Origin of the sequence: Blautia sp. NSJ-140 (assembly GCF_022868965.1) — a bacterium.
Taxonomy (GTDB): Bacteria; Bacillota; Clostridia; order Lachnospirales; family Lachnospiraceae; genus Blautia_A.
The window spans coordinates 115,344-167,255 of record NZ_JALIFS010000009.1 but is presented as its reverse complement, the minus strand read 5'-3'; the positions used below and the strand labels follow the sequence as shown (position 1 = coordinate 167,255).

Genomic DNA, 51,912 nt, shown 5'->3' with positions numbered 1-51,912 from the left:
TGGAATATCGGAACCTGTTCTTGCAGTCTTGCGCTTGCTGTCGTTATTTCTGCCATCTTGATTTTGTGCATGAAAGAACGAGAAGCAACCCAAACAAAGAAAAAGGCCAAAAAGGTAGCTCCAAAGAAAGGCTGGTGATGATTGTATGAAGAAAAGTGATTTAGTATTAACATTCGTTCTTTTAGGAAGTTTTATGCTTTCTGGCTGTTCAAAAGATGAAATTCTTGATCATTATAATAATATCGTTCAGTCGGCTGGAGCCATAGAGCTTACAGGAAAGTCATCTTTGGAAGGAACAAAAGAAAAAGGGATCGATGATTATACGGGAACTTATACGGCTGATTATGAGGATTTTTCAGATACAGAGTATTTGTTCGGAGGAACTTCCATAAAAAGAGAAGCCGGTAAGGAGCTGTCTATTGACTGCACTTTGGAGGTTACGGAAGGTACTGCAAAAGTATTTTGGATTTCTGGATCTGATAAAGCAGTCACTTTGATTGAAACAACCGGAACTTATAGTGACACAATTACACTTCCTGATGGCGGAAATTATGTCGGCATTGAGTGTGAGGAATTTACTGGAAACATTGAATTGAATATTGAATAATCTTTAGCTGTGTGATGGTAAAAGAAAAATGTCACAGTACGGCAGATTTGTTTTAGTTAAAAGTTTATGCATAAAAAATAAAGTAGGTGATTACATGGGAAAATGTTAATACTGACATTTGAAGATAGTGAGGAAGAAATCCTGAATCATATAATATCCTGTGTCAATACGGGAGCAAGAGCATTTCAAGTAATTGAAAATGCAAAAACAAATTTGAGTTATGGAGATATTGTTATTTTGTTGGATAAAAGAGAATTATTTCGAAAGCAGGAAAAAATAGATTTATCTTTTATAGAGTTTGAAATTTTGCATTTATTAATGCGAAGTCCCGGAAGAGTGTTTAGCAAAGAACAAATATATGATATCATATGGAATGAACCTTATTCCGGTGATTATAATGTGGTTATGCGACATATCTGCAACATTAGAGAAAAGATAGAGGATGATCCGGGCCAACCAATGTATATACAAACGGTGAGAGGTGTAGGATATCGGTTTAACGGGAATTTAGGCAGCAAGTGAAATCGCTGCCTATTATTATGGTTTTACAAAGAAGGAAGTTTGTTATGAGAAGATCTTTGTATTTCAGGAGCATCCTGTTTGAGATATTTGGACAGATTTTGATGTATCAATTCCAACTCTTTTATTTCTTGCTTAAAAGAAACATATTGAGTATTTAGTGATTTTTTTTGGAAAATAAGATCTGAAAGTTGCTCCTGTAACTTATTGGTATTAAGATGCTTCAGGTTCATGCCATTTTCCTGTAAAATATGTTCAGCACCGGCGAAAAGAATAATTTGAGATTCATATTTACGGAAATAACGATCCGGATTTTTCTGATGGATAAGCGGCTTTTCGTTTTGACTCTCTCCGCTACAAATTGTATGATTTTCTTTATGCCGATTACGGCGTTTTATCCTTTGATGATAAGTGACTATTTTCAAGGAACGGCATGCGAGGCGAGTAGTGTAGAACTTCTTTATTCCGCAGGTATGATGATTGGAACTTTTGTGATAAACCATTTTGGAAATAAGCTGCAACATAACGCTGCCTGTGCCGCCTTCATTGGATTATTTGGCCTTGGAAGCATCACACTCATTAGTGGGTTTCTTCCAAAGTCAGATGCGGCATTTTGGATATTTGCTTTTATGTGTTTTGGAATGGGAATCAGTGCTGTGTTCTATAATATTCTTTACATTGCGTATATGCAGGAAACGATATCTTCAAAATATCATGGACGCGCATTTTCTTTATTGAACAGTATTATTTCGTTGACAATGCCTCTGGGTTTATTGGTTGCAGGTCCCGTGTTCTGTTTAATAGGGTCTGACCCCAAAACAAAATGATTATAAGAAACGAGCAGGGTTATTTCAAAGATCAGCAGATTTAGAGTAGTTCTTTTTTTCTGAGAGAAAATTAAAAATCGTTTTTGGTTCTTCTGGAGAGTGATTATAGCGTTTGGGAAACATCCGGAGAAACTATTACCTCAGAGTGTCGTAAAGTTCTTTATCAAAGAAGGCTTTGAGATGCCCTTTCTTTTTTATGCAAATCTTTTCTCTTGTCTACATATATAAACCTAAGAAAAAGCTTGACGTTTAAATATTACAAGTGTAATATTTAAGAAAATATGAAAAAAGGAGAAATAAAACTATATGAGAAAAAAGAAAAGAAAAAAACACACGAAGATTATTACAAAAATAGTTTTATTTAGCGGTATATTGATTGGTGGTGGAATCGGTATTGTAACAATAATGAATTGTAATGTTCCTGAAAAAAGACTAATGGAATATATGAAATATATTGAAAAAGGGGAATATGAGCAAATGTATGCCATGCTGGATCAGAAAAAAAGCAGCATGAACAGTAAGGAAGAATTTATAGAACGAAATTCTAAAATATATGAAGGCATTGAGATGTCTGATCTGTCCATAACCGATATTACAGTAAAAAGACAAGAAAACGGAAATGCGGCAGTTTCCTATACAACAAATATGCAGACTGCTGCAGGAAATGTAGAATTTACCAACGATGCGGTATTTTCACATGATTGGACAGGATATCATTTAATCTGGCAGGATCAGTTGATTTTTCCAGAGTTATCTGCAACGGATAAAGTTCAGGTAACGTCAGAAGAGGCAAAGAGAGGAGATATTTTAGACAGAAATGGTCGTCAGTTGGCTGGAGAGGGAACTGCATCTTCGGTAGGAATTGTTCCGGGCAGGATGGAGAACAGAGAAGATACAATAAAAAAACTGGCAGAGTATCTTGGAATTGGAGCAGACGAAATTGAGGATAAGTTAAAAGCCGGTTGGGTAAAAGCAGATTCTTTTGTACCAGTAGCAACAATTCCTAAAATACAAGAGGTCGATCTTTTGACAGTGAATCCGGATAAAACTGTTCTGGAAGAAAAAGAAAAGCAGGACACATTATTGAAGATTCCAGGTATTATGTTATCTGATGTAAAAGTACGAACTTATTATCTAAAAGAAGCTGCCTCTCATCTGGTAGGGTATGTACAGGCGGTTACAGCCGAAGATTTGCAGGAACATAAAGGGGAAGGGTATCGTACAAACAGTGTGATTGGAAAGACTGGACTGGAAACGCTTTATGAAAAAGAACTAAAAGGAACAGATGGGTGTGAAATCTGTATTGTAGATGCAAATGGAAATAAAAAAAGTGTTATTGCATATGAGCCTAGAAAAGATGGAGAAGATATCCATACTACGATTGATGGTGATCTTCAAAGTACTCTTTATGAACAATTTAAAGAAGACAGAGGATGTTCTGTAGCTTTGAATCCTTATACAGGGGAAGTATTGGCGTTGGTAAGTACGCCATCTTATGATAATAATGATTTTGTACGTGGAATGGACAACAGCCAGTGGAGTGCATTAAATGAAAATGAAGACAGGCCTTTATACAACCGCTTTCGCCAGACATGGTGTCCTGGCTCAACTTTTAAACCTGTAATTGCTGCAATTGGATTAAAAGTGGGGGCATTTACTGCAAATGACGATTTTGGAAATGAGGGTCTGGCGTGGCAGAAAGATTCCTCGTGGGGAGATTATACAGTGACTACACTTCATGATTATGAACCTGTGATCTTGAAAAATGCGCTTATTTATTCAGATAATATTTATTTTGCAAAAGCAGCATTAAAAATTGGTGCGGATCAACTGATGCAGTCTCTAAATCAAATAGGATTTAATCAGGAACTTCCATTTGATATTAAAATGTCAGAGTCCAAATATTCTAATATGGACAAGATAGAAACAGAAATCCAGCTTGCTGACAGTGGGTATGGACAGGGACAGATTCTGGTAAATCCTTTGCATCTTGCAAGCATTTATACGGCTTTTCTAAATGATGGAAATATGATAAAGCCATATCTTCACGCGGATGGTGGAAGCACTTCCAGTGAAATCTGGATAAAAGATGCTTTTTCACCACAAATTGTTTCGGAGGTTATGGAGGGGTTAGAGGGTGTAGTGAATAACCCGGAAGGAACTGGTTATGGAGCATGCCGGGAAGACATTAGATTAGCAGGAAAAACCGGAACAGCGGAACTGAAAGCTACAAAAGAAGATACATCTGGAACAGAAATTGGCTGGTTTACAGTTTTTACTACAGATAGAGATACAAAGAATCCTATTTTGCTCATCAGTATGGTAGAGAATGTGAAAGATATTGGAGGAAGCGGTTATGTGGTGGAAAAGGATAAGGCGATACTGGATGAATATCTTGGTAATGAATAATTTTTACCTTTAAATATTACAAATGTAAGAGGAAAATGATATGAAAAAAATTTGGAAAATATTTGTGGGAGTTATTTTTCTTGCTGTCTGTAGTGGATGTGGCATAAAGAAAGAGCAGAAAAAGACAATTGAAGATACGAAAGAAAAAATTTACAGAGAGTGTGAAATGCTAGCAGAAGGCTATCGGAACATATATGAGAATGCTGTGAAAGAAAATGCACTATATGAGCTGAGTACAATACAAAAAAGTATGGATTATTTTGGAAAATATGGATATGCAGTAATTGATTCCTACAATCAGCTGGATATGGTTCAAAGTATTAAAGTAGATGATTTTTTGAAAAAAGCAGAAAAAGAGAAGAATGGAAAAACTACTATATTTCAAGTTATAGCAGGGGATCATTTTATCCGGTATGATCTGAAAACCAAACAGGGGAAAATAGACGTTGAAGTAAGCTCTTTTAAATGGAAAGAGGACACTTGGCAGGAAAAGACTCAAATTCAATTATGATGGGACAGATATGTATTTGCTGGCTGTGAAAGCTGTTTGGGGTATGAACGACAATCCATCTATTGTATATGTTTCGTATACAAGGATAGAAGAATGGAAATATACAGAAAAAGGCTGGTTTGGTTATACGCTATGCGTTCCAAAGTATCCGGAAGTATCAGAAGCGGTTGATGGCAGTTCTATGATAAGAATTAAACCTTTAAGTGATGAATGCAGGGAAGTTTCAAAGAGGTGTGTGTATTTGCTTGGATATCAGGGGAATAATCTTTTATGTTCTGATTGGGATAGATCTGATATGGAAGGGTTAGATTATAATGGTTTATATGAATATTTATATCGAATGAAATACGGGGAGAGATATGAGTTTTCAGGTAACTCAAGTGGAATTCCGGCAGAAGAGTTTGAAAATCTGATAATGGAGTTTTTGCCGATAACAGCAGATCAAATTAAAAAATGGGCAGTATTTGATTCGGAACATCAAACTTATGACTGGGAACGATTAGGCTGTTTAAATTATAGCCCTACTCATTTTGGAACATCTTTACCGGAGGTCGTTGAAATAAGAGATAGCGGAGAGGGAAACAGTGTGTTGGTTGTTGATGCTGTATGTGATACATTTATATGTAATGATGCCGTTATTACAAGTGAGCTGACTGTTAAGTTCAACGATGATAAGAGTTTTAAATATATGGGGAATAAAATTCTGAATAATGGTACGAAAGAAGTTCCCAAATATCAATATAGAATAAAAAGAAAGAACTGATAACAACTATCAGCCCTTTCATATTTGTTAATTCCATATATGTAATTTTTTTAAGATATCAGAAGTGATTTCAAATGCTTTTTTGCCAGTTGCATTAGAATCACTTTGGATATTGGTTGCAAAATAATAGCTGTTATCGGAAGTTTCTACATATCCGATAAACCAGCCGTTGATATCCTGTCCGTTGACACGACCGGTTCCAGTTTTTCCGTAGAAATTACCATTAGGTGTACTGGCAATTTTTATAGCATTTTTAACAGAAAATACATTTTGGAAATTTAGATGGAATTCATTTGTGTTAAATTTTTTTAATAATGTTACTTGCTCTAAAGGCGAGATTTTTAATGAAAAATCGGACCAGTATAAATCCAGATTTGAACTGGTTGTTTGGTTTCCATATTCTATTTTATTCAAAAATTCCTGGACTCTGTTAATTCCGAGCTGCGAATCAATTGCCTGGAAATACCAGTTAACGGAATTTTGCATAGCAGAGTTTAAATCCTGATCAGCTTCCCAGGATGGAAAAGGAAAGGCATCACCATTCCATGTCATGGAAGAGTGTTCTGGTGTGATGATTCCGGATTCCAACCCTAATAATGCATCGTATATTTTGTAGGTAGACTCTGGCGGAATACGTTTGGTGGCTTCTTCAAGATCGTATATTTTCCAGGAATCCAAATTATTGTCATACAAAACAAATGATCCATCATATGTTCCAAATGTTTCGGATATATCTAACAGGGAGATATTTTTGTCTGTATCACTAAAATGATATACGTTTTGAGTAGAGGCATCAATGGATAAAATGGGTGTACATCCAATAAAAACAGCACTAATGACCAGATAAATTATCAATGCTCTCATTTTTTGATAAAGAGTTTCTTTCCTAAAAACGGCGATGTTGAGAATACGTCGTTTCATCTGCCTGAAATTTCCGGACATTCCAACTGCCAGTGGAGAGGAAAAAGAGGATATTTTTTCTGCAAAATTAATCAGTGTAGTTCCATAAGCTTGGTATTCATCAGCAGAAATCATCTGCAATACAGCAGAATCACAGGCTATTTCACGGTCACAGAGAATTTCTTTTAAAGTGTACCAAACAAAAGGGTTAAACCAGTAGAGTATATTACTTATGACCATGAGGAAGCCAATAAATGTATCTTTGTGACGGTAATGCTGTAATTCGTGTAGCAGCATAAAACGCATATCATCAGGATTCAGTTCGGAAATTAAATGGATGGGAATGTAAATTCTGGGATGTATTATTCCGATTAAAACTGGTGATTTTAAAAATGCAGTACTGTAGACTGATACTGGGTGAGAGATTTTAAGTTCCTTTAAACAATTGTAATAAATAGTTTTTACCTGCTGATTTTGAAGCGGGAGAGCAGATCTTTTTATGGAACGTACATAGTTTAATGAATGAAGGGTGAGGACTGACATAATCATAACACCCGTTATCCATATTAGAAAGAGTATGGTATTCAAGCCTCCAGAAAATTGACTACTGATGGAAACTGAAAAATCATTCACCTGGTTTAACAAAATATTTTGTGTATTACTGGTAAGTTCGGATAGCGTGTCGGTACCAGAGTTAAGTCCTGAGTCAGTTTGAAAAAAATGTAACCATGAAAAAAGTTGTGAGCCATGAATCTGTACAGGAAAAAATGGCACGGCAAGTAATAAAAATAAAAGAAAACAGAGATGGTACTGTGTAGTCGCAGATAAATATTTTTTCAGAAGTTTTTTTGTTCCGATTATTACAAGTGTAAAAATACATATGAAGATATTACTGATTAAAAAGTGGATGATCCAGTTGCTCATTCAAAACCTCCTATTTCTGATGTTTTGATAATAAATGGCGTAAGTTATCAATTTCTGTTGAAGAGAGCTTATCGTCTTCAAGGTAAGAAGCCAGCATAGAAGAAAGATTTCCATTATAATATCGCTTTAAAAAAGAATTGCTTTCCTGGCGTATATATTCATCTTCTTGGACTAATGGAGTATAGACAAATACCCGGCTTTGTTTTTCGTAGGAAAGAGCTTTTTTGGAAACAAGTCTCTTGATAAGAGTTTGAATTGTTTTTGGACTCCAGCTGGTAGTTAGAGTAAGTTTTTCTGTAATTTCATTTGTATTGATGGGAGCATATTTCCATACAATTTTCATAACTTCAAATTCGGCTTCTGAAATCTGGGGTAGTGACATAATAAAATCCTCCTGCTAAATCCTACATATGTAATAAATATATTATATTACTTGTAGAAGAAAAAAGTCAAATGGCAGATGATATATAGAATATAAAATTAATAATGTAGAGGCAATAAAGGTGAAAAAGATAGAAATTATTGAGAGAATCACAGATGCTAATGGAAGCATAAGTGAAAACATATTGACTAGCTGGGAACATAAAAACCAATTCATACCGGAAATTATAAGGTTTGGAGAATTAAAAATATATCTACAGGAACGAATTGTTAAAAAGAATGATAGTGATGTTCATCTTTCAAAATATGAATATGATATTTTACTTCTTTTAGCGAAAAGTCCAGGTAGAATATTTGGAAAAGAAATGGTTTATGATTTGGTGTGGAATGAACCTTATTCCGGTGATTATAATGTGGTTATGCGACATATCTGCAATATCAGAGAAAAAATAGAAGATGATCCTGGACAACCATTATATATACAAACAGTACGAGGTGTAGGATATCGGTTTAACGGGAATTTAAGCAGCGAGTGAAATCACTGCCTATTATTATGGTTTTACAAAGAAGGAAGTTTGTTATGAGAAGATCTTTGTATTTCAGGAGCATCCTGTTTGAGATATTTGGACAGATTTTGATGTATCAATTCCAACTCTTTTATTTCTTGCTTAAAGGAAACGTATTGAGTATTTAGTGATTCCTTTCTGGAAATAAGATCTGCAATTTGCGCTTGTAACTTATTGGAATAAAGATGTTTCAGGTCTATACCATTTTCCTGTAAAATATGTTTAGCACCAGCGAAAAGAATAATTTGAGATTCATATTTACGGAAATAACGATCCGGATTTTTGGAACTTTTATAATGGTCATCGTAAATTTTATTTTTCTGATATTGTTCGGCATATTTTAGCATTTCTCGAAGATGGCGTATCTGAGACTCGAGAGAAACAACAGAGGTATTTACCTCTTTTTGCTGCATATGTAACAAGGCTATGCGGTCTTCAAGTTCTGAAAAATTATGTAGATTATGTGTGAACATCTTGTTATATTCAGCAGAGACAATTTTTAAATTTTCCTTATTTGCCCATTTCTGAAGTCCAATGTTTCCTGCTATATTGGGAGTGTTGGTGTCTATTAACTTATTACGAACAGAAGGAATAGTAGTTCTGTGGAGCTTATTATTAATGCGTTCTTTGATACGTTCCTTAGTAAAATTTTTTCCTAAAGATTTAGCACTTCCACGCACTGGATGGGACATATCGGGAGAACGAAAGGTAATGTATTTTCTGCTGTTTTCGCCAAATTCTGCGTTTTTTATTTCATATCCTTTAGCTTCCATAAATGCAAGAAATTCTGAATAAGTGGAAACGATTCGGATTGTCTGGTTGATATCTTTTCGCAGCTGCGCTTTTTTACTGGATTCAGATTTATTTGCAGCCCATTCATTGTATTTCATTCCTTTTTTACCATCTGGCATAATTGTGGACAGGTTATGTTCCTGGCATAAAGTGTCGCTGAGATTTCGTATTTTCCAGTAATTCTTTTTACAGTCATGGTAATGAGAAAAAGTGATGTTATCTGCAGAACAGAAAATTAAATGGTTATGTACATGACCTTTATCAGTGTGTGTTGTCAGAACATAGGAGTATTTTCCCTCCAGTAAGCGATCCGCAAGTTCTTTGCCAATTTGATGGGCTTCTTCATAGGAAACTTCACCAGGGGAAAATGCCTGAATCAGATGAAATGCCTTATTTGTATTGTGCGGATCTCTGCAGTCATGTGTATGATCCAAAGTGTATTTAAAGTCAAGAACGGCTGTTTCGGGAGAGCAGGCAAAGGAAGAAATATATAGATTCTGGTCAGTTTTATCTGGATTGCAGATGTATTCTATTGCTTTATTAACGGTTGTTTTGATACCATGGATTTTTGTAACTGCCATATTTTTTCCATTAACTCCTTTATATCGTCCAGGTCCTTTGGGTAAACTGTATTGGTACTGTTTATACGATGGGTGATCTGATTCAAATTGCTGCTGATATTGCCCAGCAGGGTATTCATTTTTCGGATATGAGAGTAGTCTACTTCATATACAAATCCATATAAGATCATTTTCCGTAGAAAGGCAGATTTGCTTTTCATCCTGGAAAGACGATATTTTTCTTCTAAAATGTATTGTTCGTCATCATTCAAATAAAATTGTACGGGATGAATTCTGGTACGTTTGCTCATTGAAATCCTCCAATTCGTTTTTTTCTATAAAAAAGAGTACAAAAAAACTGTCTAACCAGTTCGGCTATGACAGTTATGGTACTTGGTTTTTTGTTGGTTTGGACAGATGTATCTGTAAGTTATTTTAACAGGACTGGGTGAAAGCGTCAAATTAAGAAATTATAAAATATGAGAGGGCCAGGGATACTCCCTGATACATTTTGGTAGAATGAACCGGAAAGGGAATTTGACAAAATGAGCCAGGTGTCATGACACTGGCAGTGCTTGCTTCTTTTGGGGTGTAGCCTGCAAAGCAGGCTATGCAAAAGCTATAAAACATAAATAGAACTGTGAGAAGTGGTTGAGAATACAATCCTGATAGCGTATAATCAGAGAAAGAAATCGTAAGTGAGGGATAAATTTGAAACGTGAAGAAATTTTTCAATATGTAAAAGAGCAATATGGAACTGAACCGGAATATTTATGGAAAAAAGATCCTGATTCTGCGGTGCTTCGACATAAAAATGGAAAATGGTATGCTATAATTATGGTAGTGGAAAAGAAAATACTGGGATTAGAAGAAGATGGAAACATTGACATCCTGGATGTAAAATGTGATCCTGATCTGGTTGGGATGATTATTCAAACGTATGGATTTTTACCGGGGTATCATATGAATAAGCAACACTGGATTACGATTCTTTTGGATGATTCTGTCAGTGAAGCTAAGACGCTGGATTTTCTGGATATGAGTTATGATTTAATTGACAGTGGGAAGTAATAAAAAAGGAAGCCTTTCAGAAAAATCTCTGATTGGCTCCCAGGTATTCATTCTGGATATGTATAAGTTGATCTTTGCAACAGGATATTTTCCCAATCTCGTTCATGGCGCAACACTCGGAGAATATGAATCTCTTTTGTTTCTTCCATTATAATATAAAAAATAATAGATGGCGGAAAAGCTCTTTTATGTATGGAATATCCTCTGTACAGAATTTGAGTTCGGGGAAAGGCAGTACTGAACTGGCCTAAATTCTGCATTTGTTCTTTCAGATCAGATTGAAAACGGTCAGCACGTTGCTGGCCGAATTCTTCTTCAATATAATCTGCAATGTCTGTGACATCGTAAATTGCTTCCCAGGTTAAAATAATTTTATATTCTTGCATTTCTTCGTGCATCCCTTAATTCTGTGATTTTGCGAAAAGCATCTTCCAGTGGCAATTCACGACCAGCTTCCATATCATCAATTCCCCGGTCTAACATGCGGAGAAGATGATTGTTTTCCTGGTTTTTATCGGTTGTAGGGACTTTTTTTGTTAATTCCATGAAATCACTCCAATCATACGGTTTATAAATAGTGTATGTTGTTCAGAAGTATCTATCCATAGTTTAGCATAGAATGGGCAGCAATACAATTGAATTATTTTGCAGGAGCGTCCGTCAGACCAAGAAGATATTCGCAGGAAACATTAAATACTTCGGCCAGTGCGACAACTTCGTAGTCGGGAACGAAACGTGTGCCTTGTTCAATTCGCAGGATTGCCAGATCATTAAAATCATATCCTGCAAGTTGTAATTTGGCAGCGAGTGTTTTCTGAGTAAGATTATGAGCCTTTCGTAATTCTTTTACCCGTTGTCCTATTCTGTTTTTACTGTTCGTTTTTTTATCCCAATAAATAATCATTCTGATCCTCAAAAGTTTCTAAAGATGAAGTATTATTATTGATTTTAAGGAAAAATATTGTTACTATACTTCTAAAGATGAAGTTTTGGAAAGTTTATTTGATTTTTGAAATAAGAAAATGATAATGCTGCCTGTAATGAGAAATAATTCTAGTGAGAGGTGGAAAGAAGATGAATGAATTTTATGAAGCAGTATCGAATTTATTTGAGGAATTGCGCTGTGACTCCGGAGAAAGAGAATATACAGTACAGCCGGAAGAATGGAAAGAAGCAGAGAAGAATTTGAAACAAATACAAAAGAAGCTGCCACTACATCTGAAAAAAATCCCAGAGCGTGAGCAGAATTTCTGGAATAAATATCTGGATCAGTTAGAACATTTCCATTATGAAGAGGAGCAGCGGGCTTATTACCAGGGAATGATGGATGTAGTTGAGTTTCTTATTAATATAGGGGCAATAAAGAAATCCACGAATGTTAAGAGAATGATAGAAAAATATGCACGTTAAGAGTGGCGGTATGGGAAACCATACCGCTTCTTCAGAATAATTCAGATAGAATTCAAATGAATTTCAGGGATCCTGTTTATCGTGGTCTGTAGGAATTTTGTATGTGCGCAGGTATGCTTCTACGATGGCAAGGATAGCGGTAATTTGCTCATCGTTGCATTTTGACAGGTACATGAGCAGGCGTTGATAATCAAGATTATCTGTATGATTGTTTGGATAAAACAATGGTTCAGGAGGAACATTTAAAGCGCGTACCAGTTTTCTGATTTTATGAAAACTGGGAACTCGGCCCCCATTTTCAATTTCCTTTAAATATCGGCTGGACATTTCTGCTTTTTCAGCTAATTCTTCATAAGTCAATTTTTGCTCGTGTCGGGCGTTCTTAAAAAACAATCCCAGTTCTTTATCTGTTTGTTTTGGCATATGATACACCTCCATGTTTAGTGTATAGTTCCCTTTCTTGAAAGAAAACGAACTAATATTTCACTAAAAAAGAGGGTGATATTTCACTTTTTAAAAGACATATAAAATTCTGAATTTCCGTAAAACAGATCCGGAGGTATAGGAAAGATTAAGAATTTTATTGTCTGGTATCATATCCGTCATTACGTGACGGATGAAATAGATAAATAGTTCAAAAAAGCAAATAAATTTCTTTACCTCAAAAAGTGAATTATATGCCACAAAAAATGATGGCAAAATATTATCTTTTGATATAAATAGCGTCCGATGGGCTAAAAACTACCCATTAGGACGTTTTTTATATACCTCAAAATACAGGAAAAACAATTTTCTCGTATTTATTAAGAAATTTTTTAAAAATTTCTTCCCACACCCCGACAAATGCACTCATCCGTTTGGGATATGTGTGAAGGGGAAGCAAGAACTTTGCTTATTGCCTACCGGCGGGGAAGGAGGTGAACTCTTATGGAGCAATCCTCTTTTCAAGATGAGCAGACAGTCAGACATCAGTTTGATTCTCTGTGCAAGCTGGCATTGAAAAGTGAAGTTATTAATTATGAAAAGCATATGGCATATCGCCAGAAGTATGAAGTGATGTTGTCAGAATTATCAGAAAAGGAGTTGAGCAGACTTTTTATAATGGATGAGCATGAAATGGAAACACATCGTTTTCAGGTCCTGGGTTACGACATAGAAGTCAAAGATGCATTGATTGCTGAAGCACTGCAGACACTTACTGAAAAGAAAAGGAATGTTGTGTTATTATCATATTTTATGGATATGAGTGATGCAGACATTGCCAGAGAAATGAATCTTGTACGCAGCACAATTAATGAGCATCGTAGACGATCACTGGAACTGATGAGAAAAAATATGGAGGAATCTGCAAATGAAAAAAAGTAAAAAACAGAAATGCGCATTTGATTTGCTGCCATTCCATGTTATTGAGGCAGCATCAACTGGTGATACTGAGGCAATCCAGGCAGTGTTGAAGCATTATGAAGGGTACATAACAGTTTTGGCTACCAGAAAAATGTTTGACGAATTTGGACAGGTGCATTACTGTGTAGATGAAACTCTGCGTCAACGCCTGGAAGCAAAACTGATTACTAAGACCTTGGGATTTGATACGAAATCATATGTAAGGAAAAGTAATCAGTAAAGGGAGTATTTAATATAGATTCCTTTTCCCCTTCAGGAATTTTTGTACCTTGAAAATTGTATATTGTTTTACATACAGGACGTGAAGATATGTAGAGCCACTAGGTAAATCCGCCATGATATATCTGCTCTGTTAATGGAGTAAATACAAGGAAATGCTGAAATATAACATTGAAGTAAAGGTATGGAGCGAGAAGAATTTGACAAAATGTGCAGCAGCTGCACAGGGCGACGAAGCATATCTGTGATAATGATACTTCCAGAAAAAAGCTGGTCATATTTAATGACGGTGCAAAACCGATGTGGGCAGAGTACTGAACTGCCACCTGTATTGTAATTTTATCTGCCGATGACAGTGTATAAAATTGTAAATTGTCATGGGCAGATAAAAATGTTTTGTCCAAAGAGAAAAGGAGGAGAGAAGAGTGGCGATTAAAATTGAAAAAGGTAAGATTCCAATTTGGGAAAAATATATGCTTACGGTGGATGAAGCAGTGCAATATTTTGGAATAGGTGAAAAGAAAATAAGGATGCTTATTTCGGAACATCTAAATTCAGAATGTTGCTTTACAGTCCAGGTGGGGTGTAAGTCATTGATTAACCGTAAGAAATTTGAGGCCTTTCTGGATCAGACTACGTCTTTGTAAAAAATATACGAACAATTTAGCACTTTAAAGTGGAAATGCTAGCCCTGGTATGATATAATACCTATATCGTGCTAGGGCTTCTTCGTAGAAAGGGGCGAAGACGTTTGGGTAAAACAAAACGTGACCAAAAACGACGGGATAAAAAAGGTCGAATTTTACGAAACGGAGAAAGTCAGAGAAAAGATGGAAGATATGCGTTTGTATATACAGATTGTTATGGAAAGCAGAAGTTTTTGTATAGTTGGAAATTAGAGCCAACAGATTCTCTGCCAACTGGATGCAGACCATGCTTAGCTCTAAGGGAAAAAGAAAAGAATATCCAAAGAGATTTACATGATGGTATAGTACCTTACGGAGGAAATTTAACAGTTTTGGATTTGGTTCAAAAATATATTGGACAAAAAAAGGGGGTTCGTCATAATACTCAGGCGAACTATGATTTTGTGATCAATATAATAAAAAAAGAAGAATTCGGAACCAGAAGAATAGATAAAATAAAATTGTCGGATGCAAAAGCATGGTTTATTAAGCTGCAAGCAGATGGAAGAGGATACAGTTCCATTCACAGTGTGCGTGGAATTGTAAGACCTGCATTTCAGATGGCAGTTGAAGATGATTTACTGCGCAAGAATCCTTTTGAATTTCAATTATGTACAGTTGTCGTAAATGACAGTGTTACAAGACAGGCAATTACAAAAGAACAGGAAGAGTTATTTCTGGAGTTTATCCGAAATGATGACCATTACTCAAAATACTATAATGGAATGTTTATTTTGTTTAAGACTGGACTTCGTATTTCTGAGTTTTGTGGATTGACAGTGAAAGATATTGATCTTCAGGAGAGAAAAATCAATGTGAATCATCAGCTTCAGAGAACCAGAGGAATGCAGTACGTCATTGAAGATACCAAAACTTCAAGTGGAACACGAATGTTACCGATGACAGATGAAGTTTATGAATGTTTTGAACAGATTGTGAAAAACCGTAAAAAAGTAAGGGTTGAGCCGATTATAGATGGATATAGTCGATTTCTATTCCTGGATAAAAAAGATATGCCTGAGGTAGCACTCCATTGGGAAAAACATTTTCAATGGGCGTTAGGAAAGTATAATCGTACTCATGAGAAACAAATGCCAAAGATCACGCCTCATGTATGCAGGCATACATATTGTTCCAATATGGCGAAAGCTGGAATGAATCCGAAAGCACTCCAATATTTAATGGGACATTCTGATATAGGGGTTACGTTAAATGTATATACGCATCTGGGATTAATTGATGCAAAAGAAGAGATGAATAGGATTGCAAAACTGGCATAGTATGATAAAATAATAGAAAAAAGAATTAAGAATAATCTGATTATAAGGTTCTTAGAAAGCCTGTTTTCCAGGCTGATTATTACTAAGAAGTTACTAAATTTGGATAAGAAAATATACGAATTTATGCTGTGATATACAGGAAAATGACAGGATTGAAGATTATCGGAAAATGCCTGCAAACAGCGTAAATACAGCATTTCAAGGAGTTTTAAGCAATGATAAGAGTGCTATTTGTCTGCCACGGCAATATCTGCAGATCAACCATGGCCGAGAGTGTTTTTACGCACAAGGTAAAAACGCTCGGCCTTTCAGATCAGTTTTTGATCGACAGTTTTGCAACAAGTACAGAAGAGATTGGGAATCCACCTCACAGAGGAACAGTGAACAAGCTGAGAGAAGTGGGAATACCACTGGTTCCGCACAGAGCGAAGCAGATTACGTGGGCGGATTATGAAAAATCCGATTATATTATTGGTATGGATTCTGCTAATATGCGTAATCTTAACAGGATGCTGAAGAATGATCCGGAAGAGAAGCTTTATAAGTTTCTGACTTTTGCCGGATCAGGACGGGATATTGCGGATCCTTGGTATACAGGAAATTTTGATGAAACTTATGAAGATATACAGGAAGGTTGTGAGGGATTTCTGGATTATCTGGAGAAACATGGAGAAATCCATTACTGATATTTCGGAATGAGACACAAATCTGAAATAATACAAAAGGTATGACAGTAAAAGGCAGCGGAAGCTGCTTTTTCTGTCGATGAAAACTTCTTTACAAATCTGAAAACTTCTATTATACTGATTCATACAGCAGGCAGCTCAGATTCAGCAGAGAAATCTGCTCTCAGCAATTCTACAGTGGAAGTTCTTTCCACAGAAATATCTAATCATGTTATCAGATCAAAATCATTTTGTGCGTCGTTGTGAGAGCGCGCAGGATTTTGTCAGGACGTTCGTCCGCTTTGTTTCGCAGAAAGGAAATTAAATATGGAAAAAAGTTATGAAACTTTTGTCACGGACCTGAGAAAGCTTCTTCTTGCGGCTATGGATCTGAAGGAAGAAGAAATTTATTTTTCAAACGATGGAGAAAAATATGGCTGTTTGGGAGATAGGCTATTTGTAGAGAGTGGTCATATGGAAAAGGCAAAAACAGTCTGCGGGTTGCATACAGAAGAGCTTTATAAAAGGTACTGTCAGGAACATTCTTTTGAAAATATCGTTCATGATTGTGTTAGGGAGATAAAAAAAGTCAGTGAAAATTGTGTGCTATGTGATTTGGACGATCTGAAAGATTATGAGAAGGTAAAAAGCAGACTTTTTATTCGACTTCTGAATGCAGATAAAAACAGGACTATACTGAAGGAGCTGGTTCATCACAAAATCGGAGATATTGCTTTAGTGGTTTATTATCTTGCAGGAGAAAAAGAGGGATATGTTCTGAGTGCAAAGATCAAGAAAAGTTTTGTGGAGAAATGGGGAAAAGATGCGGATACTGTTTTCGAAGCTGCTTTAATAAATACATATTTTATCAGCCCACCAAGAATCTATCATTGGGAAAAAATGCTGTTTGATAAGACGTATGAAGGAGATAATTTCATGGATATCCTTGGAACATACCATCCAAATAAAGGGATTGTCGGGAATTGCCTGAGTACAGAAAAGCGTACTAATGGAGCGGCAGCAATCTTTTTGCCCGGGGTAGCCAGACGTCTTTCTGAACTTCTGGGGTCAGACCTGTATCTGGTTTTTACCAGTGTTCATGAAGTAATGGTCCATAATGCAGATGTGGTTTATCCGGAAGATCTGAAAGAGGTTCTAAGTGATACTCTCGAGAAAGCAACTCCGGAAGAGGATTATCTGACATCTTCCATTTATCGATACAGCAGAAGGAGTGGTGAATTCTCTGTGGAATTGAAATGAGCTAAAGAAAAGTGGCATATGGAAATTAAGGCCGGAATCCATCATAAAGAATGAAATTCCGGCCAGGTTCTTTCTCTGTGTTATGTTGTTTGTCTAACTATTATCATAAAAACTTTTTTGTGGTTTAGCTGAGAAGTGCGGAATCGTTGGAAAATTCTTCACCGCTGGCTTCTTCGAATTTGTCTAGAAGATCCTTGACTGTAAGCTTTTTCTTTTCTTCACCCTGGATATCAAGAATGATCTTTCCCTCCCACATCATGATCAGACGGTTGCCGTGAGTGATAGCATCACGCATGTTATGGGTGATCATCATGGTTGTCAGATGATCACGGGTTACGATCATGTCTGTGATCTCGAGAACCTTGGCTGCAGTCTTCGGATCAAGGGCAGCAGTGTGCTCATCCAGAAGAAGAAGCTGAGGCTTCTTTAAAGTTGCCATCAGAAGTGTCAATGCCTGACGCTGGCCACCGGAGAGGAGCCCGACTTTGGAAGTGAGGCGGTCCTCAAGACCAAGACCGAGAATCTTCAGGAGTTCGTGATATTCTTCCCGTTCCTGACGGGTAATGCCCGGACGGAGAAGGCGAGATTTTCCGCGGCGTTTGGCAAGAGCAAGATTTTCTTCAATTCCCATAGTTGCAGCAGTTCCGGTCATAGGATCCTGGAATACACGGCCAAGATACGCGGCTCTTTTATATTCTGAAAGTTTTGTGACATCGGTTCCACCGATAATGATCTTTCCGGAATCTACAGGCCAGGCACCGGCAACTGCATTCAGCATAGTGGATTTTCCGGCACCGTTTCCTCCGATGACTGTAACAAAATCACCTTCGTTCAGATGAAGATCCACGCCGTTTAAAGCAACCTTTTCATTGATGGTGCCCGGATTAAATGTTTTATGTATATCGATCAGTTTCAGCATGATCATTTACCTCCCTGTTTGGCTTTTGTAAAGTATTTGCCCTTCCAGTATGGGAAAGCAAGGAACAATGCAACGACGAGTGCGGAAAGCATTTTAAGAAGGTCTGTATCAATTCCCATCCAGATAACAATCTGAAGTACCAGATAATAAAGAATAGAACCAAATACAACGCTTAACAGCTTCAGTGCAAAGTTGCGGAAAATACGGCTGAAGATCGCTTCACCGATAATTACTGCAGCAAGACCGATAACGATGGAACCACGTCCCATGTTGATATCTGCAAATCCCTGATACTGTGTGAGAAGAGCACCGGAAAGAGCAACAAGTCCGTTGGAAAGCATCAGTCCCAGAACCTTATTACGATCTGTGTTGATACCCTGTGCACGCGACATACTTGGATTACATCCGGTCGCACGCAGGGAACATCCGAGTTCAGTTCCGAAGAACCAGTAAAGGACTGCAATCAGAATAACGATCATAATTGCTACGATAAAAAGCGTATTCTGTGTCAGAACAACACCCTTGACACGTCGAAGGGATACCAGAAGATTAAATTTATCAACATTGATCGCCTGGTTTGCTTTTCCCATGATTTTCAGGTTAACAGAGTAAAGGGAAAGTTGTGTCAGGATTCCGGCAAGGATAGCCGGGATGCCCATAAAGGTATGAAAAATACCGGTGGCAAGACCTGCCAGAAGTCCTGCTCCTGTTGCAGCCAGCATGGACACCCATACATTGTGTCCGCTGAGCATCATCATGATACAAACAGCGCCGCCTGTACATAAAGTTCCGTCAACGGTAAGATCCGCAATATCAAGAATGCGGAATGTAATGTACACACCGATCGCCATGATTCCCCAGATAAGCCCCTGTGCGGCAGCTCCCGGAAGTGCGGTCATTAAACTCATAATCTGCATGTTAAATTATCCTCCTCTTTTTTATGCACGAACAGCGAGAAGGGTAACTCCCTTCTCGCTGTATCAGTGTATAATAGGTTTTTTACCGATTATTCAGCTGTTTCTTCTGTTTCGATTGCTTCATATCCATCCGGAATTTTAATACCAAGCTCGTCACAGATGTCTTTGTTGTATTCTTTTGTGAATTTTGGTGCATATTCAATCGGCATTTTGGAGATATCTTTACCATCCTGAAGGATGCTGACTGCCATTTCGCCGGTTTTGTATCCAAGATCATAGTAGCTGATGGAAAGTGTTGCAACACCGCATGCCTTGCAGATACCTTCTTCACCAGCGATTACCGGAACCTTTGCCGGGAGACAGATGTTGTTGATGATCTCAGTATTGGATGCTACAGTATTATCTGTAGGTGCATAGATCACATCGCTGTCATTGGCAGCTGTGGTAACAACGGATGAAAGATCGTTGGAATCAGAGAATGCATAATATTCACAGGTATAACCAAGCTTCTCAAGAGCATCTTTTACAGTATCTACCTGATATTGGGAGTTCGGCTCTGCTGAGCAGTAGAGAAGTCCGACATTTTTTGCATCCGGGAAAAGCTCATGGAGCATATCGGCCTGCTCATCAAGAGGAGCAAGATCAGAAGTACCGGAAATGTTCCCGCCTACTGTTCCGTCAAAGTCATCGATCCCAAGAGCGACACCGTACTCGGTAACGGCTGTTCCGAGGATCGGGATATCGGAAGTTCCGGCAGCTGCAGCCTGAAGAGATGAGGTTGCGTTTGCAAGGATCAGGTCTGCCCCCTCTGAAACAAAGCCGTTGATAATGGTAGAACAGGTATTAGAATCACCCTGTGCATTCTGCTCGTCGAATTTTACGGAATCCCCCATTTTCTCAGTGATCGCATCCTCAAAGCCCTTGGTTGCGGCATCCAGTGCATCATGCTGGACCAGCTGGCAGATACCTATTGTGTAAGTCTTTTCTTCTTTGGCGCTTACTGTTGCAGCACAGGTCCCTGTTACAAGAGCTGCTGCGAGTACAGCTGTTAAAATACGCTTTTTCATATTGTTTTCCTCCTCGCGATATTGCTGCATTTTTTGGATTATTTAAAAATGCAACTCTGATTGTGTTAATATAACACTTTAACGCTTAAAAGTCAAGAAGAATTAACGCGAAAATATGTTGAATAAACAGATCCGGAAAAACAAAATAAAGCATGAAATGAAATGCAGGCACAGAGAAAAACACAAGGTCATATCATATTGTGAATGTAGTTTTCGAGGAGAATGAACATGGCATATAAAATCGTTCTGGATGCCGGACACGGCGGAGAAGATCCAGGTGCTGTTTATAAAGAACGTAAGGAAAAGGATGACAATCTGAAACTGACCCTTGCGGTAGGAAAGATCCTGGAAGAGAACGGCGTGGATGTGGTTTATACCAGGACTACCGATATTTATCAGACTCCTTTTGAAAAAGCGAAAGCCGCAAATGAAGCCGGAGCAGATTTTTTTATTTCTTTTCATCGCAACAGTAGTTCCGGGCCCGAACAATACAATGGAGTTGAAGTATTAGTCTATGATAAGAAAGGCATTAAATATCAGATGGCACAGAATATCCTGGGAGCATTGGGAGAACTGGGGTTTCGGGAACTGGGCGTGAAAGAACGTCCCGGGCTGGTAGTGCTCCGGCGCACAAAAATGCCGGCACTTTTGATCGAGACCGGATTTATAAACTCGGAAAAGGATAATCAGCTTTTCGAAAAAAAATTCGAAGAGATTGCCAGAAGCATCGCAGATGCCATTCTGGGAACATTGAATGAGGAAACTGTGGAAGAACCATTATATTATCGAGTACAGACAGGAGCATTTCGAAACCGGGAAAACGCAGACCGGATGTTGTATCAGCTGACAGATCAGGGATTTCCGGCGTTTATCCTGAGAGAGAATGATCTTTACAAAGTTCAGGTAGGAGCATATATGCAGCTTGGAAATGCGGTCAATATGGAACAAAGGCTGAGGGACAGAGGATATAGCACAGTGATCGTTACAAAATAGAAAACAGATGATCTGTTAGTGCATCTGCCACGAAAGAGTGATATGATTAGGCAATACAGAAAGCTGGATAAGGGATATCTGTCAGATAAATATCTTTTGATCCGGGATTTAGCTGCAGATGGTAAAGAAAGGACATAGAAAATAATGTACGAAGAGTTTCTGAAACAGATAGACGATTTCATGTTTATAGAAGATAAGCCGGAAAAAGCGGATGTGATCTTTATTCCGGGAAACGGATATCCTCAAATGGCGGAAAAAGCAGCGGAGCTTTACAGGAATGGGTTTGCACCAAAGATTCTGCCCAGTGGAAGATACAGCATCACAGCAGGAAGATTTACAGGAGTTCTTGACAAGAAAGAATGTTATTGTGGGACATACAAAACGGAATGGGATTTTTTGAAAGATGTCCTGATGCAGAATGGTGTACCAGAAGAAGCAATCCTGAAAGAAGATCAGGCAACCTATACTTATGAGAATGCAATTTATTCCCGACAGGTAACAGACAGAGAATACCTGGATATCAAAAAGGCGATTCTCTGCTGTAAAACCTGTCATGCAAGGCGTGCATTGATGTATTACAAGTTGCTTTATCCGGATACGGAATTCTTTGTGAGTTCGTGTTGTGTGGATTCTATAGATAAAAATACGTGGATTATGACAAATGATGGAATTGATGAAGTAATGGGGGAAATAACTAGAATAATTAAACAATTTTCATTGATGATCAAAAAAAATTAATTTAGGGGTGTCGTAAAAAAAAGAATTGTGTTATAATGCATTTGACGAAAAAACGAAATATCTGTTACGAAAGATTAACAAGATATTAATTTTTGGAGAAATATTGGTTCGAGCGCATGTTACATGCGTTCGATATTTTATATAACTGAATTTTTTGACAAAAGGCAAATATGAATCTTAGATTTTGAATATAGAGGTGCAGATTATTATGAAAAAGAACACAAAGAATACATTTAGCAGAAGCTTTTCAATACTGGCAGCAGCGGCATTATCCATGACACTGATCGGAGGACAGACCTTTCCGGCATATGCGGAGAACTCTTCAGGTATAGAATCCGGTGCTGTGATCCCGGATAATATAACTATTGACAGCCCTACAGCTCTTGCTAACATTGCGCTTCCATCTAATGCGTATGGAACTCTTTCCTGGGCAGATAGTTCTTATGTTCCGGACAAACGTGTACAATCCTGTGGGGTAGTATTCAAACCTGCTGCAGGGGCTGACCTTTCAGGTCTTCCAGGGTGGGACAGTAATTCAGGAACACTTACAGGTTCCGTGACAGTTGTGGTCAGCAGCCTTGACAGTACAGAGGAAAATTCCGGAAGTGAGGAAAGCTCCGATTCTTCTGATTCAGGAGAATCCTACGAAACTGATGATAAAGAGGAAAATGGAACTGACGTCAATGAGAGTGATGCAGATACTTCCGTAAAAGAAACAGAGGACAGCACTGCAGAGAATGAAGGGAAGAACGAAGGTCTGCAGGCTGACAGTGTTCAGGAGAATGAAAATAAAGAAGATTCGGAGACAACAGGAAAAACGGAGCAGTCTTCTTCAGATTCTTCAGATACAGCAGATGCAGCAGATGCCAGTGGAGAGGAAAAAAGGGATCCGGAGATAACGGAAGCTCCGGAGGTAACAGCTGCACCATCTGAGGATAATAAAACTCAGGATGGGGAAGAAGCAGAAGCTGCGGAAACTCCTGCTGTAACGATAACTCCGGCGGCAGAAGATGATATGGATCCTGATGCAGCATCTGAGAGCAGAGACGATGAGAATCATGAAAAAAATAACGATGCTGAAATCACCGCGATCCCGGAAATCACGGAGACTCCTGATGCTGAAGAAAACAAGAATAATATTTTTGACAGGAAAGATGATACAGAGGATAAACGCCCTCAGAATGCAGCTACCGATCTGACAGAAACAGAAAAAGAGGAAATTGCGTCTCAAAATCATACCTGTGATGGAATCACGGTATCAGGAATTGATCTTCCGTGGTATGTACAGTTTCGTGTTTCCGGTGGTGAGGATTATCAGTTTACCAATGAAGAAGATGCAACGATCTTTAAATCCTATGAGTTTGAACTCTGGGATACACAGAATAATACAGAGTATAAAATTCCGGATGGAGAGTATATCAGTGTGACTGTACCTGTAAAGGCCGGCTATACATATTCTATTGAGCACCTTCTTGATAATGGCGCAATGGAGACCATCATTCCAAGCGTGGATGGTGACACAATGACTTTCAGTACACATTCATTCAGCCCATTTGGCATTGCCGGAAGTAAATCTCTGGTAGGGCCAGATGCTGAAAGCAATACCGGTGCAACGATTACACCTGCAGCAGATGCTTCGTCTTCGGATGCTTCGTCTTCAGATGCTGCAGATCCTGCAGAAACAGACAGTATAGACACCAATGCGGCGGAGACATCTCAGAATCTGACTTCAGATAGCACGGATCAGGAACAGCTTTCTTCTCAGAACAGTGATACGGCGGGGAATGAGGCTGAAGAACAGTCTTCTGCAACAACATCCAAGAAACAGGTAAATACTGGAGATAACACCCAGATTCTTCCGTTTGTGATCTTGTTTGTGGCAGCGGCAGTTGTAGCCGGTGTAGCTGTGTTTTTTAAGAAAAGAAAGAAGTAATGAATAAGAATAAGAGAAAAAGCTCTCCCATATAATGACTGTGGGAGGGCTTTTTTATGAAGGGAAAAGCAATATTACGATCATTGCTGCTGGCCTATGGAGTGACAGGACTTTTTCTTCTGATACTGGCATTTTTGCTCTTTCAGTTTGGATTTGGAGGAGGGACGGCGGCGGTAGGGATCATTATTATTTATGTGGTATCCTGCCTGGCCGGAGGTTTTATGGCGGGAAAGATCATACGGAAAGACCGATATATTTGGGGGATCGTTACCGGGCTTTCCTATTATGTTCTGCTGCTTCTGGTATCTTTTCTGGCACAGGGGAAATGGGATATGACATTTGCCCATGCGTTGACTACTTTTTTTATGTGTCTTGGTGGCGGAGCCATTGGTGGGATGCTGTCGTAAAAGCTTACAAAAAAATGCTTTGAAAATCGATGATTTTATGCTATACTAGGCGAAGAATAGAATACATAAAGGAGGATATATCATGGAACATATCAAGACATTAAATACAAAGAACCTTCAGAACACGGTTAAGAAGGGTGGATGTGGCGAATGTCAGACATCCTGTCAGTCTGCTTGCAAGACTTCCTGTACAGTAGGAAACCAGAGCTGCGAGCATAAATAAGAAGCAGCCGTTGAATGAGTGGAAAGCAGCGGGAGATCCGCTGCTTCACTTGTTTTATCTGAAGTAACAGGTATCCAGCAAAACGCGCCGGAGGGCGCGTTTTGTCGGGTTATAAAAGAATTTTAGAAAGGATTGCGGGAAGATGAGTCTGATTCACCGTTATCAAAGTAATGGATATAATATTGTGCTGGATATCAACAGTGGCTGTATCCACCTTGTAGATGAAGTAACCTATGAGGTACTGCCATATCTTGAAGAAGGCATGGAAGCGGACGCCATAGCTGAGAAGCTTGGCGACCGTTTTAAAAAAGAGGATGTGGAAACATCTGTAACTGAATGTAAGAAGCTTCAGGAGCAGGGAATGCTTTTTACAAAAGATATTTATGAGAATATCATTGATGAATTTACCAAAAACCGCCAGACTGTTGTAAAGGCTCTTTGTCTTCATATTGCTCATGACTGTAATCTGGCATGCAGATACTGTTTTGCAGAAGAAGGAGAGTATCACGGAAGACGTGCACTGATGTCTTTTGAAGTAGGAAAAAAGGCTTTGGATTTCCTGATCGCTAATTCCGGCTCCAGAAAGAATCTGGAAGTGGATTTTTTTGGCGGCGAGCCTCTTATGAACTGGCAGGTTGTAAAGGATCTTGTGAAATACGGAAGAGAACAGGAGAAACTTCATAACAAAAAATTCCGCTTCACACTGACAACCAACGGAGTTCTTTTAAATGATGAGGTGATGGAATTCTGCAATAAGGAGATGGGAAATGTAGTCTTAAGCGTGGACGGCAGAAAAGAAGTTCATGATTACATGCGCCCGTTCCGTAAGGGTGCAGGAAGCTATGATCTGATCATGCCGAAATTTGAGAAATTTGCGGAATCCAGAAATCAGGACAAGTATTATGTAAGAGGAACCTTTACTCATCATAATCTTGATTTTTCCCAGGATGTTCTGCATTTGGCTGACCTTGGCTTCAAACAGATTTCTGTTGAGCCGGTTGTGGCAGCAGATACAGAAGAGTATGCGATCCGTGAGGAGGATATCCCACAGATTTTGGAACAGTATGACATTCTTGCAAAAGAAATGATCAGAAGAGAAAAAGAAGGAAAAGGATTCAACTTCTTCCACTTTATGATAGACCTTACCGGTGGTCCGTGTGTATATAAACGACTTTCCGGATGCGGCTCAGGAACCGAGTACCTGGCTGTTACTCCGTGGGGAGATTTTTATCCATGCCACCAGTTTGTTGGTGAGGAACAGTACCTTATGGGTAATGTAGACGAGGGAATCACAAAGCCTGAAATCGTAAAAGACTTTGGAAGATGTAATGTCTATACGAAACCGGACTGTAAAGACTGTTTTGCCAGATTCTACTGCAGCGGCGGCTGTGCGGCAAATGGTTACCACTTCGGCGGAGATATCCGGGGGAATTATAAGATCGGATGCGAACTCCAGAGGAAGCGTGTGGAGTGCGCTATCATGATAAAAGCCGCTTTGGCGGAATAAGAGAGGAAAAAGAAAATGAAGAAAAGTAGAGGAATTGCAGTGCTGCTTCTGACAGCAATTGTCACAGTATTCTTCTGCTATGTGGCTGCGGTAGGCATTGGTCCTACAGGAACAGGTTCGGCTAAGAACATCAATACCGGACTTGATCTTGCCGGCGGTGTCAGCATCACATACCAGGCTAAGGACAGCAATCCGAGCAAGGAAGATATGTCCGATACTGTTTACAAGATGCAGCAGCGTGTTTCTCAGTACAGTACTGAGGCACAGGCATATCAGGAAGGTTCCAACCGTATCACTATTGAGATTCCAGGAGTATCAGATGCAAATGCGATCCTGGAAGAACTTGGAAAGCCAGGTTCTCTGTATTTTATCGATCAGACAGATGCAGACGGAAACAAGAATTTTACAACAGGAAACAGTGAGAGTGGATATGTTCTTGCAAGAAGTATTGAGGATATCCAGAAAGCCGGATCTGTTGTACTGGAAGGTACAGACGTTGCAGACGCTGAGGGAGGTGCTTATCAGGATTCATCCACAAGCTCCCAGAAATATGCAGTCAGCCTGACTCTTACAAAGAATGGAAAAACCAAATTTGCGGAAGCTACCAAGGCAAATGTTGGAAAGCAGATTGCAATTGTATATGACGATCAGGTTTTAAGCGCTCCGAATGTAAATGAGGAGATTTCCGGTGGAAAAGCGCAGATCACCGGAATGGCAAGTACAGAAGAGGCACAGAATCTTGCTTCTTACATAAGAATCGGTTCTTTAAGTCTTGAGCTTACCGAACTTCGTTCCAGCGTAGTTGCTGCACAGCTTGGTGAAGAAGCCATTGCAACAAGTGTAAAAGCCGGAGCTATCGGTCTTGTGATCGTTATGCTGATCATGATCATCGCATACCGTATTCCAGGTCTGGTTGCATCTATTGCACTGGTTCTTTATACAACCTTAATGCTGATCACACTGAATGCCTTTGATATCACCCTTACGCTTCCGGGTATTGCAGGTATCATCCTGGGCATTGGTATGGCAGTGGATGCCAATGTTATCATTTACGCCAGAATCCGTGAGGAGATCGCGGCAGGTCTTTCTGTCCATGCAGCGATCAAAAGTGGATTCAGCAAAGCGTTTTCCGCTATTTTTGATGGAAACATCACAACACTGATTGCGGCTTGTGTGCTGATGTGGCTGGGCTCCGGTTCTGTTAAGGGATTTGCCTACACACTGGCAATGGGTATCGTGATCTCCATGTTTACAGCACTGGTCATATCCAGGCTTGTTATTAATGCGGTATATGCAATTGGCGTTCGTGACCCGAAATTCTATGGTATTGCCAAGGAACGTAAGGTTGTGGATTTCATTGGAAAGAGAAAAATCTTCTTTGTTGTTTCAATTATCCTGATCCTTTGCGGGCCTGTAGGAATGCTGGTCCACAGTAATGTGATCGGGGACAAAGCAATGAATTACAGTCTGGAGTTTTCTGGTGGTACTTCTACCAATGTAACCTTCAATAAAGAGATGGATATCAAGGAAATCGATTCCGAGGTAACACCGGTTGTTGAGGCAGTGACAGGTGATAAGAATGTACAGCCGACCAAGGTGCAGGGAACCAATCAGGTTGTGATCAAAACACGTTCTCTGGATCTTAAGGAACGTGAAGCACTGAATAAGGCATTGGAGGAAAATTTTGATGTAGATACAAGTCTGATCACATCGGAGAATATTTCCGCTACTGTCAGCAATGAGATGAGAAGAGACGCTATCGTAGCGGTTATCGTAGCTGCGATCTTTATGCTTCTTTACATCTGGTTCCGCTTCAAGGATATCCGATTTGCAAGCAGTGCAGTACTTGCGCTTCTTCATGATGTTCTGGTTGTACTTGCGTTTTATGTTATTTCCAGAACATCTGTAGGAAATACATTTATTGCGTGTATGCTGACAATCGTAGGTTATTCCATCAATGCTACCATTGTCATCTTCGACCGTATCCGTGAGAATATGAGAGGCAGAAAGAAAGTCGAGGATGAGAAACTGAAAGAGATCGTAAATACAAGTGTTACAGAGACTTTGACACGAAGCATTTACACATCCCTGACAACGTTTGTAATGGTTGCAATTCTTTATGTGATGGGTGTTTCTTCAATTAAAGAGTTTGCAGCACCGTTGATGGTAGGTATCATCGGCGGAGCATATTCCTCTGTATGCATCACAGGTGCTCTGTGGTACACTATGAAAACATTCAGAAAAAATCGTGTTGCCGCACCGGCAGCTGCAGCAGCTTCAACTAAGATTTCTGCCGAGAAATCCGAGAAAAAGGTAAAACAGCCATCCGGACAGCAGACAGTTCAGCAGCAGCCGAAGAAGAAAAACCGTAAAAGAGTTGCCGAGCGTCTTGCAGCGCAGGAGGCAGCAAAGCAGCAGAAGGATGAGGAAAAATCTGAATAAAACTGCTGAATAACAGAAACGTTCCGTACCAGGAAAGAAAATTTCCTGGCGGAACGTTTTTTTTGTGTGACATAAAAAACTTGCGGCTATGCAGGAGTATGAGTTACAATACGGTTATTGTGTTGCTTTGAAGAAAGAAAGCGGCAAAGCATCAAGGAGGAAACAACATGGAACGATGGGTTGTTGCTGCAAAACGGGCGGATTTTGCGGCAATTGGAAAAGAGTTCGGAATTGATCCGGTGATCGCCAGACTGATCCGAAATCGGGATGTACAGGATAGGGATGAAATTCGTAGATATCTTTATGGAACGGTGGAAGAATTGGCTTCTCCGCATTTGATGAAAGATGTGGATAAGGCAGTGCAGATCCTGCAGAATAAAATAAAGAAAAAAAAACGCATCCGTATTATAGGCGATTATGATATTGATGGGGTAGTATCGACTTTCATTCTGATCAAAGGACTGAAGCGTGCAGGAGCTCTGGCAGATACATATATTCCGGACCGTGTGGCGGACGGATATGGAATCCATGAGCACCTGATCGAAAGAGCAGTGAATGATGGGATTGACGTAATTGTTACCTGTGATAATGGAATTGCGGCGTACAATGAAATCACTATGGCTAAAGAGAATGGAATGACGGTGATAATAACCGATCATCATGAAATTCCCTATAAAGAAACGGAAGATGGAAGAGAACTGATCCTTCCGCCGGCTGATGCCATTGTAAATCCAAAACAACCGGACTGTAATTATCCGGAGAAAAGATTGTGCGGAGCAGTTGTTGCGTTGAAGCTGGTGACAGCTCTCTATGAGGCATGTGGGATTCCGGAAAAAGAGCTGGAAGATTTTCTGGAATTAGGAGCCATTGCCACGGTGGGAGATGTGATGGATCTTCAGGGTGAAAACCGTATCCTTGTAAAGGAAGGCCTGAAACGACTTCCCCACACTTTTAACAAAGGTCTCCGTGAACTGATCCGTGCCAATGGCCTGGAGGATGGGCCGATCACTGCCTATCATGTAGGGTTTGTGCTGGGACCATGTATCAATGCCAGTGGAAGACTGGATACCGCTGCACGTTCCCTGAAACTGCTCTGTGCGGAGACGGAGGATGAAGCGGCAAAACTTGCCGGCGATCTGACTGCGTTGAATCAAAGCAGAAAAGCTCTCACAGAAGAGGGAAAGGAAGCGGCAATCCGTATTGTGGAAGAGACAGAAATCGGACAGGACAGGGTTCTTGTGATCTATCTACCGGACTGTCATGAAAGTCTGGCTGGAATTATTGCAGGACGTATTCGGGAAAAGTACAATAAACCGGTCTTTGTCCTGACAAAAGGTGAAACAATGGTGAAAGGCAGCGGACGTTCCATAGAAAGCTATTCTATGTTTGAGGAACTGGTAAAATGCGGAGATCTGATGGAACAGTATGGCGGTCATCCTATGGCTGCCGGATTATCCATTAAAGAAGAAAATGTGGAAGAGTTCCGTAGACGGTTAAACGAAAACTGTACTCTGACAGAAAAGGATCTGACTCCAAAGATCCTGATCGATGTGCCAATGCCGGTTTCCTATATAAATAAGGAACTTGTGGAAGAGATATCCCTGCTGGAGCCTTTTGGAAAAGGAAATACCAAACCGATTTTTGCACAGAAGGGACTTCGGGTTTTAAGCAGCCGTATTCTTGGCAAAAATAGGAATGTGGCGAAGCTCCAGCTGTCAGATGGCGCTGGTTGTGTAGTGGAAGCAGTATATTTTGGCGAAGCGGACGAATTTGTTGATAGAATAAAAAACTGTGGAAGTATGGCGGTCACATATTATCCTGAGATCAACCGTTATCAGGGAAGAGAAACTTTACAGATCGTGATCCGGAATTATATTACAGAATAACGGGAGAAGGTATCACTAAAATGCAGGTCCTGACAGCAAGTAATTGACTGTTAAACAGGAAAGAAAGCTCTGTACTGGGCAATATGTAGTCCAGGGCCTGTCGTAATTCCGCGAGTTCTGTCGGGTTGCACATTGATTCCCTACAGAAAAAGTGCTATACTATCTAACATCTGATTGACAAATTAAACCATTGGAGGTTATTATGAAAAAAATAGAAGAATATGTAAGAAGTATCCCGGACTTTCCAGAGCCAGGGATTATTTTCCGTGATGTTACCAGCGTCCTTCAGGATGCGGATGGATTACAGCTTGCCGTTGATTCTATGCAGGATTGTCTGGAGGGTGTGGAGTTCGATGTGATCACAGGTCTTGAATCCAGAGGATTTATCTTTGGTATGCCGATCGCATATAATCTTCACAAACCCTTTGTTCTGGTCCGTAAAGCAGGAAAACTTCCATGTGAGACCGTTTCCAGAACCTACGATCTGGAGTATGGAAGTGCAACTATTGAGATGCATAAAGATTCCATCAAGCCGGGACAGAGGGTTGTTATCGTGGATGACCTGATCGCTACGGGCGGAAGTGTGGAAGCAGCCATCAAGCTTGTGGAGGAGCTTGGAGGTGTAGTTGTTAAAGTTGTTTTCCTCATGGAGCTTGCAGGTCTGAAGGGACGTGAGCGTCTCAAAGGTTATGATGTGGCATCTGTGATCTGTTACGACGGAAAATGATTTTTTGTCGGTGGAAGGGGATGTGAACTGTTGTAGTCATACGGCAGTATGAAATTGTGCACAGGCAGGTGGGATTTAATGGCAGAGACAAAAAATACGGAAAAACAAAACATTGAGATACAGAAGGAAGAAGAAAAAAGAGAATCTGTCCGGAAGGCAGATGCGGCGGTGAAATCCATGCATGATTTTACAAGCCCTGAGATTCTTTATCAGGAGCTGATAAAAAGTGTGAAGAAATATCATCCGTCTACAGATATTTCCATGATCGAAAAGGCCTATAAAGTGGCCAGTGAGGCACATAAGGATCAGAAACGTAAATCCGGTGAACCTTATATCATTCATCCTCTCTGTGTTGCGATCATCCTTGCGGATCTTGAACTGGATAAGGAGACCATAGTGGCAGGTCTTCTTCATGATGCGGTAGAAGATACCTGGATGACTTATGAAGAAGTAGAAAAGGAATTTGGTTCTGAGGTAGCACTTCTGGTAGATGGTGTTACCAAGCTGGGTCAGCTGTCATATTCTAAGGATAAGGTAGAGGTTCAGGCTGAAAATTTAAGAAAGATGTTCCTTGCAATGGCTAAGGATATCCGCGTTATCCTGATCAAACTTGCAGACCGTCTTCATAATATGCGTACCCTGCAGTATATGAGACCGGAGAAACAGCAGGAGAAGGCAAGGGAAACCATGGATATCTATGCTCCTATTGCTATGCGGCTTGGTATTTCCAAGATCAAGGTGGAATTGGATGATCTTTCTCTTAAGTATCTGAAGCCGGATGTCTACTATGATCTGGTTGAAAAGGTTGCCCTTCGCAAAAGCGCCCGTGAGGAATTTGTTAATTCTATCGTGAAACAGGTAAAGCAGCATATGGAGGATGCCAACATCAGGGCACAGGTGGATGGCCGCGTGAAGCATTTCTTCAGCATCTATAAGAAGATGGTTAATCAGGATAAAACCATTGATCAGATTTATGACCTGTTTGCTGTACGTATCATTGTAGATACTGTGAAGGACTGTTATGCAGCTCTTGGTGTTATCCATGAGATGTACAAGCCTATCCCCGGCAGATTTAAAGATTATATCGCAATGCCGAAGGCCAATATGTATCAGTCTCTGCATACAACGCTTATTGGTCCTAACGGACAGCCTTTCGAAATCCAGATCCGTACATTTGAAATGCATAAAACCGCAGAATACGGTATTGCAGCTCATTGGAAATATAAGGAAACTTCCGATGGTAAGAAACCTGGAAAGAGCGAGGAAGAGAAGCTGAACTGGCTGCGCCAGATCCTGGAGTGGCAGCGTGATATGTCTGATAACCGGGAGTTCATGAGCCTTCTGAAAAATGATCTGGATCTTTTTGCGGACAGTGTTTACTGTTTCACTCCCCAGGGAGATGTAAAAACGCTTCCCAATGGCTCTACACCTATTGATTTTGCGTACAGTGTGCACAGTGCGGTAGGAAACAAGATGGTAGGTGCCAGGGTCAATGGCAAACTTGTTCCTATTGAATATAAGATCAAAAACGGTGACCGTATTGAGATCATAACTTCCCAGAATTCTCAGGGCCCCAGCCGTGACTGGCTGAAGATCGTAAAGAGTACACAGGCTAAGAATAAGATCAACCAGTGGTTTAAGAAGGAGCTGAAGGAAGATAATATTCTGAAGGGTAAGGACATGCTGAATCAGTATGCCAAGACCAAGGGCTTTAAACTAGGCATATATACCAAGCCACAGTATATGGAATCGGTAATGCATAAATATGGTTTCCGAGACTGGGATTCTGTACTGGCAGCTATCGGACATGGCGGCCTGAAAGAAGGTCAGGTGTTTAACAAGCTGGTAGAAGCCTATGAGCGGGAGCATAAGAAGAATCTTACAGATGAACAGGTTCTGGAGGCAGCTTCCGAATCACAGGAGAAGCTTCATATTGCCAAGAGTAAGAGTGGTATTGTAGTAAAAGGTGTCCATGATGTGGCAGTTCGATTTTCTAAATGCTGCAGTCCGATTCCGGGAGATGAGATTGTGGGCTTTGTAACAAGAGGAAGGGGAATCACCATCCATCGTACAGATTGTGTGAATGTGCTCAACATGCCTGAGATTGACAGGAAACGTCTCATTGAAGCAGAGTGGCAGATGCCGGACAGAGCGGATTCCGAGAAATACGAAGCTGAGATCCAGGTCTACGCAAATAACCGTACCGGACTTTTGGTGGATATCTCCAAGATCTTTACAGAGAGGAAGATCGATCTTCGTTCCATTAACAGCCGTACCAACAAGCAGGAACGCGCCACGATTTCCATGTCCTTTAATGTATGCAGCAAACAGGAACTGAATTCTCTGATCGAAAAGATCCGTCAGGTTGAAAGTGTTCTTGATGTAGAGCGAACAACGGGCTGACCCGATAAACGGAGGAATTTTTATGAGTAAACTTGAAATGCAGCAGTGTGTGCTGGGCCAGGTGTTTACCAACTGCTATTTTCTGAAAAATAAAGAGACCGGAGAACTGCTGATCGTAGACCCGGGAGACTATGCAGAAAAAGTTTTTCAGAAAGTATCTCTTATGCAGGGAAAACCGGTGGGAATCCTTCTGACACATGGTCATTTTGATCACATCATGGCTGTAAAGAAAGTGAAGGAAAAATATCAGATTCCGGTTTATGCATGCAGGCAGGAAGAAGCAATGCTGGCAGAGCCCACGATTAATATGACTGCTGTTTATGGAAGTGCCTGTTCAATTAAGCCGGATGTCCTTCTGGATGACGGGCAGATCTTCGAAGCGGCCGGATTTTCCATCCAGATGTTCCACACACCGGGACATACCAAAGGAAGTTGCTGCTATTATATCAAAGACGAGGGTGTGCTTTTCAGCGGAGATACATTGTTTTGCGGTTCTGTGGGAAGAACCGATTTTCCTGGCGGAAGTTCTGCTGAGATCGTAAGAAGCCTTCACAAGCTTGTGGATACTTTGCCGGAGGATACAGAAGTATTTCCGGGGCATGACGCATCCACAACAATTGGTTACGAAAAGAGGTATAATCCATTTGTATAAGATTGGAATTTTGTTTCAGAACAGAGATTTTGAGCATGATGTGTATGAGCTGATCAAAGCGTTTTATCCCGAGAATGAGATCATTTCTCTTTATGAAGAAGATGATGCGGATTATGATATCCGCTTCAGGGTTTCACGTGATGAAGAAGGGTATACCATCAGTTACAACAACGGAATAGAGAAAAAAACAGCTCATGGGGCTGTGATAGAAGGGCAATCCAGTGGAGAAGCTTCGGATGCCCTTATTTCTTGCAATGATGCCCATGATATCCGCAGAAAAAATAAAGACGCGATCAAATACGCCCTGTATCAGATGCTTTCCAAAGCTACAGGCAAGAAACTTCCATGGGGAAATCTTACAGGCATCCGTCCTGTGAAAATGGCTATGGGAATGCTGGAGTCTGGAATGAAAAATACGGAGATCGCCAGATATATGAGAGATCAGTATCTGGTAAGTCCGGAGAAAACAGCTCTTGCGGTTACCATCGCAAATCGTGAGAGGGATATCCTGAAAAACATTGATTATGAAAACGGTTACAGCCTTTATGTTGGAATTCCTTTCTGTCCGAGTATCTGTCTGTACTGTTCATTCAGTTCCTATCCGCTGGAGAGATGGCGTAAATATGTGGAGGCGTATCTGGATGCTTTGGTAAAGGAAATCCGGGCTGTTTCCGGCATGATGAAAAACCGGAAGCTGGATACGGTCTATATCGGCGGGGGAACACCTACCACGCTGGAGCCGGATCAGCTTCGGAGACTTCTTGGCGCGATCACAGAATATTTTCCCTGTGAGGAGCTGGAAGAATTTACGGTTGAGGCAGGAAGACCGGACAGTATAACCCTGGAAAAGCTTCAGGCGATCCGGGAGTTTCCGGTTACCAGGATTTCCGTAAATCCACAGACCATGAATCAGGAAACCCTGGATATCATTGGTAGACGTCATACAGTAGAACAGACAAAGAATGCGTTTCATCTGGCAAGAAAAGCCGGATTCGACAATATCAATATGGATCTGATCGTGGGTCTTCCCGGCGAAGATATCACAAAAGTGCAGCATACACTGGATGAGGTAAAAGACCTCGGGCCGGACAGCCTGACCGTACATTCTCTTGCTGTGAAGCGTGCGGCAAGACTGAATATTTTCCGTGATAAATACCAGGAGATGACCTTTGAAAACAATCAGGAGATCATGAATCTGACTATGAAAACTGCCTACGAGATGGGAATGGGCCCCTATTATCTGTACAGACAGAAGAATATGAAGGGGAATTTTGAGAATGTCGGGTATTCTGAGGTTGACAAAGCAGGGATTTACAATATACTGATTATGGAGGAAAAGCAGCCGATCATCGCACTGGGTGCAGGTGGTTCCTCCAAGCTTGTGTTTGATCACGGACAGCGCATTGAGCGTGTGGAGAATGTGAAGGATGTTGTCAATTATATCACACGTATCGATGAAATGATCGAGAGAAAACGCGAGGGCATTGCAAAATGGCTGTAGACGGAAAGGAGAGACGGATCCTTGAAAAGCGTACAGAAGATAAGTGAAACTACGCAGGACCGGATCCTGGAAATGGATCTTTCCGCAGAGCTGAAACATGGGACTGTTGTCAGTAACCTTGCCTATGATGTGGCAAAGGAGCTTGGTCTTGGTGAGAAAGAATGCTATCAGCTGGCCATTGCCGGAATGCTCCATGATATAGGCAAGCTGAAGCTGGAAGGATACATTAATGGCCAAGAGCAGAATCCGATGGTCATTGAAGAACTGAAATATGTCCGCATGCACTCCACATTAGGTTATGAGATCCTGAAAGACCAGGGATATTCCGATTATGTTCTGGAAAGTATTCTTTATCATCATGAGAATTTTGACGGCAGTGGTTATCCCAGCAACAGAAGCGGAAAGGATATCCCTATGGGTGCAAGGATACTGAGAGTATGTGATGTATATGCGGCTTTGAGTATGGACAGACCATATCGGAAAGCTCTGGAAAAAGATGAAGTTTTAAGACTGATGATCGATGAGATTAAAAACTTTGACATGCAGGTGTTTCTTGCATTTCAGAGGGTGATTCATAAAGGAGGAAACTATGGCATTAAAAAAGAAACCGGTTACAGGAATGAAGGACATTTTACCGAAGGAAATGGCAATCCGTAACTATGTGATGAATATGATCAGAGAGACGTATGGAACCTTTGGTTTTTCCGCGATCGAGACTCCCTGTGTAGAACATATTGAGAATCTCTGCAGCAAGCAGGGCGGTGAAAATGAAAAGCTGATCTTCAAGATCATGAAGAGAGGCGAGAAACTGAAACTGGATACTGCAAAAACAGAGAATGATCTGACAGATTCCGGACTTCGTTATGATCTGACCGTACCGCTTTCCAGATATTATTCCAATAATGCAAACGAGCTTCCGGCTCCGTTTAAGGCACTTCAGATGGGAAATGTATGGAGAGCTGACCGTCCGCAGAGAGGTCGTTTCCGTCAGTTTATGCAGTGTGATATCGATATCCTGGGTGAGCCGACCTATCTTGCCGAGATCGAGCTTGTACTTGCAACAACAACACTTCTTGGAAAACTGGATTTCCATAACTTTACTATCCGTATCAATGACAGAAGAATCCTGAAGGCAATGGCTCAGTACAGCGGATTCCCGACAGAGAGCTTTGATACTGTCTTTATTATTCTTGACAAGATGGATAAGATCGGCATCGAGGGAGTTGCAGAGGAACTTGAGAAAGAGGGCTTTGCTAAAGAGAGTATTGACACTTATCTTGGACTTTTCCGTGAGATCACCAACGATGTTGAGGGTGTCCGTTATATTAAAGAAAAACTTTCTGATGTTCTGGATGCAGGTATTGCAGAGGATCTTGAAACTATCATCAATACTGTAGAATCTGTAAAAACAGCAGACTTCAAAATGTCCTTTGATCCTACACTGGTACGTGGAATGTCCTATTACACAGGTCCGATCTTTGAGATTTCCATGGATGAGTTCGGCGGAAGCGTTGGTGGAGGCGGACGTTACGATGAGATGATCGGTAAATTTACAGGAAATAATACCTGTGCCTGTGGTTTCTCCATTGGATTTGAGAGAATCGTTATGCTGCTTCTTGAGAGAGGCTATGAGATTCCAACCAAGAATGGCAAGAAAGCATATCTGATCGAGAAGAACATGCCGGCAGACAAGCTTCTGAACATCCTGAAACAGGCAACTGAGGAAAGAAGTGCAGGTACACAGATCAATATCTCTATCATGAAAAAGAACAAAAAATTCCAGAAAGACCAGCTGGCAGCAGATGGTTATACAGAGTATGTAGAATTTTTCAACAGAGACTGAAACTGCCCCGTCTGAAAACGGAGATAGCAGAGTAAATTAAAATGACTATGAAAAAATAGTCAGAGGAGGATAAAGAGATGGCTGAAAGCATGCAGGGACTGCACAGAACCTGCCGATGTGCAGAAGTGACCACAGAGATGGTCGGAAAAGAAGTAACATTAATGGGATGGGTGGCAAAAGCCAGAAATAAAGGAGGTCTTGTATTTGTAGACCTTCGTGACCGTTCCGGGATCATGCAGCTGATTTTTGAGAATGGCAGCATTGACGAGGAAGGTTTTACAAAAGCCGGTAAACTGCGTAGTGAGTTTGTTATTGCTGTAACCGGTACCGTAGAGAAACGTGGAGGAGCAGTAAACGAGAATCTTGCAACTGGCGAGATCGAGCTTCGTGTAAAATCCCTCCGTGTCCTTGCTGAGGCAGATGTTCCTCCATTCCCGATCGAGGAGAATAGCAAGACAAAAGATGAGATTCGCCTTAAATATCGTTATCTTGATTTAAGAAGACCGGATCTTCAGAGAAATATCATGATGAAGAGCAAGGTTGCTCAGCTTACAAGACAGTTCTTTACAGAAGAGGGATTTCTTGAGATCGAGACACCGATGCTTGGAAAGAGTACTCCTGAGGGAGCCAGAGACTATCTGGTACCATCACGTGTTCATCCGGGAAGCTTCTATGGCCTTCCACAGTCACCGCAGCTGTACAAGCAGCTTCTGATGTGCTCCGGATTTGATCGTTATATCCAGATCGCAAGATGTTTCCGTGATGAGGACCTTCGTGCTGACCGTCAGCCGGAGTTCACACAGATTGATATGGAGCTTTCCTTTGTTGATGTAGACGATGTTATCGATGTTAACGAGAGATATCTTGCATTCCTGTTCAAAGAAGTCCTGGATATCGATGTAAAACTTCCGATCCAGAGAATTACCTGGCAGGAAGCTATGGATCGTTTTGGTTCCGACAAGCCGGATATGCGTTTCGGTATGGAACTTCATGATGTCAGTGATATCGTAAAAGACTGCGGATTTGGTGTGTTCACAGGTGCGCTTGAGAACGGCGGAAGTGTTCGTGGTATCAATGCAGAAGGTCAGGGCGCAATGCCGAGAAAGAAGATCGATAAGCTTGTTGAGTTCGTAAAAGGTTATGGTGCAAAAGGTCTTGCATACATTGCCATTGCAGAGGACGGAACCAGAAAGTCTTCTTTCGCCAAGTTTATGACAGATGAAGAGATGGATGCTCTTGTAAAAGCTATGGACGGTAAGCCGGGAGATCTTCTTCTTTTCGCAGCAGATAAGACAAAATTGGTATACGATGTACTGGGAGCACTCCGTCTTGAGCTTGCAAAACAGATGGATCTTTTAGACAAAAATGAGTATCGTTTCGTATGGGTAACAGAGTTCCCGCTTCTTGAGTGGAGCGAGGAGGAGAATCGTTTTACAGCAATGCACCATCCGTTCACCATGCTTATGGAGGAGGATCTTCCGCTTCTTGACACAGATCCGGGAAAGGTTCGCGCAAAAGCATACGACATCGTTCTTAACGGAAATGAGATTGGCGGCGGCAGCGTGCGTATCCATCAGGATGATATTCAGGAAAGAATGTTTGAGGCACTTGGCTTCACAAAAGAAGCTGCACATGAGCAGTTCGGATTCCTTCTGGATGCCTTCAAATATGGAGTTCCGCCACACGCAGGACTTGCATATGGCCTTGACAGACTTGTTATGCTTATGGCAAAGGCAGATACGATCCGTGATGTTATTGCATTCCCGAAGGTTAAGGATGCATCCTGTCTGATGACTCAGTCCCCTAGCCAGGTAAGTGAGGCGCAGCTTCATGAGTTGGGACTTGACCTTGAGCCGCAGAAAGAAGAGGAAGAATAAAAGATCATGCAGCCGACAATATATACATTTCTGATCGTTTGTCCACTTGTATTTCTTGCCGGATTTGTAGATGCTGTAGCAGGCGGGGGAGGACTGATCTCCCTGCCTGCTTATCTTTTGGCCGGAGTTCCTGTACATAATGCTGTTGCCACCAACAAGCTGTCATCAGCAACAGGAACATTGATCTCAACTGTCCGTTTGTGCAAAAATAAATTTGTGGACTGGTTCTTGGTGCTTCCATGTATTCCAATGGCACTCCTGGGATCTTCCATAGGAGCTCACCTTGCTCTTATAGCCAGTGATAAACTCCTGCGTTATATGCTGATCCCGGTTCTTCCGGTGGTTGCTTTTTATGTGCTGCGCAAGAAAAATATGGATGAGAAGGGTGGCGAGATCGCCAGAAAAAAACAGATCCTGCTCTGTGCCGTATGCTCTCTTGCTGTAGGATGCTACGATGGCTTTTATGGACCAGGAACAGGAACTTTTCTCTTGCTTTTGTTTACAGGATTGGGAAAAATGAGTGTGGCAAAAGCTTCCGGTACCATGAAGGTTACCAACCTCTCTTCCAATGTAGCGGCTCTTGTTGTGTTTCTGCTCAGCGGAAAAATTGTGATCATGCTTGGAATTGCAGCGTCAGTGTTCTCGATCGCAGGACATTATACCGGCGCAGGTATGGTGATGAAAAACGGAAGCCGGATCATACGGCCTATTATTCTTATAGTCCTTGCATTGCTTTTTATAAAGATCATATCCGGAATATAAAAAAGAAGAATATAAAAAACCCGTGAAGATCACGCTTTCCTGTCAGAGAAAGCAGATATTCACGGGTTTTCTTGCTTTTATCCTTTATTCGTTATCTTCGGCAGAATCTTCAGGAACCGGTGAAGCGGTAAGTGTCCCGAAGATAGCATTGCCAAGTTCGGTACCGGCATTCTCAAGCTTCCAGGATGCACCATCATTTATGAGATGGAAGGTAGCAGTAGCAGTTATGGTTGCCTGATTATTTCTGATACTGTCCAGAAGCAGTTCATGTGATTTGTTGTAACGCTTCTGGGAACCATCGATCACTGCATCAGCAGAAGCCAGATAAGTATTCAATTCTTTTTCGTATTGTGTAAGAATGGAATCACTGTCAAATGTGGTGAGCTCTGCGTCCACCTCAGCAAGATATCCGGAAACAGAGGTGCTTGATATTTTGTAGTTAAAACAGGAGTGAAACTGTTCCATAAGGGCAGAAGCAATGGCATTTTTTGCCGAATCTGAAGTGTTCAGAATGGAATCCAGCCCCAGATAATTAGCCATCTGCTGTACATCCATCTCCTGAAGTGTTTTCAGATAGACGGTAAGCGTTTCGGCAGGCGGCACAAGATCAGGATCGGACAGATAGGTGATAAGGCCACCGACCAGCTCATTTTCGAGAGAGGAGCTGTGCGTGATCTCCCAGTCAGGTTCTGAAGAAGATCCAAGATTGTTTAGCTGGATGGAAGTATTACGTTCTACAGAACTGTACGTGTTATTCTTGAGAAGCTTGTACAGGAGCAGATAACGCTGCTCCAGGGAATTCCCATTATCATTTTCTTTACCGGAGGCGGTTTCCAGTATTTCTTCCTGAAGGCTTGCAGAAACAAAATCACTGGCAAGAGTCTCAGCGTCCAGAGTAGTAAGCTTAAGCTGCGCAGAAGCATTTTTTCCGTTACTATCAACGGATATACCCAGGATTTTGTAATTGAAATTCTGAAAGAAGAGAGAAAATACTTCCTTTATATCAGCAGAAAGCTCTGTGCTGTCATCAGAATCCGGAAACAGTTCCTGATAGGATATGTACTGCATGGTTGTTTCAGAGTCCAGATTTTTAAGAAGATCCAGATCTTTTTTGATTGCCTTTTCTGCATGATCTTTGGCCGACTGGGAGCAACCACATAAAAAAACTGCAAGAAGAATGGTCATCAAGAAAGCCAGCAGATGTTTCACTGTCTTCATATTGTTCTTTCCTTTCAAAAAAGTTATATTTAATATTCTAGCAGATAAAGCACTGAAAGTCAAAATATCGCAAAAATGGAGAAATCAAGAAAAATGAAAAAAACTTGCAGTTATTATGCTTGCAGTTATGGTTCTGTTCGGAACAACCCAATATCAGGTATTAACTGTAAAACCTAGTAAAAAAATTCTGAAAAATGCAAATATACTGTAAAAGTTACTGTTAAGCTGGCTAATCACAAGACTGTAACAAGGACAGTTAAATAATCATTATTACATAAAAAAGTCTCCTGGCCACGAAGGAGACTTTTTTTTATGAAAAATCTGTGAAATCTACATCGTTTTCTTCAGGGACTTTTCTTTTCAGGGTGAATCTGCTATGATGTTTGAAGCAACAGATAGTTTCAGTATGATGCTGAGAAAAGGGGACAGATATGAAAAAACGTATTTTGATCGCACTTGGAGTCCTTGTACTTGCAGCCGGTATCGGAGCAGGTGGATGGTATTATTATACACATCATGCAGGGTCCTCAGGAGGCAGTGATATTGTATATGTAACAAAGATAAGTAAGCTTTCGGAAATGGATTCCGGAGTGGAAAACCGATATGCAGGTGTTGTGGAACCGCAGGAAACGGTTCAGATAAAGATCGAAAGCGGCCGAAAGGTAAAAGAAGTTCAGGTAAAGACCGGCCAGGAAGTCAAGAAAGGGCAGCTTCTTTTTCAGTATGATCTTGGAAGTATCCAGCAGAGTCTTCAGGAAGCACAGCTGGCATTGGACCGTCTGAAAAACGAACAGTTAAGTATATCTGATCAGATCACTACACTGGAAGCTGAGAAAAAGAAAGCTACAGCGGATAATCAGCTTTCCTATACAATAGAGATCGAAACACAGAAAATGAATCTCAAGAAGAATGAATATGATCAGAAAAGCAAACAGGCAGAGATCGATAAGCTTTCCCAGGCAACGCAGAATACCGAGGTGCGCAGTGAGATCGATGGAGTGATCCAGAAGATCGATACCTCCAAGATGGGTGGTGATGATTCTAATGGCGTGGAGGATACGTTAACAGAAGGCACGGCGGATTCCACAGATTCCAGTTCCGGAAACGGTTCCGGCAATGCATTTATCACGATCCTGAGCACAGGCGCTTATCGTGTAAAGGGAACGGTAAATGAAATAAACCGTGATTCGATCATAGAGGGGACACCTGTGATCATCCGTTCCAGAGTGGATTCTTCAAAAACCTGGAAGGGCACCATGGGTTCTGTTGACATGGATAATTCTACCAGCAACAGCAATTCGGATATGGCAATGTTCGGAATGTCCAGTGCCAGTGATGATCAGACATCATCCAGTACCTATCCGTTTTATGTGAATCTGGATTCATCTGAGGGTCTGATGCTGGGGCAGCATGTGTATATTGAACCGGACGAAGGACAGGATGAGAAGAAGTCCGGTATCTGGCTGAACGATTATTTTATCGTGGATGCGGATACAGACAGCCCATATGTCTGGATCGCAAACGGTCAGAACAAGCTGGAGAAGAGAGATGTCATATTAGGACAGTATGATGAAGATCTTGGGGAATATGAGATCGCAGACGGACTTTCTGAAAAAGATAAGATCGCATTTCCGACAGATGAGCTGAAAGAAGGTATGTCTGTCGCAGAAGGTACTGCAGATCAGACTACAGCGGCTATGTGGGATGATTCTGAGGATGATGAAAGTTCTGATGATTCTGCATACACGGAAAGTGATGGCTCAGAGCCTGAAATGATCGAAGATGGAGCGAGAGACAGTGACATGATGGATGCGACAGACGATATTTCTTCGGGAGATGACCTTGTTCCGATGGAAGGAGCGCCGACAGAATGATTTTGGATTTAAAAGGAATATATAAGGATTATCAACAGGGGAAAATGACTGTACCTGTATTGAAAGATGTAGATTTTTCCATGGAGGAGGGAGAATATGTGGCGATCATGGGCCCTTCCGGTTCCGGAAAGACTACGCTGATGAATATTATCGGATGCCTGGACAAACCTACCAAGGGAACTTTTCTCCTGAATGGAGAAGATATTGCCAAATGTACAGAGAATGAGATGTCAGATATCCGTCTGAAAACGATCGGGTTTGTATTTCAGAGCTTTCATCTTCTTCCCAGGCAGAGTGCGCTGACAAATGTGGAACTGCCGCTGAATTATGCAAGGGTTCCCAAAAAGGAGCGCAGGGAACGCGCACGGAAAGCTCTGGAGCGAGTAGGACTTGCTGACAGGGTAGATTTTAAGCCCAACCAGCTTTCCGGAGGACAGATGCAGAGAGTGGCTATTGCAAGAGCAATCGTAAACAACCCCAAGCTTTTGCTGGCAGATGAGCCTACCGGGGCACTGGATACGAAATCGGGAGCACAGGTTATGGAACTGTTTCAGAAGCTGAACGATGAGGGGGTTTCTGTGCTGATGATCACACATGACCCGGAGATCGCGGCACATGCCAAACGGGTTGTTATGATCCGTGACGGTGAGCTGCAGGAAAAGAGGTGATAGAATGAAAGTGGTGAAGAGAGTGATCGTTGGTGTACTGGTTGCGGCATTGGCAGCCGGAGGAATCTACACAGGGCTTATGCATGTGAAAGAATCCAAGGTAACAGAGGTGCCGGTAACCAGCGTCAGCAATCTTCAGACTGACTGGTATTCGGAGACAACACTGGATGGAACCATCACCACAAATGTTTCTCAAAATGTAAATATGGATAAAGATATGATCATCGAGAAAATATATGTATCCCAGGGTGATGATGTAAAAAAAGGCGATAATCTAATCTCCTTTGATATGACACTTGTAGAGATGGAACTGAATATTGCAAAGCTGAAACTGCAGAAGCAGGAGCGGGATCTGACCAAAGCACAGAACCGTCTGACAAGTCTTCAGAATGGAGGTCCCATCGAAGACAATACAGACAGTACTGATGATACGGACCGGAATCTTACAGGTGGTGATACAGGAAGTGACGGAAAAATGACAAATACCGATACACCTTCCGGAAGTGACGGAGACGAGGATATGCAGTCAACTACCGGTTCCGCGGCTACTGCAGATAGCAGCTATCTTGCAGCGGCTTCCTCCAGGCCATTACTTCTCAGTGCCTTTACAGATACAGAAGGAGATATTGAAGATTCCGCAGAGAAAGTTACCGAAGAAATTCCGTCCGGAGAAACGACGGACAGTGAAACAGAGCAGATGACCGGAGATGACACAGCGGATATGGAAGAGGATACAACTGCATCCGATGAGGATCTGATCATGGATCCGACTTATCAGAATCCTACTGCCAATGATATTACAGACGGAGAGACTACGGACTGGGGTTCCGGAGAAGATGATACCCCAATGGTATCTCCGACACCGACTCCCACACTGGGCCCCAATGAACTTCCTGATCCCAATATAACAGAACCGGAAATTCCGGGGATCACAGATGGTGAACCGGAGTTTTATCAGAAACTTGACTATACTTCTCAGCCGTTTACAGGAACCGGTACGGAAGAAGATCCCTATGTTTTTCTTGTAAGCAGTGCCAAAGGCAAAGTTACGGTGATGGGATCCTTTTTTAACAGAATGGCTGGATACAGTGAGGATGGAACCAAAGTGGTCCAGAAAGGTGGCAGCTGGTTCCAGCTGGAATTTCATGAGAATGATACTATTGCGGATTTTCAGGACAGAACACTTTCCTGTACAGGATATTATCTGATCGATGGAAGTCTTCTTGAAAATCCGGTATATATGTATGCGGAAACAGAATTTACACTGGATGAGGCTTCCAAATATGACAAAAATGATAATGAGATACCGGATGACAGCGGTGATGGAGATGACGGTACTGATGGCACGACCATGTCAAGAGAGGATGCGATCAAGATCCAGAAAAACAAGATCGCAAGTCTGAAACTGGATATTGAGGAAAATAATCTGAAGATCACCAAGCTGGAGAATAAAGTAAAAAACAAGCTGGTAACAAGTAAACTGGATGGAACGGTTGCTTACATCGGAGATGAAGTCACAGGTTCTTATAATGGAGATGCTTTTCTGAAAGTAAAAAGCAAAGATGGTTTTTATGTTACCGGAACGGTCAGCGAACTGATGCTGGATCAGATGAAGGAGGGAACACTTCTTCAGTGTACCAGTTATAATTCCGGCAGCTTTGAGGCGAAGGTACTGAATGTGTCTGATTACCCGGTGGATTCTTCAAATACTTATTATGGTGGAGATTCTAATCCCAATGTATCGTATTACACCTTTAATGCAGAGATCACAGATCGTTCGTTGCAGTTTACCGACCAGGATTATGTGACAGTATCTCTGAAGTCAAATAAACTTGCCAAAGGCAGTCTGGTTGTGATGAAGGCATTTATCCGTACGGAAAATGGAACTAGCTATGTATACAAAGACGTGAAGGGAACACTGAAAAAGCAGCATATCACAGTGGGAAGCATTGTGAACAGCGGATATTATGCAGTTGTAACTTCAGGTCTGAAATCCGATGATCTTCTTGCTTTCCCATATGGTGATGCCGTGAAGGAAGGAGCCAAGACAAAAGAAGTGACTTTGGATGATATGTACAATGAATAACAGGAAGGAGAAATTTCATGTTTGAAAATATACGCCTGGCTTTTCAGGGAATATGGTCACATAAGATGAGATCCTTTCTGACCATGTTAGGTATTATTATTGGTATTGCATCTATTATTGCAATTGTATCTACGATCAAAGGTACCAGTGAGCAGATCAAGGAAGATCTGATCGGGTCCGGAAACAATACCGTACAGGTTATGCTCTATGACGGAGACAGTACATACGATATGGATTATGGTTCTTACGGAAGCTCGGCCAAACCGCCGGTTATTTCTGATTCCCAGAAAACGGCGATCGGAGACTTGGATCATGTGATCAGTTCTACATTTTATTACAGCAGCCAGTCTGCCGGTGTTTATTATAAAAACACAAGCTTTCAGGGCGGAACCGTGTACGGGATCGACAGCAATTATCTGAAAACGATGGGATACCTGGTCCAGTCCGGGCGGGGATTTGTACAAAAAGATTATGACAGCTACCGAAAGGTTGCTCTTGTGGATTCCAATGCTGCACAGAATATTTTCGGAAGTGAGAGCCCTGTAGGGAAAACCATTGAGGTGGGATCAGAACCGTATATCATTGTAGGTGTGATCACTCAGAGTGAGGACAGCATGCCTAAGATCAATACGATTTCTGAGTACGAGGAATATTCGCAGACGATCATGGGAAGCGTGATGATCCCGGATACTACCTGGCCTGTTGCATTTAAATTTGATCAGCCGCAAAATGTGACAGTCCGTGCAGACAGCACAGATAATATGAGTTCTGTAGGAAAAGCAGCAGAGGATATTCTGAATACAGGGATCCAGAATGAAAAAAACAAATCGAACTTTAAATATAAAGCGGAAGACATTATGGAGAAGGTCAAGAATCTCCAGAAGCTCAGCGAAAGTACCAATCAGCAGCTGATCTGGATTGCAAGTATCTCCCTGCTTGTTGGTGGTATCGGTGTTATGAATATCATGCTTGTATCTGTCACAGAACGTACCAGTGAGATCGGACTGAAAAAAGCTATCGGAGCAAGAAAAAAAGTGATCCTGGGGCAGTTTCTGACGGAAGCTTCGGTGCTGACCAGTATCGGAGGAATCATTGGTGTGGTCCTTGGAATCATCCTGTCAAAAGTGGTGTCTCAGGTGTCCGGAGCACCAACAGCCATCAGCGTTCCGTCTATCATCGGCTCTGTGGTGTTTTCCATGCTGATCGGTCTCATCTTTGGATTACTGCCATCTGTAAAGGCGTCTAATCTTAATCCGATCGATGCACTTCGCAGTGAATAAAGTATCCTTCATGTTTTACGAAACTCTGAGGTCTTTATTTAGTCACTTTTGCTGTATATAGGGCAAAAAAAGAAAGTATAAATAGAGTTTTTACAGGTTTTTCAGAGATAACAAAAAAATCGTAGCAGAATCTCAGGATCATGTGCTATAATACATCATAAGTGGGCAAATATTAAAACAGAAGGAGATAATTTCATGAAGGTTTTGGAAGGTAAATCTGTATTTTCCGGTATTGCGATCGGTAAGATATCAATCCTCCAGAAAGTTGACGCCAGTGTTAAACGTGTTCACGTGGAGGATCCGGAAGAAGAGGTAAAGCGTGTGGAGGCAGCCAGAGAGCAGGCTGTGGCACAGCTTCAGAAGCTTTATGACAAGGCTCTTCAGGAAGTTGGAGAGTCCGGAGCGGCAATCTTTGAGGTTCATCAGATGATGCTGGATGATGATGACTATCTGGATTCCATCCACAACATTATCCGTACAGAATCTGTAAACGCAGAATATGCGGTTGCAACAACTGGTGATAACTTCTCATCAATGTTCGCACAGATGGACGACGATTATATGAAAGCAAGAGCAGCTGATGTGAAGGATATCTCAGACCGTCTGGTACGGGTGCTTTCCGGCCATGGAGATGGAGAGCTTGAAGCATCCGAGCCGGTGATCGTAGTTGCAGAGGATCTTGCACCAAGTGAGACTGTACAGATGGATAAGAGCAAGGTTCTTGCTTTTGTCACAAGAAAAGGCTCTTCTAACTCACATACTGCGATTCTTGCGAGAACCATGAATATTCCGGCGCTGATCAATATTGAATACGATGAGTCCATGGACGGTAAGATGGCAGTCGTAGATGGAAAGAGCGGAAATCTGATCGTTGAGCCGGATGCAGAGATCCTTAAAAAATATGAGGATATGCGTGTCGATGAACTTGCACAGCGTGCAATGCTCAAAGAACTGAAAGGTAAAGAAACTGTTACCAAGAGCGGCCGTAAGCTCCACCTCTATGCCAACATCGGAAGTACAGGTGATGTTGCGAATGTGCTTGCCAATGATGCGGAAGGCATCGGACTTTTCCGGAGTGAGTTCGTATACCTGGAGAAAGAAGATTATCCTACAGAGGAAGAACAGTTCCAGGTTTACAAGACTGTAGCTCAGAATATGGCCGGCAAAAAAGTTATCATTCGTACTCTGGATATCGGAGCAGACAAGCAGATCGATTATTTTAATATGGCGCATGAGGAGAACCCTGCAATGGGATATCGTGCGATCCGTATCTGCCTGGACCGTCCGGAAGTATTTAAGACACAGCTGAGAGCACTTTTCCGCGCAAGCATGTTCGGAAATATTTCCATCATGTATCCGATGATCATCTCTGTAACAGAGGTGAAGCAGATCAAGGCCATTGTAGCAGAAGTGAAAGCAGAGCTTAAGGAACAGGGGATCCCGTTCCGTGATGACGTGGAGCAGGGTATCATGATCGAAACTCCGGCTGCGGTTATGATCAGTGATCTTCTTGCAAAAGAGGTTGATTTCTTCAGTATCGGAACCAATGATCTGACTCAGTATACACTGGCTATTGACCGTCAGAATGCAAAGCTTGACAACATTTATGATTCCCATCATGAGGCAGTTCTCCGTATGATCCAGATGGTTGTGGATAATGCACACAAAGAAGGTATCTGGGCCGGAATCTGCGGTGAGCTTGGTGCAGATACTACACTTACTGAGAGATTTGTAGAGATGGGACTGGACGAGTTGTCCGTATCTCCGACATTTGTTCTTCCGGTTCGAAAGATCGTTAGAGAGATGAAATAAAACACAGATCATAAATAGATAAGGATATTTTTGATAAATAGTGTGACAGCTGCTGTGCATAAATATTTGTATGGCAGCTGTTTTTTTAGTGGTAATATTCTGCGGGATTTTCATGGAAAATTTCCAATTGTGGTATAGAAAAAAATATGATACACTAACATCATGGCTTTTTACAGCAGTTCAAAGAATTAGTCCATCAAGGGCTGATGCATTAATTCTTTGAACTGTGAGATAACAGACCAGGAGGAGAGAAAGAATGGGCAAAATTGCCATTGTAACAGACAGCAACAGCGGTATCACACAGGCACAGGCAGAAGAGCTTGGCGTTTATGTGATCCCGATGCCGTTTTATATTAATGAAAAAATGTATCTTGAAGGTGTAACTCTTACTCAGGAAGAGTTTTATGAGAAGCTTAAGAAGGATGAACCAATCTCTACATCTCAGCCAAGTCCGGCTGATCTCTGTGATCTGTGGGACAAACTGCTGAGAGATTATGAAGAGATCATTCACATTCCAATGTCAAGCGGATTGAGTGCATCCTGTTCTACTGCGATGGGACTTGCTATTGATTATAATGGTCGTGTTCAGGTAGTGGACAATCAGCGGATTTCCGTAACACAGAGACAGTCTGTAATGGATGCTAAGATGCTTGCTGAGGCGGGAAAAAGTGCCGCAGAGATCAAGAAGATCCTTACGGATCAGAAACTCGATTCCAGCATTTATATCACACTTGACACCTTGAAATATCTGAAAAAAGGTGGCAGGATCACACCGGCAGCCGCAGCCATCGGAACAGTTCTGAATCTGAAGCCTGTACTTCAGATCCAGGGAGAGAAGCTGGATGCCTATGCTAAGGTTCGTGGCAAGAAGCAGGCCAAACGTGCCATGCTGAAGGCAATGAAGAATGATTGGGAAACACGTTTTAAGGAATATGCATCCGACGGTGAGATGTGTCTTCAGGCTGCTTATGCAGGAAATCTGGAAGAAGCAGAAGAATTTAAAAAAGAGATCCAGGAGGTATTTCCGGGAATGGAGATAAATATGGATCCCCTTTCCTTAAGTGTTGCCTGCCATATCGGTTATGGTGCCCTTGCAGTCGCATGTTCAAGAAAAGTGACATTATAAGCATAAAATACAGAAATAAAGATATGAGGAGTTTGAAACATGAAAAAGATTATGGAACAGATGGCGGAAGAACTTTCCGCCGCATTTGAAAAAGCAGGTTATGATCCATCCTACGGAAAAGTTACTGTTTCCAACAGACCGGACTTATGTGAGTATCAGTGTAACGGTGCTATGGCAGGAGCCAAAGCATATCACAAGGCACCGTTTATGATCGCTGATGATGTGGTAGCACAGCTGTCAGACAGCCGGATCTTTTCCAGAGCAGAAGTTGTAAAGCCTGGATTTATCAACCTGGATGTGAAACCGGAATTTGTTGCAGAATACATGAATAAGATGGCAGAGGATGAGAAGCTTTCTGTTGAGACTGCCAAGGATCCGAAGACGATCATTATCGACTATGGCGGACCAAACGTTGCCAAGCCGCTTCACGTAGGACATCTCCGTTCTGCGATCATCGGTGAGAGCATCAAGCGTATCGGACGTTTTGTAGGACATAAGGTGATCGGTGATGTACATCTTGGAGACTGGGGCCTTCAGATGGGACTGATCATCACCGAGCTGAAACACCGGAAACCGGAGCTGGTATATTTTGATGACAGCTTTACCGGTGAATATCCGGCAGAGGCACCGTTTACCATCAGCGAGCTGGAAGAAATCTATCCATGTGCCAGTGGGAAATCAAAAGAGGATGAGGCTTACCGTAATGAGGCACTGGAAGCAACCCATCTTCTTCAGCAGGGCAAACCCGGATACATGGCTCTCTGGAACCACATCATGAATGTATCTGTAACAGACCTGAAGAGAAACTACGCGAACCTGAATGTAGACTTTGACCTCTGGAAAAAAGAATCCGATGCACAGCCGTACATCCCGGATATGGTAGAGGATATGAAGAAGAGAGGATTTGCCTATGAGGATCAGGGCGCTCTTGTTGTAGATGTAAAAGAAGAGAATGATACCAAGGAGATCCCTCCATGTATGCTTCTGAAATCAGACGGAGCTTCTCTCTATACAACCACAGATCTTGCTACTATCGTAGAGCGTATGAAACTTTTTCAGCCGGATGAGATCCTTTATGTTGTTGACAAGCGTCAGGAGCTGCATTTTATTCAGGTATTCCGCTGCGCAAGAAAAACTGGTCTTGTAAATCCGGAAACCAAGCTTTCCTTCCTTGGTTTCGGTACCATGAATGGAAAAGACGGTAAACCGTTTAAGACAAGAGAAGGCGGTGTTATGCGTCTGGAGAACCTGATCGCAGATATTGATGAGGAAATGTATCGTAAGATCGTGGAGAATC

The 51,912-nt window shown here is 41.3% G+C and carries 50 protein-coding genes (1 of these 50 cut by a window edge); 38 read left to right on the top strand and 12 right to left on the bottom strand.

Features of this window, described 5'->3' with window-relative positions; translation table 11 throughout:
• Positions 1–145: 145 nt before the first annotated feature.
• From MUB50_RS11865 to MUB50_RS11840, 6 genes are all read left to right on the top strand, one after another.
• Complete coding sequence (locus MUB50_RS11865) at positions 146–607, top strand: hypothetical protein (protein ID WP_117638881.1); 462 nt, start codon at positions 146–148, stop codon at positions 605–607.
• Between the two features lie 102 nt (positions 608–709).
• Positions 710–1,129, top strand: a complete 420-nt coding sequence (locus MUB50_RS11860; RefSeq protein WP_117638882.1) for a winged helix-turn-helix domain-containing protein — start codon at positions 710–712, stop codon at positions 1,127–1,129.
• 248 nt (positions 1,130–1,377) lie between these two features.
• Positions 1,378–1,953 (top strand): MFS transporter, encoded by a 576-nt coding sequence (locus tag MUB50_RS17375; RefSeq protein ID WP_118623675.1) that lies wholly within the window; start codon positions 1,378–1,380, stop codon positions 1,951–1,953.
• A gap of 306 nt (positions 1,954–2,259) precedes the next feature.
• A complete protein-coding gene (locus tag MUB50_RS11850) occupies positions 2,260–4,362 on the top strand; it encodes a penicillin-binding transpeptidase domain-containing protein (protein ID WP_118051247.1) in 2,103 nt (700 codons plus the stop codon).
• 40 nt (positions 4,363–4,402) lie between these two features.
• A complete protein-coding gene (locus MUB50_RS11845) occupies positions 4,403–4,873 on the top strand; it encodes a DUF6070 family protein (protein WP_330637661.1) in 471 nt (156 codons plus the stop codon).
• Positions 4,874–4,883: 10 nt separating this feature from the next.
• Entirely contained in the window at positions 4,884–5,636 is a 753-nt protein-coding gene (locus MUB50_RS11840; protein WP_330637660.1) for a DUF6070 family protein, read from the top strand.
• Positions 5,637–5,663: 27 nt separating this feature from the next.
• On the opposite strand, the gene MUB50_RS11835 is transcribed toward MUB50_RS11840, so the two are convergent.
• Both MUB50_RS11835 and MUB50_RS11830 read right to left on the bottom strand, forming a co-directional pair.
• A complete protein-coding gene (locus MUB50_RS11835; protein WP_015541271.1) occupies positions 5,664–7,460 on the bottom strand; it encodes a BlaR1 family beta-lactam sensor/signal transducer in 1,797 nt (598 codons plus the stop codon).
• Between the two features lie 10 nt (positions 7,461–7,470).
• Positions 7,471–7,845 (bottom strand): BlaI/MecI/CopY family transcriptional regulator, encoded by a 375-nt coding sequence (locus MUB50_RS11830; protein WP_092073165.1) that lies wholly within the window; start codon positions 7,843–7,845, stop codon positions 7,471–7,473.
• A 118-nt stretch (positions 7,846–7,963) separates the two neighbouring features.
• On the opposite strand from MUB50_RS11830, the gene MUB50_RS11825 reads away from it, so the two are divergent.
• Positions 7,964–8,377 (top strand): winged helix-turn-helix domain-containing protein, encoded by a 414-nt coding sequence (locus tag MUB50_RS11825; RefSeq protein ID WP_244791178.1) that lies wholly within the window; start codon positions 7,964–7,966, stop codon positions 8,375–8,377.
• Positions 8,378–8,400: 23 nt separating this feature from the next.
• Here the strand turns inward: MUB50_RS11825 and MUB50_RS11820 are convergent, their stop codons facing one another.
• Positions 8,401–9,780: a relaxase/mobilization nuclease domain-containing protein gene (locus tag MUB50_RS11820; protein ID WP_244791176.1), complete on the bottom strand. Its 1,380-nt coding sequence runs from the start codon at positions 9,778–9,780 to the stop codon at positions 8,401–8,403.
• Positions 9,729–10,070: a plasmid mobilization protein gene (locus MUB50_RS11815; protein ID WP_005426517.1), complete on the bottom strand. Its 342-nt coding sequence runs from the start codon at positions 10,068–10,070 to the stop codon at positions 9,729–9,731. The genes MUB50_RS11820 and MUB50_RS11815 overlap by 52 nt, the downstream gene beginning before the upstream one ends.
• 400 nt (positions 10,071–10,470) lie before the next feature.
• Between MUB50_RS11815 and MUB50_RS11810 the strand changes: the two genes are divergently transcribed.
• The gene (locus MUB50_RS11810) at positions 10,471–10,830 is read left to right on the top strand and encodes an MmcQ/YjbR family DNA-binding protein (protein ID WP_019162150.1); all 360 of its coding nucleotides are present in this window, start codon (positions 10,471–10,473) and stop codon (positions 10,828–10,830) included.
• A 47-nt stretch (positions 10,831–10,877) separates the two neighbouring features.
• Here the strand turns inward: MUB50_RS11810 and MUB50_RS11805 are convergent, their stop codons facing one another.
• The 3 genes from MUB50_RS11805 to MUB50_RS11795 all read right to left on the bottom strand — a co-directional run bounded on the left by MUB50_RS11805 (position 10,878) and on the right by MUB50_RS11795 (position 11,734).
• A complete protein-coding gene (locus tag MUB50_RS11805) occupies positions 10,878–11,216 on the bottom strand; it encodes a type II toxin-antitoxin system RelE/ParE family toxin (RefSeq protein ID WP_015524619.1) in 339 nt (112 codons plus the stop codon).
• The gene (locus tag MUB50_RS11800; RefSeq protein ID WP_005426514.1) at positions 11,203–11,376 is read right to left on the bottom strand and encodes a hypothetical protein; all 174 of its coding nucleotides are present in this window, start codon (positions 11,374–11,376) and stop codon (positions 11,203–11,205) included. The genes MUB50_RS11805 and MUB50_RS11800 overlap by 14 nt, the downstream gene beginning before the upstream one ends.
• A gap of 94 nt (positions 11,377–11,470) precedes the next feature.
• On the bottom strand, positions 11,471–11,734 hold the full coding sequence (locus tag MUB50_RS11795; protein WP_015541275.1) for a helix-turn-helix domain-containing protein: 264 nt from the start codon (positions 11,732–11,734) through the stop codon (positions 11,471–11,473).
• A gap of 170 nt (positions 11,735–11,904) precedes the next feature.
• On the opposite strand from MUB50_RS11795, the gene MUB50_RS11790 reads away from it, so the two are divergent.
• Positions 11,905–12,240 carry a hypothetical protein gene (locus MUB50_RS11790; protein WP_173753155.1) on the top strand — a complete coding sequence of 112 codons (336 nt, stop codon included), beginning with the start codon at positions 11,905–11,907 and terminating at the stop codon, positions 12,238–12,240.
• Between the two features lie 63 nt (positions 12,241–12,303).
• Here the strand turns inward: MUB50_RS11790 and MUB50_RS11785 are convergent, their stop codons facing one another.
• On the bottom strand, positions 12,304–12,663 hold the full coding sequence (locus tag MUB50_RS11785; protein ID WP_015524620.1) for a helix-turn-helix domain-containing protein: 360 nt from the start codon (positions 12,661–12,663) through the stop codon (positions 12,304–12,306).
• Between the two features lie 504 nt (positions 12,664–13,167).
• On the opposite strand from MUB50_RS11785, the gene MUB50_RS11780 reads away from it, so the two are divergent.
• The 6 genes from MUB50_RS11780 (at position 13,168) to MUB50_RS11755 (ending at position 17,754) form a co-directional block, all read left to right on the top strand.
• A complete protein-coding gene (locus tag MUB50_RS11780) occupies positions 13,168–13,605 on the top strand; it encodes an RNA polymerase sigma factor (RefSeq protein WP_005426505.1) in 438 nt (145 codons plus the stop codon).
• Positions 13,592–13,864: a helix-turn-helix domain-containing protein gene (locus tag MUB50_RS11775; protein ID WP_015541278.1), complete on the top strand. Its 273-nt coding sequence runs from the start codon at positions 13,592–13,594 to the stop codon at positions 13,862–13,864. The genes MUB50_RS11780 and MUB50_RS11775 overlap by 14 nt, the downstream gene beginning before the upstream one ends.
• 424 nt (positions 13,865–14,288) lie before the next feature.
• Entirely contained in the window at positions 14,289–14,510 is a 222-nt protein-coding gene (locus tag MUB50_RS11770) for an excisionase (RefSeq protein WP_021650362.1), read from the top strand.
• Between the two features lie 104 nt (positions 14,511–14,614).
• Complete coding sequence (locus MUB50_RS11765; protein WP_022214379.1) at positions 14,615–15,829, top strand: site-specific integrase; 1,215 nt, start codon at positions 14,615–14,617, stop codon at positions 15,827–15,829.
• A 215-nt stretch (positions 15,830–16,044) separates the two neighbouring features.
• Positions 16,045–16,515 carry a low molecular weight protein-tyrosine-phosphatase gene (locus MUB50_RS11760; RefSeq protein ID WP_044960656.1) on the top strand — a complete coding sequence of 157 codons (471 nt, stop codon included), beginning with the start codon at positions 16,045–16,047 and terminating at the stop codon, positions 16,513–16,515.
• 306 nt (positions 16,516–16,821) lie between these two features.
• Positions 16,822–17,754, top strand: a complete 933-nt coding sequence (locus MUB50_RS11755; RefSeq protein WP_244791174.1) for a DUF5688 family protein — start codon at positions 16,822–16,824, stop codon at positions 17,752–17,754.
• A 124-nt stretch (positions 17,755–17,878) separates the two neighbouring features.
• On the opposite strand, the gene MUB50_RS11750 is transcribed toward MUB50_RS11755, so the two are convergent.
• From MUB50_RS11750 to MUB50_RS11740, 3 genes are all read right to left on the bottom strand, one after another.
• Positions 17,879–18,673, bottom strand: coding sequence for an ABC transporter ATP-binding protein (locus MUB50_RS11750; protein WP_118515603.1), 795 nt, complete (start codon positions 18,671–18,673; stop codon positions 17,879–17,881).
• 2 nt (positions 18,674–18,675) lie between these two features.
• Positions 18,676–19,590: an ABC transporter permease gene (locus MUB50_RS11745; RefSeq protein WP_118515605.1), complete on the bottom strand. Its 915-nt coding sequence runs from the start codon at positions 19,588–19,590 to the stop codon at positions 18,676–18,678.
• Positions 19,591–19,679: 89 nt separating this feature from the next.
• On the bottom strand, positions 19,680–20,657 hold the full coding sequence (locus MUB50_RS11740) for an ABC transporter substrate-binding protein (protein ID WP_244791172.1): 978 nt from the start codon (positions 20,655–20,657) through the stop codon (positions 19,680–19,682).
• 228 nt (positions 20,658–20,885) lie between these two features.
• Between MUB50_RS11740 and MUB50_RS11735 the strand changes: the two genes are divergently transcribed.
• The 16 genes from MUB50_RS11735 (at position 20,886) to MUB50_RS11660 (ending at position 40,551) form a co-directional block, all read left to right on the top strand.
• On the top strand, positions 20,886–21,650 hold the full coding sequence (locus MUB50_RS11735) for an N-acetylmuramoyl-L-alanine amidase (protein ID WP_118515609.1): 765 nt from the start codon (positions 20,886–20,888) through the stop codon (positions 21,648–21,650).
• Between the two features lie 144 nt (positions 21,651–21,794).
• The gene (locus MUB50_RS11730) at positions 21,795–22,388 is read left to right on the top strand and encodes a YdcF family protein (RefSeq protein WP_244791170.1); all 594 of its coding nucleotides are present in this window, start codon (positions 21,795–21,797) and stop codon (positions 22,386–22,388) included.
• Positions 22,389–22,596: 208 nt separating this feature from the next.
• Positions 22,597–24,321 carry a hypothetical protein gene (locus tag MUB50_RS11725; RefSeq protein ID WP_244791168.1) on the top strand — a complete coding sequence of 575 codons (1,725 nt, stop codon included), beginning with the start codon at positions 22,597–22,599 and terminating at the stop codon, positions 24,319–24,321.
• Between the two features lie 56 nt (positions 24,322–24,377).
• Positions 24,378–24,728 carry a TIGR04086 family membrane protein gene (locus tag MUB50_RS11720; RefSeq protein ID WP_244791166.1) on the top strand — a complete coding sequence of 117 codons (351 nt, stop codon included), beginning with the start codon at positions 24,378–24,380 and terminating at the stop codon, positions 24,726–24,728.
• 82 nt (positions 24,729–24,810) lie between these two features.
• Positions 24,811–24,951: a six-cysteine ranthipeptide SCIFF gene (gene scfA / locus MUB50_RS11715; RefSeq protein WP_015524633.1), complete on the top strand. Its 141-nt coding sequence runs from the start codon at positions 24,811–24,813 to the stop codon at positions 24,949–24,951.
• Between the two features lie 142 nt (positions 24,952–25,093).
• The gene (gene scfB / locus MUB50_RS11710) at positions 25,094–26,458 is read left to right on the top strand and encodes a thioether cross-link-forming SCIFF peptide maturase (protein WP_173753145.1); all 1,365 of its coding nucleotides are present in this window, start codon (positions 25,094–25,096) and stop codon (positions 26,456–26,458) included.
• A 15-nt stretch (positions 26,459–26,473) separates the two neighbouring features.
• The gene (gene secD, locus MUB50_RS11705) at positions 26,474–28,900 is read left to right on the top strand and encodes a protein translocase subunit SecD (protein ID WP_244791164.1); all 2,427 of its coding nucleotides are present in this window, start codon (positions 26,474–26,476) and stop codon (positions 28,898–28,900) included.
• Between the two features lie 167 nt (positions 28,901–29,067).
• On the top strand, positions 29,068–30,786 hold the full coding sequence (gene recJ / locus MUB50_RS11700; RefSeq protein ID WP_244791162.1) for a single-stranded-DNA-specific exonuclease RecJ: 1,719 nt from the start codon (positions 29,068–29,070) through the stop codon (positions 30,784–30,786).
• A 202-nt stretch (positions 30,787–30,988) separates the two neighbouring features.
• Positions 30,989–31,513 (top strand): adenine phosphoribosyltransferase, encoded by a 525-nt coding sequence (locus MUB50_RS11695; RefSeq protein WP_118515621.1) that lies wholly within the window; start codon positions 30,989–30,991, stop codon positions 31,511–31,513.
• 78 nt (positions 31,514–31,591) lie between these two features.
• Positions 31,592–33,916: a RelA/SpoT family protein gene (locus MUB50_RS11690; RefSeq protein WP_118623697.1), complete on the top strand. Its 2,325-nt coding sequence runs from the start codon at positions 31,592–31,594 to the stop codon at positions 33,914–33,916.
• A gap of 22 nt (positions 33,917–33,938) precedes the next feature.
• The gene (locus tag MUB50_RS11685) at positions 33,939–34,568 is read left to right on the top strand and encodes an MBL fold metallo-hydrolase (protein ID WP_244791160.1); all 630 of its coding nucleotides are present in this window, start codon (positions 33,939–33,941) and stop codon (positions 34,566–34,568) included.
• Positions 34,516–36,069 (top strand): coproporphyrinogen dehydrogenase HemZ, encoded by a 1,554-nt coding sequence (hemZ, locus tag MUB50_RS11680; protein WP_244791158.1) that lies wholly within the window; start codon positions 34,516–34,518, stop codon positions 36,067–36,069. The genes MUB50_RS11685 and hemZ overlap by 53 nt, the downstream gene beginning before the upstream one ends.
• A 21-nt stretch (positions 36,070–36,090) precedes the next feature.
• On the top strand, positions 36,091–36,726 hold the full coding sequence (locus MUB50_RS11675; RefSeq protein WP_306466225.1) for an HD-GYP domain-containing protein: 636 nt from the start codon (positions 36,091–36,093) through the stop codon (positions 36,724–36,726).
• On the top strand, positions 36,659–37,912 hold the full coding sequence (hisS, locus tag MUB50_RS11670; protein ID WP_118608503.1) for a histidine--tRNA ligase: 1,254 nt from the start codon (positions 36,659–36,661) through the stop codon (positions 37,910–37,912). The genes MUB50_RS11675 and hisS overlap by 68 nt, the downstream gene beginning before the upstream one ends.
• Positions 37,913–37,989: 77 nt before the next feature.
• Complete coding sequence (gene aspS, locus MUB50_RS11665) at positions 37,990–39,789, top strand: aspartate--tRNA ligase (protein WP_015524642.1); 1,800 nt, start codon at positions 37,990–37,992, stop codon at positions 39,787–39,789.
• A gap of 6 nt (positions 39,790–39,795) precedes the next feature.
• On the top strand, positions 39,796–40,551 hold the full coding sequence (locus tag MUB50_RS11660; protein ID WP_173753132.1) for a sulfite exporter TauE/SafE family protein: 756 nt from the start codon (positions 39,796–39,798) through the stop codon (positions 40,549–40,551).
• 84 nt (positions 40,552–40,635) lie between these two features.
• Here the strand turns inward: MUB50_RS11660 and MUB50_RS11655 are convergent, their stop codons facing one another.
• Positions 40,636–41,769, bottom strand: a complete 1,134-nt coding sequence (locus MUB50_RS11655; RefSeq protein WP_118515633.1) for a hypothetical protein — start codon at positions 41,767–41,769, stop codon at positions 40,636–40,638.
• A gap of 431 nt (positions 41,770–42,200) precedes the next feature.
• On the opposite strand from MUB50_RS11655, the gene MUB50_RS11650 reads away from it, so the two are divergent.
• From MUB50_RS11650 to argS, 7 genes are all read left to right on the top strand, one after another.
• The gene (locus MUB50_RS11650; protein ID WP_118623701.1) at positions 42,201–43,643 is read left to right on the top strand and encodes an efflux RND transporter periplasmic adaptor subunit; all 1,443 of its coding nucleotides are present in this window, start codon (positions 42,201–42,203) and stop codon (positions 43,641–43,643) included.
• Entirely contained in the window at positions 43,640–44,311 is a 672-nt protein-coding gene (locus MUB50_RS11645; protein ID WP_015524653.1) for an ABC transporter ATP-binding protein, read from the top strand. Before MUB50_RS11650 ends, MUB50_RS11645 begins: the two co-directional genes overlap by 4 nt.
• A gap of 4 nt (positions 44,312–44,315) precedes the next feature.
• Positions 44,316–46,397: a hypothetical protein gene (locus MUB50_RS11640; protein WP_118623703.1), complete on the top strand. Its 2,082-nt coding sequence runs from the start codon at positions 44,316–44,318 to the stop codon at positions 46,395–46,397.
• 17 nt (positions 46,398–46,414) lie between these two features.
• Positions 46,415–47,677, top strand: coding sequence for an ABC transporter permease (locus tag MUB50_RS11635; RefSeq protein ID WP_118623705.1), 1,263 nt, complete (start codon positions 46,415–46,417; stop codon positions 47,675–47,677).
• A gap of 195 nt (positions 47,678–47,872) precedes the next feature.
• Complete coding sequence (ptsP, locus tag MUB50_RS11630) at positions 47,873–49,489, top strand: phosphoenolpyruvate--protein phosphotransferase (RefSeq protein ID WP_118623707.1); 1,617 nt, start codon at positions 47,873–47,875, stop codon at positions 49,487–49,489.
• A gap of 256 nt (positions 49,490–49,745) precedes the next feature.
• Entirely contained in the window at positions 49,746–50,615 is an 870-nt protein-coding gene (locus tag MUB50_RS11625; RefSeq protein ID WP_244791156.1) for a DegV family protein, read from the top strand.
• A gap of 39 nt (positions 50,616–50,654) precedes the next feature.
• Positions 50,655–51,912, top strand: the 5' portion of a protein-coding gene (gene argS, locus MUB50_RS11620) for an arginine--tRNA ligase (RefSeq protein WP_118623711.1). The gene runs 509 nt beyond the window's last position; 1,258 of the gene's 1,767 nt are visible here — the first part of the coding sequence; the start codon lies at positions 50,655–50,657; the stop codon falls past the right edge of the window.

What these genes read in the sequence shown, in the direction of transcription:
- MUB50_RS11865 (WP_117638881.1), top strand. Translation starts at nt 146, where the DNA reads ATGAAGAAAAGTGATTTAGTATTAACATTCGTTCTTTTAGGAAGTTTT.
- MUB50_RS11860 (WP_117638882.1), top strand. Translation starts at nt 710, where the DNA reads ATGTTAATACTGACATTTGAAGATAGTGAGGAAGAAATCCTGAATCAT.
- MUB50_RS17375 (WP_118623675.1), top strand. Translation starts at nt 1,378, where the DNA reads ATGTTCAGCACCGGCGAAAAGAATAATTTGAGATTCATATTTACGGAA.
- MUB50_RS11850 (WP_118051247.1), top strand. Translation starts at nt 2,260, where the DNA reads ATGAGAAAAAAGAAAAGAAAAAAACACACGAAGATTATTACAAAAATA.
- MUB50_RS11845 (WP_330637661.1), top strand. Translation starts at nt 4,403, where the DNA reads ATGAAAAAAATTTGGAAAATATTTGTGGGAGTTATTTTTCTTGCTGTC.
- MUB50_RS11840 (WP_330637660.1), top strand. Translation starts at nt 4,884, where the DNA reads ATGTATTTGCTGGCTGTGAAAGCTGTTTGGGGTATGAACGACAATCCA.
- MUB50_RS11835 (WP_015541271.1), bottom strand. Translation starts at nt 7,460, where the DNA reads ATGAGCAACTGGATCATCCACTTTTTAATCAGTAATATCTTCATATGT.
- MUB50_RS11820 (WP_244791176.1), bottom strand. Translation starts at nt 9,780, where the DNA reads ATGGCAGTTACAAAAATCCATGGTATCAAAACAACCGTTAATAAAGCA.
- MUB50_RS11815 (WP_005426517.1), bottom strand. Translation starts at nt 10,070, where the DNA reads ATGAGCAAACGTACCAGAATTCATCCCGTACAATTTTATTTGAATGAT.
- MUB50_RS11805 (WP_015524619.1), bottom strand. Translation starts at nt 11,216, where the DNA reads ATGCAAGAATATAAAATTATTTTAACCTGGGAAGCAATTTACGATGTC.
- MUB50_RS11800 (WP_005426514.1), bottom strand. Translation starts at nt 11,376, where the DNA reads ATGGAATTAACAAAAAAAGTCCCTACAACCGATAAAAACCAGGAAAAC.
- MUB50_RS11795 (WP_015541275.1), bottom strand. Translation starts at nt 11,734, where the DNA reads ATGATTATTTATTGGGATAAAAAAACGAACAGTAAAAACAGAATAGGA.
- MUB50_RS11790 (WP_173753155.1), top strand. Translation starts at nt 11,905, where the DNA reads ATGAATGAATTTTATGAAGCAGTATCGAATTTATTTGAGGAATTGCGC.
- MUB50_RS11785 (WP_015524620.1), bottom strand. Translation starts at nt 12,663, where the DNA reads ATGCCAAAACAAACAGATAAAGAACTGGGATTGTTTTTTAAGAACGCC.
- MUB50_RS11780 (WP_005426505.1), top strand. Translation starts at nt 13,168, where the DNA reads ATGGAGCAATCCTCTTTTCAAGATGAGCAGACAGTCAGACATCAGTTT.
- MUB50_RS11775 (WP_015541278.1), top strand. Translation starts at nt 13,592, where the DNA reads ATGAAAAAAAGTAAAAAACAGAAATGCGCATTTGATTTGCTGCCATTC.
- MUB50_RS11760 (WP_044960656.1), top strand. Translation starts at nt 16,045, where the DNA reads ATGATAAGAGTGCTATTTGTCTGCCACGGCAATATCTGCAGATCAACC.
- MUB50_RS11755 (WP_244791174.1), top strand. Translation starts at nt 16,822, where the DNA reads ATGGAAAAAAGTTATGAAACTTTTGTCACGGACCTGAGAAAGCTTCTT.
- MUB50_RS11750 (WP_118515603.1), bottom strand. Translation starts at nt 18,673, where the DNA reads ATGCTGAAACTGATCGATATACATAAAACATTTAATCCGGGCACCATC.
- MUB50_RS11745 (WP_118515605.1), bottom strand. Translation starts at nt 19,590, where the DNA reads ATGCAGATTATGAGTTTAATGACCGCACTTCCGGGAGCTGCCGCACAG.
- MUB50_RS11740 (WP_244791172.1), bottom strand. Translation starts at nt 20,657, where the DNA reads ATGAAAAAGCGTATTTTAACAGCTGTACTCGCAGCAGCTCTTGTAACA.
- MUB50_RS11735 (WP_118515609.1), top strand. Translation starts at nt 20,886, where the DNA reads ATGGCATATAAAATCGTTCTGGATGCCGGACACGGCGGAGAAGATCCA.
- MUB50_RS11730 (WP_244791170.1), top strand. Translation starts at nt 21,795, where the DNA reads ATGTACGAAGAGTTTCTGAAACAGATAGACGATTTCATGTTTATAGAA.
- MUB50_RS11725 (WP_244791168.1), top strand. Translation starts at nt 22,597, where the DNA reads ATGAAAAAGAACACAAAGAATACATTTAGCAGAAGCTTTTCAATACTG.
- MUB50_RS11720 (WP_244791166.1), top strand. Translation starts at nt 24,378, where the DNA reads ATGAAGGGAAAAGCAATATTACGATCATTGCTGCTGGCCTATGGAGTG.
- scfA (WP_015524633.1), top strand. Translation starts at nt 24,811, where the DNA reads ATGGAACATATCAAGACATTAAATACAAAGAACCTTCAGAACACGGTT.
- scfB (WP_173753145.1), top strand. Translation starts at nt 25,094, where the DNA reads ATGAGTCTGATTCACCGTTATCAAAGTAATGGATATAATATTGTGCTG.
- secD (WP_244791164.1), top strand. Translation starts at nt 26,474, where the DNA reads ATGAAGAAAAGTAGAGGAATTGCAGTGCTGCTTCTGACAGCAATTGTC.
- recJ (WP_244791162.1), top strand. Translation starts at nt 29,068, where the DNA reads ATGGAACGATGGGTTGTTGCTGCAAAACGGGCGGATTTTGCGGCAATT.
- MUB50_RS11695 (WP_118515621.1), top strand. Translation starts at nt 30,989, where the DNA reads ATGAAAAAAATAGAAGAATATGTAAGAAGTATCCCGGACTTTCCAGAG.
- MUB50_RS11690 (WP_118623697.1), top strand. Translation starts at nt 31,592, where the DNA reads ATGGCAGAGACAAAAAATACGGAAAAACAAAACATTGAGATACAGAAG.
- MUB50_RS11685 (WP_244791160.1), top strand. Translation starts at nt 33,939, where the DNA reads ATGAGTAAACTTGAAATGCAGCAGTGTGTGCTGGGCCAGGTGTTTACC.
- hemZ (WP_244791158.1), top strand. Translation starts at nt 34,516, where the DNA reads ATGACGCATCCACAACAATTGGTTACGAAAAGAGGTATAATCCATTTG.
- hisS (WP_118608503.1), top strand. Translation starts at nt 36,659, where the DNA reads ATGGCATTAAAAAAGAAACCGGTTACAGGAATGAAGGACATTTTACCG.
- aspS (WP_015524642.1), top strand. Translation starts at nt 37,990, where the DNA reads ATGGCTGAAAGCATGCAGGGACTGCACAGAACCTGCCGATGTGCAGAA.
- MUB50_RS11660 (WP_173753132.1), top strand. Translation starts at nt 39,796, where the DNA reads ATGCAGCCGACAATATATACATTTCTGATCGTTTGTCCACTTGTATTT.
- MUB50_RS11655 (WP_118515633.1), bottom strand. Translation starts at nt 41,769, where the DNA reads ATGAAGACAGTGAAACATCTGCTGGCTTTCTTGATGACCATTCTTCTT.
- MUB50_RS11650 (WP_118623701.1), top strand. Translation starts at nt 42,201, where the DNA reads ATGAAAAAACGTATTTTGATCGCACTTGGAGTCCTTGTACTTGCAGCC.
- MUB50_RS11645 (WP_015524653.1), top strand. Translation starts at nt 43,640, where the DNA reads ATGATTTTGGATTTAAAAGGAATATATAAGGATTATCAACAGGGGAAA.
- MUB50_RS11640 (WP_118623703.1), top strand. Translation starts at nt 44,316, where the DNA reads ATGAAAGTGGTGAAGAGAGTGATCGTTGGTGTACTGGTTGCGGCATTG.
- MUB50_RS11635 (WP_118623705.1), top strand. Translation starts at nt 46,415, where the DNA reads ATGTTTGAAAATATACGCCTGGCTTTTCAGGGAATATGGTCACATAAG.
- ptsP (WP_118623707.1), top strand. Translation starts at nt 47,873, where the DNA reads ATGAAGGTTTTGGAAGGTAAATCTGTATTTTCCGGTATTGCGATCGGT.
- MUB50_RS11625 (WP_244791156.1), top strand. Translation starts at nt 49,746, where the DNA reads ATGGGCAAAATTGCCATTGTAACAGACAGCAACAGCGGTATCACACAG.